This window comes from Demequina sp. NBRC 110054 (genome assembly GCF_002090115.1).
In the GTDB taxonomy this organism is placed as follows: domain Bacteria; phylum Actinomycetota; class Actinomycetes; order Actinomycetales; family Demequinaceae; genus Demequina.
On the sequence record NZ_BBRK01000004.1, the window covers coordinates 1708700 to 1766370 of the forward strand.

At 69.9% G+C, this 57671-nt stretch carries 46 protein-coding genes and 1 other RNA gene (1 of these 47 cut by a window edge); 39 read left to right on the top strand and 8 right to left on the bottom strand.

What is annotated here, in order from left to right:
- The 6 genes from B7K23_RS07890 to B7K23_RS07915 form a co-directional block, all read left to right on the top strand.
- Window positions 1-502, top strand: the 3' portion of a protein-coding gene (locus tag B7K23_RS07890) for a type II secretion system F family protein (protein ID WP_084125792.1). It extends 359 nt beyond the left edge of the window; the window shows 502 of its 861 coding nt (coding positions 360-861); its start codon lies beyond the left edge, outside the window; the stop codon is at window positions 500-502.
- Entirely contained in the window at window positions 499-1413 is a 915-nt protein-coding gene (locus B7K23_RS07895; protein WP_084125793.1) for a type II secretion system F family protein, read from the top strand. Before B7K23_RS07890 ends, B7K23_RS07895 begins: the two co-directional genes overlap by 4 nt.
- Before the next feature lie 24 nt (window positions 1414-1437).
- Complete coding sequence (locus B7K23_RS07900; RefSeq protein ID WP_084125794.1) at window positions 1438-1620, top strand: hypothetical protein; 183 nt, start codon at window positions 1438-1440, stop codon at window positions 1618-1620.
- The gene (locus B7K23_RS07905; protein ID WP_234996443.1) at window positions 1613-1996 is read left to right on the top strand and encodes a TadE/TadG family type IV pilus assembly protein; all 384 of its coding nucleotides are present in this window, start codon (window positions 1613-1615) and stop codon (window positions 1994-1996) included. Before B7K23_RS07900 ends, B7K23_RS07905 begins: the two co-directional genes overlap by 8 nt.
- A 64-nt stretch (window positions 1997-2060) precedes the next feature.
- A complete protein-coding gene (locus B7K23_RS07910; protein WP_084125795.1) occupies window positions 2061-2480 on the top strand; it encodes a hypothetical protein in 420 nt (139 codons plus the stop codon).
- A complete protein-coding gene (locus tag B7K23_RS07915; protein ID WP_084125796.1) occupies window positions 2477-3016 on the top strand; it encodes a hypothetical protein in 540 nt (179 codons plus the stop codon). The genes B7K23_RS07910 and B7K23_RS07915 overlap by 4 nt, the downstream gene beginning before the upstream one ends.
- Window positions 3017-3077: 61 nt before the next feature.
- Here the strand turns inward: B7K23_RS07915 and B7K23_RS07920 are convergent, their stop codons facing one another.
- Window positions 3078-4373, bottom strand: coding sequence for an ABC transporter substrate-binding protein (locus B7K23_RS07920; protein ID WP_084125797.1), 1296 nt, complete (start codon window positions 4371-4373; stop codon window positions 3078-3080).
- Between the two features lie 364 nt (window positions 4374-4737).
- Here B7K23_RS07920 and pflB point away from each other — a divergent pair, with 364 nt between their 5' ends.
- Both pflB and pflA read left to right on the top strand, forming a co-directional pair.
- The gene (pflB, locus tag B7K23_RS07925) at window positions 4738-7008 is read left to right on the top strand and encodes a formate C-acetyltransferase (protein WP_084125798.1); all 2271 of its coding nucleotides are present in this window, start codon (window positions 4738-4740) and stop codon (window positions 7006-7008) included.
- A gap of 96 nt (window positions 7009-7104) precedes the next feature.
- Window positions 7105-7926, top strand: coding sequence for a pyruvate formate-lyase-activating protein (pflA, locus tag B7K23_RS07930; RefSeq protein WP_084125799.1), 822 nt, complete (start codon window positions 7105-7107; stop codon window positions 7924-7926).
- Window positions 7927-7959: 33 nt separating this feature from the next.
- Here pflA and B7K23_RS07935 read toward each other — a convergent pair whose 3' ends face one another.
- Window positions 7960-8739, bottom strand: a complete 780-nt coding sequence (locus B7K23_RS07935; protein WP_159451357.1) for a DUF1684 domain-containing protein — start codon at window positions 8737-8739, stop codon at window positions 7960-7962.
- Window positions 8740-8860: 121 nt separating this feature from the next.
- Here B7K23_RS07935 and B7K23_RS07940 point away from each other — a divergent pair, with 121 nt between their 5' ends.
- From B7K23_RS07940 to B7K23_RS15480, 9 genes are all read left to right on the top strand, one after another.
- Entirely contained in the window at window positions 8861-11554 is a 2694-nt protein-coding gene (locus tag B7K23_RS07940; protein WP_084125801.1) for an ABC transporter substrate-binding protein, read from the top strand.
- A 6-nt stretch (window positions 11555-11560) separates the two neighbouring features.
- A complete protein-coding gene (locus tag B7K23_RS07945) occupies window positions 11561-12556 on the top strand; it encodes an ABC transporter permease (protein WP_234996444.1) in 996 nt (331 codons plus the stop codon).
- Window positions 12553-13401 carry an ABC transporter permease gene (locus tag B7K23_RS07950; RefSeq protein WP_084125803.1) on the top strand — a complete coding sequence of 283 codons (849 nt, stop codon included), beginning with the start codon at window positions 12553-12555 and terminating at the stop codon, window positions 13399-13401. Before B7K23_RS07945 ends, B7K23_RS07950 begins: the two co-directional genes overlap by 4 nt.
- A complete protein-coding gene (locus B7K23_RS07955) occupies window positions 13398-14966 on the top strand; it encodes an ABC transporter ATP-binding protein (protein WP_084125804.1) in 1569 nt (522 codons plus the stop codon). The genes B7K23_RS07950 and B7K23_RS07955 overlap by 4 nt, the downstream gene beginning before the upstream one ends.
- A gap of 1 nt (window position 14967) precedes the next feature.
- Window positions 14968-16032, top strand: a complete 1065-nt coding sequence (locus B7K23_RS07960) for a peptidase C39 family protein (protein ID WP_084125805.1) — start codon at window positions 14968-14970, stop codon at window positions 16030-16032.
- A gap of 278 nt (window positions 16033-16310) precedes the next feature.
- Window positions 16311-17693 carry an aspartate aminotransferase family protein gene (locus B7K23_RS07965; protein WP_084125806.1) on the top strand — a complete coding sequence of 461 codons (1383 nt, stop codon included), beginning with the start codon at window positions 16311-16313 and terminating at the stop codon, window positions 17691-17693.
- Window positions 17693-19090 carry an FAD-binding oxidoreductase gene (locus B7K23_RS07970; RefSeq protein ID WP_084125807.1) on the top strand — a complete coding sequence of 466 codons (1398 nt, stop codon included), beginning with the start codon at window positions 17693-17695 and terminating at the stop codon, window positions 19088-19090. The genes B7K23_RS07965 and B7K23_RS07970 overlap by 1 nt, the downstream gene beginning before the upstream one ends.
- Before the next feature lie 56 nt (window positions 19091-19146).
- Entirely contained in the window at window positions 19147-19488 is a 342-nt protein-coding gene (locus tag B7K23_RS07975; protein WP_084125808.1) for a cupin domain-containing protein, read from the top strand.
- Between the two features lie 149 nt (window positions 19489-19637).
- A complete protein-coding gene (locus B7K23_RS15480) occupies window positions 19638-20009 on the top strand; it encodes a hypothetical protein (RefSeq protein ID WP_143338157.1) in 372 nt (123 codons plus the stop codon).
- Between the two features lie 49 nt (window positions 20010-20058).
- Here B7K23_RS15480 and B7K23_RS07980 read toward each other — a convergent pair whose 3' ends face one another.
- Complete coding sequence (locus B7K23_RS07980) at window positions 20059-21558, bottom strand: PucR family transcriptional regulator (RefSeq protein ID WP_084125809.1); 1500 nt, start codon at window positions 21556-21558, stop codon at window positions 20059-20061.
- A 91-nt stretch (window positions 21559-21649) separates the two neighbouring features.
- On the opposite strand from B7K23_RS07980, the gene gabT reads away from it, so the two are divergent.
- The 4 genes from gabT to B7K23_RS08000 all read left to right on the top strand — a co-directional run bounded on the left by gabT (window position 21650) and on the right by B7K23_RS08000 (window position 26461).
- Window positions 21650-23011 carry a 4-aminobutyrate--2-oxoglutarate transaminase gene (gene gabT, locus B7K23_RS07985; RefSeq protein WP_084125810.1) on the top strand — a complete coding sequence of 454 codons (1362 nt, stop codon included), beginning with the start codon at window positions 21650-21652 and terminating at the stop codon, window positions 23009-23011.
- Window positions 23008-24480, top strand: coding sequence for an NAD-dependent succinate-semialdehyde dehydrogenase (locus tag B7K23_RS07990; protein ID WP_084125811.1), 1473 nt, complete (start codon window positions 23008-23010; stop codon window positions 24478-24480). The genes gabT and B7K23_RS07990 overlap by 4 nt, the downstream gene beginning before the upstream one ends.
- Before the next feature lie 28 nt (window positions 24481-24508).
- Window positions 24509-25879 carry an NAD-dependent succinate-semialdehyde dehydrogenase gene (locus B7K23_RS07995; protein WP_084125812.1) on the top strand — a complete coding sequence of 457 codons (1371 nt, stop codon included), beginning with the start codon at window positions 24509-24511 and terminating at the stop codon, window positions 25877-25879.
- Between the two features lie 153 nt (window positions 25880-26032).
- Window positions 26033-26461, top strand: a complete 429-nt coding sequence (locus B7K23_RS08000; RefSeq protein WP_084125813.1) for a rhodanese-like domain-containing protein — start codon at window positions 26033-26035, stop codon at window positions 26459-26461.
- 153 nt (window positions 26462-26614) lie between these two features.
- Here the strand turns inward: B7K23_RS08000 and B7K23_RS08005 are convergent, their stop codons facing one another.
- Window positions 26615-27640 (bottom strand): SLAC1 anion channel family protein, encoded by a 1026-nt coding sequence (locus tag B7K23_RS08005; protein ID WP_084125814.1) that lies wholly within the window; start codon window positions 27638-27640, stop codon window positions 26615-26617.
- Window positions 27641-27989: 349 nt separating this feature from the next.
- On the opposite strand from B7K23_RS08005, the gene B7K23_RS08010 reads away from it, so the two are divergent.
- The 12 genes from B7K23_RS08010 to B7K23_RS08055 all read left to right on the top strand — a co-directional run bounded on the left by B7K23_RS08010 (window position 27990) and on the right by B7K23_RS08055 (window position 42998).
- A complete protein-coding gene (locus B7K23_RS08010; RefSeq protein WP_084125815.1) occupies window positions 27990-29378 on the top strand; it encodes an OFA family MFS transporter in 1389 nt (462 codons plus the stop codon).
- A gap of 3 nt (window positions 29379-29381) precedes the next feature.
- Window positions 29382-29531 (top strand): hypothetical protein, encoded by a 150-nt coding sequence (locus tag B7K23_RS15715; RefSeq protein ID WP_159451358.1) that lies wholly within the window; start codon window positions 29382-29384, stop codon window positions 29529-29531.
- Between the two features lie 250 nt (window positions 29532-29781).
- Window positions 29782-32526, top strand: a complete 2745-nt coding sequence (adhE, locus tag B7K23_RS08015; RefSeq protein ID WP_084125816.1) for a bifunctional acetaldehyde-CoA/alcohol dehydrogenase — start codon at window positions 29782-29784, stop codon at window positions 32524-32526.
- A gap of 129 nt (window positions 32527-32655) precedes the next feature.
- Window positions 32656-33768 (top strand): peptide chain release factor 2, encoded by a 1113-nt coding sequence (gene prfB / locus B7K23_RS08020; RefSeq protein WP_084125817.1) that lies wholly within the window; start codon window positions 32656-32658, stop codon window positions 33766-33768.
- Window positions 33769-34277: 509 nt separating this feature from the next.
- Window positions 34278-34970, top strand: coding sequence for a cell division ATP-binding protein FtsE (ftsE, locus tag B7K23_RS08025; protein WP_084125818.1), 693 nt, complete (start codon window positions 34278-34280; stop codon window positions 34968-34970).
- The gene (gene ftsX / locus B7K23_RS08030) at window positions 34967-35878 is read left to right on the top strand and encodes a permease-like cell division protein FtsX (protein ID WP_084125819.1); all 912 of its coding nucleotides are present in this window, start codon (window positions 34967-34969) and stop codon (window positions 35876-35878) included. Before ftsE ends, ftsX begins: the two co-directional genes overlap by 4 nt.
- Window positions 35875-37278, top strand: coding sequence for a M23 family metallopeptidase (locus tag B7K23_RS08035; protein WP_143338158.1), 1404 nt, complete (start codon window positions 35875-35877; stop codon window positions 37276-37278). Before ftsX ends, B7K23_RS08035 begins: the two co-directional genes overlap by 4 nt.
- Window positions 37279-37417: 139 nt before the next feature.
- A complete protein-coding gene (smpB, locus tag B7K23_RS08040; protein WP_084125821.1) occupies window positions 37418-37885 on the top strand; it encodes an SsrA-binding protein SmpB in 468 nt (155 codons plus the stop codon).
- Window positions 37886-37949: 64 nt separating this feature from the next.
- Window positions 37950-39827, top strand: a complete 1878-nt coding sequence (locus B7K23_RS15720) for a DUF2207 domain-containing protein (protein WP_084125822.1) — start codon at window positions 37950-37952, stop codon at window positions 39825-39827.
- A gap of 103 nt (window positions 39828-39930) precedes the next feature.
- The gene (locus B7K23_RS16040; protein WP_255376300.1) at window positions 39931-40059 is read left to right on the top strand and encodes a hypothetical protein; all 129 of its coding nucleotides are present in this window, start codon (window positions 39931-39933) and stop codon (window positions 40057-40059) included.
- Window positions 40049-41635, top strand: coding sequence for a sulfatase (locus tag B7K23_RS08050; RefSeq protein ID WP_084125823.1), 1587 nt, complete (start codon window positions 40049-40051; stop codon window positions 41633-41635). Before B7K23_RS16040 ends, B7K23_RS08050 begins: the two co-directional genes overlap by 11 nt.
- Window positions 41636-41717: 82 nt before the next feature.
- Window positions 41718-42998: an anaerobic sulfatase maturase gene (locus tag B7K23_RS08055; RefSeq protein ID WP_084125824.1), complete on the top strand. Its 1281-nt coding sequence runs from the start codon at window positions 41718-41720 to the stop codon at window positions 42996-42998.
- A gap of 25 nt (window positions 42999-43023) precedes the next feature.
- Here the strand turns inward: B7K23_RS08055 and B7K23_RS08060 are convergent, their stop codons facing one another.
- Window positions 43024-43707, bottom strand: a complete 684-nt coding sequence (locus B7K23_RS08060) for a TetR/AcrR family transcriptional regulator (protein WP_159451359.1) — start codon at window positions 43705-43707, stop codon at window positions 43024-43026.
- A gap of 61 nt (window positions 43708-43768) precedes the next feature.
- Between B7K23_RS08060 and B7K23_RS08065 the strand changes: the two genes are divergently transcribed.
- Window positions 43769-46216, top strand: coding sequence for a beta-glucosidase (locus B7K23_RS08065; RefSeq protein ID WP_084125826.1), 2448 nt, complete (start codon window positions 43769-43771; stop codon window positions 46214-46216).
- A gap of 118 nt (window positions 46217-46334) precedes the next feature.
- On the top strand, window positions 46335-49070 hold the full coding sequence (locus B7K23_RS08070) for a glycoside hydrolase family 3 protein (protein WP_159451360.1): 2736 nt from the start codon (window positions 46335-46337) through the stop codon (window positions 49068-49070).
- A 344-nt stretch (window positions 49071-49414) separates the two neighbouring features.
- On the opposite strand, the gene B7K23_RS08075 is transcribed toward B7K23_RS08070, so the two are convergent.
- Window positions 49415-52129, bottom strand: coding sequence for an MMPL family transporter (locus tag B7K23_RS08075; protein ID WP_084125828.1), 2715 nt, complete (start codon window positions 52127-52129; stop codon window positions 49415-49417).
- Between the two features lie 135 nt (window positions 52130-52264).
- Here B7K23_RS08075 and B7K23_RS08080 point away from each other — a divergent pair, with 135 nt between their 5' ends.
- From B7K23_RS08080 to ssrA, 3 genes are all read left to right on the top strand, one after another.
- Complete coding sequence (locus B7K23_RS08080; protein ID WP_084125829.1) at window positions 52265-52861, top strand: TetR/AcrR family transcriptional regulator; 597 nt, start codon at window positions 52265-52267, stop codon at window positions 52859-52861.
- A gap of 75 nt (window positions 52862-52936) precedes the next feature.
- Complete coding sequence (locus tag B7K23_RS08085) at window positions 52937-53704, top strand: nucleoside phosphorylase (RefSeq protein ID WP_084125830.1); 768 nt, start codon at window positions 52937-52939, stop codon at window positions 53702-53704.
- 114 nt (window positions 53705-53818) lie between these two features.
- Window positions 53819-54184: a transfer-messenger RNA gene (gene ssrA / locus B7K23_RS08090) on the top strand.
- A gap of 100 nt (window positions 54185-54284) precedes the next feature.
- Here ssrA and B7K23_RS08095 read toward each other — a convergent pair.
- Window positions 54285-55358 (bottom strand): magnesium and cobalt transport protein CorA, encoded by a 1074-nt coding sequence (locus B7K23_RS08095; protein ID WP_234996445.1) that lies wholly within the window; start codon window positions 55356-55358, stop codon window positions 54285-54287.
- A gap of 134 nt (window positions 55359-55492) precedes the next feature.
- Between B7K23_RS08095 and B7K23_RS08100 the strand changes: the two genes are divergently transcribed.
- A complete protein-coding gene (locus tag B7K23_RS08100) occupies window positions 55493-56344 on the top strand; it encodes a formate/nitrite transporter family protein (protein ID WP_084125832.1) in 852 nt (283 codons plus the stop codon).
- 57 nt (window positions 56345-56401) lie between these two features.
- Here B7K23_RS08100 and B7K23_RS08105 read toward each other — a convergent pair whose 3' ends face one another.
- On the bottom strand, window positions 56402-57658 hold the full coding sequence (locus B7K23_RS08105) for an aminotransferase class III-fold pyridoxal phosphate-dependent enzyme (protein ID WP_084125833.1): 1257 nt from the start codon (window positions 57656-57658) through the stop codon (window positions 56402-56404).
- Between the last annotated feature and the right edge of the window lie 13 nt (window positions 57659-57671).

A 57671-nucleotide genomic window follows, 5' to 3' on the forward strand; every position in this document is an offset into this window, starting at 1 on the left:
GATCCGCGCGGGGCTCTCGCTTCCCGAGGCGCTGAGCCAACTCGGCGAGCGCGGACCGGAGGCGCTGCGCGAGCCGTTCACCGCGTTCGCACATGACTACCGCTCCACGGGTCGGTTCTCCGACAGCCTCGATGCGCTCAAGGGCCGGCTGGCTGACCCCGTCGCGGACCGCATCGTCGAGGCCCTCCGCCTCACGCGCGACGTCGGCGGCACGGATATCGGCCAGCTCCTGCGGACGCTCAGCCACTTCCTGCGCGAGGACGCGCGCACGCGAGGTGAGCTCGAGGCGCGCCAGAGTTGGACGGTCAACGCCGCGAAGCTCGCCGTCGCGGCGCCCTGGGTCGTGCTGCTGATGCTCGCGAGCCAGCCGCAGAACGCGCGGGCGTACGACACGGCCATGGGGACAGTCATCCTGGTCGTCGGGGGAGCGGTGACGGTTCTCGCGTACCGGCTGATGTCGGCCTTCGGGCGCCTCCCGCAGGAAGCGCGGGTGATGCGATGATCGCCGCGGTCCTGACCGGTGTCGCCCTCGGCACGGGGATGCTCCTCGTGGTCGCGTGGTGGGAGGCACGGCGCCTCACGCTCGCGCGTCGGCTCGCGCCCGCGCTCGCGGCCCCAGGGGAGGCACGCGCAGGGACCCGCACGATGACCCCGCTGTCGTCGGTCGAGAGGCTGCTCGCGCCGGCGCTGCGCGACGGGGTGCGCGCGCTCGAGCGTTGGGGCTCGTCGACGGTGGAGATCGAGAGCAGGCTTCGGCGCGCCGGCCGTGCGGGCACCGCGGAGCAGTTCCGCGCGTCCCAGGTGGTCTCGGGCGCGGTCGGTCTTGCCGCGGGTCTCGTCGCCTCGGTGCTCCTCGGTGCCGCGCGCGGATCCTCGCCCCTCGTCCTGCTGATCCTCACGCTCGCGTGCTGCGCGGCCGGAATCCTCGTGCGCGACCATTCGCTGAGCAGGGCGGTGCGCGCACGGGAGGCCCGGCTGCTGGCCGAGCTCCCCGCCGCCGCGGAGCTGCTCGCACTGTCTGTCTCCGCAGGCGAGGGGGCGCTCGGCGCCCTGGACCGTGTCTCGCGCGTGTCCGAGGGCCCTCTGTCCGAGGAGGTCCGCCGGGCGCTCGGGCGGACGCGCGCGGGCATGCCGCTCGCCGAGTCGGTGCGCACTCTCGGCGACAGCACCGAGGTCGAGGCCCTGCGACGGTTCGCCGACGCGGTCGCCACCTCGGTCGACCGCGGCACCCCGCTCGCGGACGTGCTGCGCGCCCAGGCGGACGACGTGCGCGCCGCGGGGCGCACCGCCCTGATGGAGGAGGGAGGGCGCCGCGAGATCCTCATGATGATCCCGGTGATCTTCCTCATCCTGCCCGTCACGGTCCTCTTCGCGGCGTTCCCCGGCATCGTCGCGCTCAACCTCGATCTCTGACCCGGACACCATCTAGGAGGAACTATGGCCACCCTGAACCGTCGCTTCCGCGCCCGGCTCGCGCAGCTCGACGACAGAGGAGACGTGCCCGGCTGGGTGCTGATCACGCTCATGACGGCCGGCTTGGTCGCCGCGATCTGGGCCGTCGCGAGCCCCACGCTCACGGACCTCTTCTCCGAGGCGATCGCCTCGGTCACCGGTGCGTAGGACTCGCCACGACCGAGGCAGCGTGCTCGCCGAGCAGCTGATGACCATGGTGCTCGTGGTCCTCGTCGGGCTCGGGGTCATGCAGGCGGCCCTTGCGCTCCACGTGCGGAACACGCTCGTCGAGGCCGCGGCTGAGGGAGCGCGCCTCGCGGCGCGTACCGATCGGACGATGTCCGACGGCGCCCAGCGTGCCGAGGCGATCGCCGCCGCGGCGCTGAGCGGGATCGAGGCGACGGCACACGCGTCGAGCGGTTCGTGGAACGGCGCCGACACCGTGGTCGTCACCGTGACCGCACCGATTCCCCTGGTCGGCCTCTGGGGCCCCGCGACCACCTCGGTGCGCGGCACGGCGCTTGACGAGGCGAGCCTTGGCTGACGACGCGCGGGCACGAGCTTCGCGAATCGACGATGCGGGAGGCGCGATAGTCGAGTTCCTTGCGATGACGGTGCTGCTGCTCGTGCCTCTGCTGTACCTGGTCACGACGCTCGGGCGCGTGCAGGCCGCGGCCTTCGCCGCCGAGGGTGCCGCCCAGGCCGCGGCCAGGGCGGCAGCGGTCGCGGGCGTGGACCTTCTCGAGGGAGGGGCGTCCGACGCCGAGGCGATCGCCGCCGCGCAGGGAACCGCGCAGGCGGTCGTGGCACTGTCGGTCGAGGACTTCGGCCTCGATGCCGACGATGCGTCCCTCACGATGTCCTGCACCGCGGACCCGTGCCTCGCGCCGGGATCGGACGTGCGGGCGCACGTGACGATCGCCATCGGGCTTCCCGGCATCCCGGGGTTCCTCACGGACGCGGGGCTCGTCGTGGCGCTCGACGCGACGGCCTCGTCGCCCGTGGACGATCTCGCGGGGGCGGGATGAGCGGCGGGACGAGGAGCGGGGCGAGTGGCGGCACGATCAGGTCGCACGCGCAGGTCGTGCGCGACGGCGGGCGCAAGGCGACGTCCCGCCGCGAGCCTCCACCCGACGCCGGCAACGTCACCGTCCTGAGCCTCGGTCTCGCGGTGCTCGTGATCTCACTCGTGCTCGTCGTCGCCTCGGCCACCGCGGTTCAGCTCGACCGCGTGCGGCTCCTGCACCTGGCGGACGAGCTCGCGCTCGACGCCGCCGACGCCGTCGACCTCGGCGCCTACTACGCGGGGGAGGTGCCCGGAGGCGACGCCGCGCTGCTGCTCGCCGAGGACCGCATGGTCGCGGCAGCCGCGGACCGCCTCGCGGAGGCGAGCGCGCGCCACGGCGTCGAGGGCGCGCAGCTCGTGAGCGTCACGTCTCCGGACGGATCCACGGCGGTCGTGCGGGTCCAGCTGCGTGTCAGCCCACTCTTCGGGATCGAGGCGCTCACGCGCTTCTCGCACGGCATCACACTGAGTGCCGAGTCGTCGGCGCGGGCGTCCTAGCCGCGAGGCGTCGAGGTGGGCGCGAGTTCCGCGCGTGCGTGCGACCTCGCGCAGGGACTGCTCAGGACCCGTTCGCCGCCTTCGCCGCGTCCTTGGCCTCGGACCACGCGTCCTCCTGGTCGATGCTGCCGAGCTCGACCTTGGTGAGCACGTTCTCCACCGCGGTGCGGACCGTCGCGTTGTTGAGCGAGTAGTACGGCGCCCCGGTGAGGTCCTCGGCCGTCTTCGTGAAGATCTGGCCGACGGGCGCATTGTTGAAGAAGGCGTTCGTGTAGGCCTGGATGCCCTCGTCGGTGTAGAGCGACGGCGTGGCGGGCAGCGCGGCCACGGACTGGAAGCGCGCGAGCTGCTGCTCGTCCTCCATGAGCCACTCGATGAACTCGTACGCGGCCTGCGCCGTCTCGTCGTCCACCTGGGCGGGGATCGTGTAGAAGTTCGCGGACCAGTTGCCGCCCTCGCCCGGGATGTCGGCGACGTCCCACTGGCCGGAGAAGTCCTCCGGGGCGTTGCTCTCGATGTACGCGAGCATCCACGACGGGCACAGGACAGTCGCGAACCTGTCGTCGTACAGGCCGTTCGTCCAGTCCTCGCTCCACTGGGTGGTGCCCGAGGAGATGCCAGCGGTCGCAGCCGCGACGGCCGTCGCATACGGGGCCTTGACGTCGGGCAGCGCGAGCGTGTTGTCCGTATCGAAGTAGCTGACGCCCGCCTGCTGGAGCAGCGGGTTGAGCAGTGAGGTCGCGGTGTCGACGAAGTACCCGCCGGTCGCGGCGGTGTACTGCTCGCCGACGCTGATGAAGCCCTCCCACGAGTCGCCCATGAGCGTCGACAGCTCGTCGCGGTCGCCGGTGAGGCCCGCGTCCTCGAGCAGGTCGCGGCGGTAGCACAGCGCGAGCCCGGACACGGAGGCCGGGATGCCGATGGTCGCCGAGCCGTTAGCGTTGGTCGCCTCGGCCCAGGCCCACGGCAGCACGCTGTCCTCGAACTCGTCCGCGCCGAGGTCGAGGAGGTTGACGAAGCCATCAGACTGACCGACGAAGCTCGGCATGTAGGCCTCGTCGAGCACTGCGATCGTGGGGGCGCCCTCGCCGGCCACGAGCTCCGACTGGAGGTCGTCGTGCAGCGCGGCGTAGGCCTGCTCCTCGACGGTGATCGTCACGTTCGGGTTCTCGGCCATGTACTCCTCGGCGAGCGGCTCGAGGCCGATGTCGCCGACGGTCGCGACGGTGATGGTGGCGTCCGCCGCGCTCGCGGAGGGGGAGGCGGAGGCGGACGTGTCGCCCCCTGTGCAGGCGCTCAACGTGAGCGCTCCGGCCAGGGCAACGGCCACCGTGCCGACGGCGGTCCTCCGTGTCATCGACTCTCTCCCTCTGTAGGTCGGTGCCCTCGGGGGCACCCCAACACTCTAGCCGCGAGCAGGCAGGACCTGGCTCCGGTGCGGCCGCCTGGGGACAGGAGGTCCCCGGACGATGCGGCACGTTTCCAACGCACGGACGGACCGGTTCGTTGCATGCCGTGCCACCCTCGCCGCGCGGTCTCCTGAGGGCCTGGGTACCGTGGTGGAACGGACCGGGGCCAAAGGTCCCGACAATTCCTGAACACAGCGTCCTATTTTGGTTTCAGACGCGCGACCGACCGGGTTGCACGCCATCGCCACGACGGGGTCCAGAACCGTCGCGGAAGCAGGCCCCACAGGGCCTCGAGCGTGAGGAGTTTCGCCAATGACCATCACTTCCCCCACCGGCGCCGACCTCGACGCCGTCCGTGAGCACGCGTGGCGTGGCTTCACATCCGGCCCGTGGCGCGACGCGGTCAACGTGCGCGACTTCATCCAGCTGAACTACACCCCGTACGACGGTGACGACTCGTTCCTCGCCGGCCCGACGGAGCGCACCACCGCCGTGTGGGAGAAGCTCTCGGCGATGTTCCCCGAGGAGCGCGAGAAGGGCGTCTACGACGTCGACTTCGAGACGCCCGCCACCATCACCGCCCACAAGCCCGGCTACATCGACCAGGACAACGAGGTCATCGTCGGTCTGCAGACGGACGCGCCGCTCAAGCGCGCGATCATGCCGTTCGGCGGCTGGCGCATGGTCGTCAAGGAGCTCGAGACCTACGGCTACCCGGTCAAGCCCGAGCTCGAGGAGATCTTCTCCAAGTACCGCAAGACGCACAACGACGGCGTCTTCGACGCGTACCCCCCGAACGTCCGTGCGGCCCGCTCGTCGCACATCGTCACCGGCCTGCCCGACGCCTACGGCCGCGGCCGCATCATCGGTGACTACCGCCGCGTCGCCCTCTACGGCGTCGACGCCCTGATCGAGGGCAAGAAGGTCGAGCGCATGTCGCTCGACATGGAGCGCTCGACCGAGGACATCATCCGCGACCGCGAGGAGAACTCGGAGCAGATCAAGGCTCTGAAGGAGCTCAAGCAGATGGCGGCCTCCTACGGCTACGACATCTCGGGCCCCGCCTCGACGGCCAAGGAGGCCGTGCAGTGGCTGTACTTCGGCTACCTCGCCGCGGTCAAGGAGCAGAACGGCGCCGCCATGTCGCTGGGCCGCACCTCGACCTTCCTCGACATCTTCATCGAGCGCGACATCGCCGACGGCACCCTCACCGAGGAGGCCGCTCAGGAGATCATCGACGACTTCGTCATCAAGCTGCGCATCGTCCGCTTCCTCCGCACCCCGGAGTATGACGCCCTGTTCTCGGGCGACCCGACGTGGGTCACCGAGTCCATCGGCGGCGTGGGCAACGACGGCCGCTCGCTCGTGACGCGCACCTCGTTCCGCTTCCTCCAGACGCTGTACAACATCGGCCCGGCTCCTGAGCCGAACCTCACGGTGCTGTGGAGCGACAAGCTGCCCCAGGGCTTCAAGGAGTACTGCGCCAAGGTCTCGATCGACACCTCGTCGATCCAGTACGAGGCCGACGACCTGCTCCGCGAGCAGTGCGGTGACGACTCGGCCATCGCGTGCTGCGTCTCCGGCATGGCGGTCGGCAAGCAGATGCAGTTCTTCGGTGCTCGCGTGAACCTGGCCAAGGGCATGCTCTACGCGATCAACGGTGGTCGCGACGAGGTCTCCGGCAAGCAGGTCTCGCCGGTGGCGCCTCCGTGTGAGGGCGACGTGCTCGACTTCGACGACGTCATGGCCAAGTTCGACACCTTCATGGACTGGCTCGCCGAGACCTACGTGGACGCACTCAACTGCATCCACTTCATGCACGACAAGTACGCCTACGAGCGCATCGAGATGGCGCTGCACGACCGCGAGATCCTGCGCACGATGGCTTGCGGCATCGCCGGCCTGTCGGTCGCGGCCGACTCGCTGTCCGCCATCAAGTACGCCAAGGTCACCCCCGTGCGTGACGAGACCGGCCTCATCGTCGACTACACGACCGAGGGCGAGTTCCCCTGCTACGGCAACGATGACGACCGCGCCGACGACATCGCCGTCGACCTGGTCCGCCGCTTCATGGAGAAGGTGCGCAAGCAGCCCACCTACCGCAACGCGAAGCACACCCAGTCGGTGCTCACGATCACCTCGAACGTGGTCTACGGCAAGGCGACGGGCCACACGCCCGACGGTCGTCGCGCCGGCGAGCCCTTCGCCCCCGGTGCCAACCCCATGAACGGCCGCGACAACCACGGCATCATGGCCTCGGCCCTCTCGGTCGCGAAGCTGCCCTACGACGACGCTCAGGACGGCATCTCGCTGACCACGTCGGTCGTCCCGTCCGGCCTCGGCCGCGACAAGGCGGAGCAGGTCAAGAACCTGGTCGGCGTCCTCGACGCCTACACGGTCTCCTCCGGCTTCCACATGAACGTCAACGTGCTCAACCGCGAGACGCTCGAGGACGCGATGGAGAACCCGGAGAAGTACCCGCAGCTCACGATCCGCGTGAGCGGCTACGCGGTGAACTTCGTCCGCCTGACCCGCGAGCAGCAGATGGACGTGCTGTCGCGCACGTTCCACGCGGGCCTGTAAGACCAACTGAAGCAAGGCGCCCCGCCCTGACGCAGGGTGGGGCGCCTTCTTCGTACCCTGGAACCACCATCGACCCCCGGCGAGGAGATCCCCACCATGCCTGACGAGCCCGTACCCGTGCAGCTCCTGATGTCTCCGCCCATGGAGATCGCCGACCAGGAGCTCGAGGAGAGCGAGAAGCTCGCCTCGCCGGTGACCGGCTCGGTGCACTCGTGGGACCTCGTGACCGGGGCTGACGGCCCGGGCACTCGCATGACGCTGTTCCTCGCGGGCTGCGGGATGCGCTGCCAGTACTGCCAGAACCCCGACACGTGGCGCATGAAGGACGGCGTGCGCCACTCGGTGGACGAGGTCATGGAGCGCGTCACGCGCTACGCGACCGTCATGAAGGTCACCGGCGGGGGTCTCACGATCTCCGGCGGCGAGCCGCTGCTGCAGTCGAAGTTCGTGATGAACATCTTCCGCCGCTGCAAGGACCTCGACATCAACACCGCGCTCGACACCGCGGGCCTGCTCGGCGCACGCTTGAGCGACGACGACCTCAACTATGTGGACCTCGTGCTGCTCGACATCAAGTCCGGCATCCCCGAGACCTACCAGCGCGTCACGGGCCGCCCGCTGCAGCCGACCCTCGACTTCGCGCATCGCCTCGACGCGCTCCACAAGAACGTGTGGGTGCGCTTCGTGCTCGTGCCCGGCCTCACCGACGCGGTCGAGAACGTCGACGCGGTCGCGGACTTCGTCGCGACGCTCGGCAACGTCGAGCGCCTCGAGGTGCTCCCGTTCCACCAACTCGGCCGCGAGAAGTGGGAGCTGTCGGGCGAGCCGTACCTCCTCGAGGACACGCAGCCGCCCAGCAAGGAGCTGATCGAGCGCGTGAAGCGGCAGTTCGCCAAGCGCGGCATCAACGTGATGTGACCGAGGGCGTCCCGGAAGGGGCGCCCTTCGTCGTCACTCCGTGACGACCGCCCGCTCTCCCGCGGGAACCGGGGCATCCCAACGATTCGCCGCGGGCGGCCGCACGCACACGTAGTGCGGAGAGAACGTGCTCGGCGGCAGGTAGGCGCGGTTGAGGTCGACGACCGTCGGCGACGTCGCCGGGATGCGGAGCATCCTGAACTTCCCGGGGTGCGCGGCGTCGGAGAACGCGGCGAAGAACGTCTCTCCCTGATCGTGGGCGAGCAGCGTCAGTGCAGTGCCTCCCACCTCGAACCGCAGCGTGACGTCGTAGCGCGTCACGGAGCGGTGCCCGTCGACCGACTCGGTCGGAGTCGGCTCGGAAGGTGTGCGCTCCACGCGCGCCTCCACGGCAAGTGACGGGTCGTAGGGGTGCCGGTCGATCCCCGTGAGGCCCAGCCGGGCGGCTCGGCCCGGCTCGAAGGCGCGTACCGCGACCTCCCCGTCCCGCGCGAACGCGGCGACGCGGATGCCGTCGACGGTCGCCGTGTCGCCGGGGGAAAGGGTGACGGTCCGTGGCGCCTGGGCGTCGCTCGAGGCGGGTACCCCCGAGTCAGGGACGATGCTCGGGTCGGGGTTCCCGGCGCCCGGCCACCGGCCGTGGACGGAGCCGTCCTCGGCCCACCAGCGGCCCGGCAGCCCCGGGATCTCGCGCGCCTCGGACCCGAGCCACGTGGTAGAGGCGAGCTCCGCGAGGCCCTCCTCGCCGAGCACCGTGAGGTCGCGGGCGCGGATCCAGGCGAGGTGGTCGGCGGGTGCGATCGAGGTGCTCACGCCCTCATTCTGGGCGGCGTTGGCCCCGGGGAGGGCCACAGATGGCACTGTGCGCCCAATTCTTACGCCCCCGAAACATCGGCTTAACCTATGGATAGATCTATCGCTATAGCGTCCACCTATGGCTGAGAACCCCAGGACCGAGATCGACGCGCTCACCCGCGCTATCGACCTGCGTTCTCTGCGCATCCTCGTCGCGATCGACCAGGCAGGTTCCATCAGCGCTGCGGCCCGCTCGCTCGGGTACAGCCAGCCGACCATCACGCAGCATGTCCAGCGGCTCGAGGAGCGGCTCGGCACCACGCTCGTGTCCCGCAGCGCCCGCGCCGCGCGCCTCACCCCCGTCGGCGCCCTGCTCGCCAAGCACGCCCCCCGCATCGACGCGAGCCTCACGGCCGCCGCCACCGAGCTGTCCCGCGTCCTCGGCCGCCGGGCGGGCCTGGTCCGCCTGGTCTCGCTGCCCGAGGCCGTCGGCTCGGTGCTCGCGCCAGCGATGGGTCGCCTCGCGACCCTGCTTCCGCACCTTGACATCGAGGTGCTCGAGGCCGCGACGGCCGACGAGGCGCTCGACATGCTCCAGGAGGGCCGCGCCGACATCGCCGTGACCCCCACGCCCCTCATCCCGCGCGAGCGCGCCTCCGTGGCGCGCCGAGACGGAATGCGCACCACCTTCCTGTTCTCCGAGGAGGTCGTCGCGCTCACCGCCGCCGACGTGCCCACTTCGGGGGGCCGCGTCGACGCGACGGCGCTCGCTGATCTCCCGTGGATCGTGGGTTCCGGCACGTGCGCCGAGGCGGTGGCCGAGCGCATCGGCCGCGCCCCCGGTGGTGCCGACCCGTCCGTGTCCCGCGCCGACGCTGCCGTCGCGCTCGCCGCGCACGGCCGTGGCACCGCGCTCGTCACGGAGTCCGCGATCGCGGGCACCCGCCTTCCCGCCGGCCTGCGCGCGCTGGGGCTGACCCCGGCGCTGCGCCGCCGCATGGTCGCCACGACGCTCGTCGAGGCCGCCACCATCCCCGCGGTCGCCGCCGCGCTTCGCGTGCTCGCGTCGCGCCGGCCTGCCGTGGCCGAGGTCGAGGCTGTCCTCGACGCCAGACGTCGCAGCGCGGGGCATCGTGCCCGTTTCGCGTCCCTTGCTGCGGTCGACCCCGCACCCACGCACCCAGAGGAGAACGACGACATGTCCTTGACCAGCACCGGCGCGATGGCTCGCGTCGCCGCAGTCTCGGCAGCGGGAGCCATCGCGCTCGCCGCGTGCTCGGGACCAACAGACGCGGACACCGAGGCGAGCTCGAGCGCCTCAGCCGCGGTCGGCACCGACACCGGTGAGGAGATCGACAGCATCACCGTCACCCTTCCGGGCTCGCTGTCGAGCCTCTATGTCGGCGCGGAGTCCGGCATCCTCAACTACTACATCGCCTCCGTCGTCCAGGAGGGCCTCCTCACGGTCGACGCCGACGGTGCCCTCCAGCCGGGCCTCGCCGAGTCGTGGGAGCAGACGGACGACGTCACCTACGTGTTCGAGCTGCGCGACGACGCCTACTTCCAGGACGGCAACCCCGTGACCGCCGAGGACGTGGTGTTCAGCCTCGACATGGCGCGCGACGAGACCGCCTCCCCGGGCCTCGCGTACTACATGACGAACATCGACACAGTCGAGCAGACGGGCGACAGCGAGGTCACGATCACGCTGACCGCGCCCGACGCTGCCTTCGCGGGCAACATGACGACCGCCGGCGCCGCGTTCATCACCGAGAAGTCCTTCTGGGAGGAGTACGACGGCGATGTCGGCACCTCCGACTCGCTGCTCATGGGGTCCGGCCCGTACGAGGTCGTCGAGTTCGTGCCCGACGACCACGTTACGTTCGAGCGCGTCGACACCTGGTGGGGCGAGCTCCCCGCCGTCAAGGAGATCCGCGTCGACTTCGTCTCCGACGAGTCGACCCGCCTGCTCGCCGCGCAGTCCGGCGACGTCGACATCGCGTTCAACGTCCCGTTCTCGCAGACCGAGCAGTGGGAGTCGATCGAGGACATGCGCGTCCTGTACGAGAACGACCTGTCCTACGTCGGGCTGTACTTCAACCTCGACGTGGCGCCGTTCGACGACGCGAAGGTCCGCGAGGCCATCGCTCACGCGGTGAACCGCGAGGCCTACGTGGACACGCTGCTCGACGGTCACGGCGAGGAGGCGACGGCGATCATGACGCCCGAGTCGCTCACGTCGGTCTACTCGGCGGACGAGGCGCGCGAGATCCTCGCGGGCATCCCGCAGTACGAGTACGACCTCGACGCCGCTGCTGCGGCGCTCGCCGAGTCGGACTACCCCGACGGCTTCGACGCAGAGATCCTCACGCCGAACACCGGCCCCCAGCTCGGCACCGCCGCGCAGGCGCTGTCGCAGGACCTCGCGACCATCGGGATCAACCTCACGGTCACCGAGGTGCCCATCGAGGAGTGGCTCGCGAGCCTCGACCCGTCGTCCGGCTACGGCCTCAACTACATGTGGTACTTCTCGACGCTCGGCGACCCGGCGGAGATCCCGTCGTACCTCATCGGCGCCGGCAACCCCGCGTCGTACGACAACGAGGAGATCCTCGACCTGCTCACCCAGGTGGGCGCCGAGACCGACCCGGCCACCCGCATCGACCTGCTGGTCGAGGCCGAGACGCTCCAGGCCGAGGACGCCGTCAACATCCCGCTGTGGTGGGGTCAGTCGGCGACCGCCTTCTCGAACGAGCTGGGGCTGACCGACTACAGCGCCTTCACGTTCGTGTCGACCTGGCCCAGCCAGCTGTACGCGGCCGGCACCGAGTAGTCACACGTGGCCGTATCCACCGATCGAGCGCGCGCGTCGCGGCTGCGTCCCCTGGGACGCATGCTCGCGGCGCGCGTGCTCGGCACGCTCGCGGTGCTCTTCGTGCTGTCGATCATCATCTTCGCGATGATGTACCTGGCGCCCGGAGACATCGTCAAGAACCTCCTGGGCAACCGCGCCTCGAACGCGGAGACCATCGCCGCCGTGCGCGCCCAGTACCACCTCGACGAGCCCGTCGTCACGCAGTACTGGCTGTGGCTCAAGGGCTTCCTCACCGGCGATCTCGGCGAGTCGATCCGCCTCCAGGTCCCCGTGGCGAGCGCGATCGGCGCGCGCGTGGGCATCACCGCGGCCCTGTGCGGCCTCGCGTTCCTCATGTCGGTGATCGTCGCCGTGCCGCTCGGCGTCGCGAGCGCGGTGCGCGCGGGCGGCTGGGTGGATCGCATCGGCAACGCGCTGTCCGTGTTCGGCCTCAGCGCCCCGACCTTCGCGATCGGCCTGCTGCTCCTCTACGTGTTCGCGTACTACCTGCCGATCCTGCCCGTCTACGGCGGCGGCGACGGCGGGTGGGACACCTTCCTTCACCTGATCCTGCCAGGGATCACTCTCGCGCTCGGCCTCGGCGCGATCCTCGTGAAGCTCACGCGCACCGCGATGCTGCGCGAGCTCGAGGCCGACTACGTCACCTTCGCCCGTGCGCGCGGCCTGTCGGAGCACAAGGTCAGGAACCTCGCGCTGCGCGGCGCGGCCATCCCCGTTGTCACGGGTGCGAGCCTGGTCCTCACGTTCCTCGTGGGCGGCACGGTGCTCGCCGAGACGACGTTCTCGCTCCCCGGCCTCGGCACCCTCCTCGAGGACTCGGTGCTGTTCAAGGACATCGCGGTCGTGCAGGCGCTCACGCTGCTGGTCGCGATCGTCATCGCGGTGATCGCGCTGCTCGCCGACCTCGCCTACCTGCTCCTGGACCCGCGGCTGCGGGACCGGATCGGAGTCGACTCATGACCGCCGTGGCGACGCCCCGCACGCGTGCGCGCAGGCTTCCTCCCGTGAGCGTGCTCGTCTCGCTCGCCATCCTGGCGCTCGCAGTGCTCGCCGTGCTGCTGGGACGCTTCCTGTTCCCCGACGCGATGCACCAGGACATCCTGTCCTCGACCCTCGCGCCGGGAGAGAACGGCCACCTGCTCGGCACCGACGAGCTGGGGCGCGACGTGCTCGCGATGTCCGTCGCGGGCGCCGCGTCCGCGCTCGTCGGTCCCGTGATCATCGCGGTCGGCTCGATGGTGCTCGGCGTGGTGCTCGGCACGCTCGCCGGCTATGAGCGCGGCTGGCTCGACACCCTCATCGGCCGCTGGACCGACCTGCTGCTCGCGCTGCCCGTGCTGCTCGCGGCCATCGTCGTCGGCGGCGTCCTCGGCGGCGGCTACTGGGTGACCGTCGGCCTGCTGATGCTGCTGTTCTCGCCCTCCGACATCCGCATCGTCCGCGCGGGCGTGATGGAGCAGTCGGCGCGGCCCTACATCGAGGCCGCGCAGATGCTGTCGCTGTCGCGCTGGAGGGTGATGTTCCGTCACATCCTGCCCAATGTCGCGAGCCTGGTGGTCACCAACATGATGCTCAACGTCGCCTTCGCGCTCGTCGCGTTCTCGTCGCTGTCGTTCCTGGGGGTCGGCGTCGCCGCCGGCACCGCCGACTGGGGGCGCCAGCTCACTGACAACCGCGCAATCATGTTCGACAACCCGGCGGCCGTGTTCGTGCCCGCCGCGCTGATCATCATCGTCGCGGTCTCCGTGAACCTCGTCGGCGACTGGATCGGCCAGCGCCTGTCCCAGGTGGGGGAGGAGGCATGAGCGTCGAGATCCGAGGGCTGTCCGTCACGGGCCCCGCGGGCACGATGGTCGAGCCGTTCGACGCCGACATCCCGCTCGGCTCCACGCTCGCCCTCATCGGCGAGTCCGGCTCGGGCAAGACTCTCAGCGCCAAGAGCCTCATCGGCCTGCTTCCGCGCGGCTTCAGGGCGGCCGGCACCGCGACCGTCGGGTCGGCGCCGCTTCCCGTCGGTCAGGACGATGCGGCCTGGCGGGGGGTGCGCGGACGTCGCGTCGTGCTCCTGCTCCAGGACCCGTTCACGAGCCTGTCGCCCGTGCACCGGTGCGGCGATCAGATCGCGTGGACCATGGAGGCTGCGCGAGGACACCGGATGCTCCGCAGGGAGCGGCGCGAGGCCGTCGCCGCGCGGCTCGCCGAGGTCAAGCTGCCCGAGCTCGTCGCCGAGGCGTATCCGCATCAGCTGTCCGGCGGCATGCGTCAGCGCGTCGCGATCGCGGCGGCCCTCGCGGCCGATCCTCAGCTGCTCATCGCCGACGAGCCGACGACCGCGCTCGACGCCTCCAATCAGGCGGAGATCCTCGACCTGCTGCGATCGGTGCAGGCGCAGCGCAATCTGTCGGTCATCCTCATCTCGCACGACCTCGGCCTGGTCCGCGGTCGCACCGACACGGTGCTCGTGATGCAGTCCGGCATCATCGTCGAGCGCGGAGCCACGTCCCGCGTGCTGGCGGAGCCGCAGCATCCCTACACGCGCGCCCTCATCGACGCGGATCCCGTCGTCGCTGCCAGGCGCGGCTCGGGAGAGGCGGCCGAGGTCGACCTCGACGGCCATGCGGTCCTCACCGAGGCCGCCGGGATCGTCAAGCGCTTCGGCCACAGGACCGTCCTGCACGGCGTGGATCTCACCGTGCGCGAGGGCGAGATCGTCGGCGTGGTCGGCGAGTCGGGCTCGGGCAAGTCGACGCTCGCCCGATGCGTCGCGGGCCTCGAGAGGGAGGACGGCGGCACCGTCGCGTTCTCAGGCGAGGCGCTCGCGCCCGGGCGTGCGTCCCGCACGCCCGACCAGATGCAGATCGTCTTCCAGGACCCGTACTCGTCGCTCAACCCGATGATGTCGATCCGCGCGATCCTCGCCGAGGCGCTCTCGGTCGCGGGGCGGGGTGCAGACGAGGTGCCCGCGATGCTCGAGCTCGTCGGGCTGCCCGCGGAGATCGCCTCGCGCCGGCCCGCCGAGCTGTCGGGAGGGCAGCGCCAGCGCATCGCGATCGCACGCGCGCTCGCCCCGCGTCCGCGCCTTCTCATCTGCGACGAGTCGGTGTCCGCACTCGACGTCTCGGTGCAGGCGCAGATCCTCGAGCTGCTGTCGCGCCTGCGCGAGCAGCTCGGCATCGCGCTGCTGTTCATCTCCCACGACCTCGCGGTCGTGCGCATGATCGCCGATACGGTCGTCGTCATGCGCGACGGTCGCGTCGTCGAGCAGGGCGGGTGCGCCCAGGTGCTCACCGACCCCGCGCACGAGTACACGCGACTGCTGGTGGCCGCGTCCACCCGCGAGAACGCCCCCGTCGGGGCAGGAAAGGACTGACGTGTCCCCCTCGACCACGCTGGTCACCGGCCTTCCGGCCGTCATGGAGGCGCTCGACGCCGACCTCGCGACCGCACTCGGCGCCGACCGCGCCGATCGCTGGCGCATCGACCGCTCGGCGTACGAGCCGACGATCCGGGTCCGTGGCGAGGCGCCGCGCGCCGCGGTGCTCACGAGCGCCAGGCCCGCGACTGCGGCCACCAAGATCGTCGACCTGTGGTGGGACGACGAGGCGGAGGCTGTCGCACTCCTCGAGGAGGTCATCGCCGCCGCGATGGAGCGCGGCGATGCGGTCGTGAAGTGGGAGACCGCTCCCGGAACGGAGCTCCCCGGCTTCGCGGCGGCGCGGGGCTTCTCCGCCCTGCGTCGTCCCTGGTCCGCCAAGGGCACCGAGGTGTACGGCGGGCACGCGCTGTGGCTGCGTCACCTGCCTCACCACGAGCCCGGCTACTACGCGCAGACCACGATGTTCACGTGCGGCGCCGTCGCAGCGCTCATCGCGTCGGAGGAGCTCGGCTCCGCGGGGTTCCATGGAGACGACGGCGACCGCGATCACGAGGTCGACTTCTGGCGGCGCGCGAGCAACTACCCCGCGTGCGAGCCGGTCGGGCTGGCCGTCGCGATCAGGGAGGACCTGCGCACCGTTCCCGTCGCGGTCAGCCTCGACGTCGACGGGCCGGTCCTGCTCGAGGGATTCGAGGGCTTCGACCGCGACTTCCGTGCGGAGCTCCAGGAGCAGTCGTGGGGCAAGGCCGAGGCGCTCGGCGTGCCGGTCTCGCGCTCGCGGGTCACCGTCGAGCAGATCGCGGCCAGGGTCGCGGACGGGGAGATCGCGCTGCTGCTGATCGACGAGCACCCCATGCACGGCACCCACGGGCCTCACTGGATCGTCGCGCATGCGTCGGACGGAGACGTGGTCGTGGTCGAGGACCCGTGGACCGAGTCCGAGCACGGCGAGACGTGGGTCGACACGCATGATCTCCCGGTCGCGCTCGCGGACCTCGACCGTCTGGTCACGTGGGGAGACGATGGCTATCGCGGGGTGATCTTCCTCGGACGGGGGTGAACGCTGCTCACGTTCCTGCGCGCTGCGGCTGTGGCGTGCTCACCGTCAGGCGGGCGAGGCCCGTTTGCAGCGGATTCCATATCGAAATCTCGTATCGAGCGTGTTAAATCCTTGTGAAGTGGGTCATTCACCATGGAATCGCTTGCTAATGTCGGGTCCAAGCAAAGCGTGCCCCGACGCGAGCCCTTCTGGGCTCAGGCCCGACGGATCGTGCCAGGCCGACGACCGTCCTCACGTCACGCATAAGCCCGTCGCCAGGCCGGTCGGGTGGAGCAATCATGGCCATCACGCTTGACCGCACTCGCATCGCGACACTTATCGAGGAGCAGGCCGCGCTGCTGAACGAGCGCACCTCGAAGTCCCGGGAGATGTTCACCCGCGCGTCCGCCCACCTCTCGGGCGGCGTCGCCTCGAGCTACCAGGGCCGCGACCCGTGGCCCATCTACATCGACTCCGGTGCGGGCGACCGCATCACGGACGTCGACGGCAACGAGTACTACGACTTCCACAACGGCTTCGGATCGATGGTCCAGGGCCACGCACACCCCGCCATCGGTGACGCGCTAGGCAAGCGCTACCCGCTCGGCACGCACTTCGCCGCCGCGACCGAGGACTCGATCGTCGTCGCCGACGAGCTGGCCCGTCGCTGGGGCCTGCCGAAGTGGCGCTTCACGAACTCGGGCTCCGAGTCCACGATGGACGCGATCCGCATCGCGCGCGCCTTCACCGGTCGCGACACCGTGATGAAGATCTTCGGCTCGTACCACGGCCACCACGACACGGTCATGGTGTCGATCGGCGTCGAGTACGACGCGATCGGCGACCGCGAGAATCTCGAGTCGCTCGCGTACGGCGGAGGCATCCCGCAGGCCACCGTCGATATGACGATCGCCGTGCCGTTCAACGACGCCCCCGCGATGGAGCGCCGCATCGAGCGGCTCGCCGCCGAGGGCCGCCTGCCTGCGTGCGTGATCATGGAGGCCGCCATGATGAACCTCGGCGTCGTCCTGCCCGAGCCCGGCTACCTCGAGGCCGTGCGCGAGATCACCGCCAAGCACGGCATCGTCCTGATCTTCGACGAGGTCAAGACAGGCCTCACCATCGCCCCCGGCGGCGCGACCGAGAAGTTCGGCGTCACGCCCGACCTGGTGACGCTCGCCAAGGCGCTCGGCGGCGGCCTGCCGTCCGGCGCGATCGGCGGCACCGAGGAGGTCATGGCCGTCGTCGAGGACGGCACCGTCTACCAGGTCGGCACCTACAACGGGAACCCGCTGTCGATGGCCGCGGCGCGTGCGTCGCTGCTCGAGGTGCTCACGCCCGGGGCCTACGACCGCCTCGCCGAGCTCAACGACCGCATCGTGAACGGCTGCCAGGCCGTCATCGACAAGTACGACCTGCCCGGCTACGCCGTGGGCATCGGGTCCAAGGGCTGCGTCACGTTCGCGACCGAGAAGATCGTCGACTACGAGACCTTCAAGGGCGCCCAGGACGTGGAGCTCTGCGAGCTCGCATGGCTGTGGAACATGAACCACGGCATCTTCATGACGCCGGGTCGCGAGGAGGAGTGGACCATGTCCGTCGTCCACTCGGACGAGTCCGTCGACGCGTACATCGCGGCGTTCGACTCGCTCGCCGCCGCCCTCACGGAGGCCGACGCCTGATGACCGTCGAGGCCTCCCGCACCACTGTCTTCGAACGCGAACCCGCCGACCCCGCGGTGGTGCGGGAGGCCCTCGCGGGCTCCCGCCTGACTCCCTTCTGGCTCGACGGCCTCGAGCGCCCCGAGCACCCGCCGCTGTCCGGCACCGAGACTGCCGACCTCGTCATCGTCGGCGGCGGCTACCTCGGCCTGTGGACCGCGGTCCTGGCCAAGGAGCGCAACCCCGACACCAGCATCGTCCTGCTGGAATCCGAGGTCATCGGGTGGGCCGCGTCGGGCCGCAACGGCGGCTTCTGCGAGGCGAGCCTCACTCACGGCCGCGAGAACGGCGAGAGCCGCTGGCCCGACGAGATCGAGCGGCTCGAGGAGCTCGGGATCGAGAACCTCGACCAGATCGAGGAGACCGTCGCGCGGTACTCGATGGACGTCGACTTCGAGCGCACCGGGCAGCTGTCCGTGGCGGTCGAGGAGCACCAGGTCGAGTGGCTCGGCGACGATGCGCTCGATGCGTCCGGCGTGCGCGCGCTCGTCGACTCTCCCACCTACCTGGGGGGCGAGCTCGACACCGAGGGCTGCGCGATGGTGCACCCCGGCAAGCTCGCGCTCGAGCTCGCGCGCGTCGCTGTCGAGCTCGGCGTCGTGATCCACGAGCGGTCGGCCGTGACCGAGCTGACCGAGGCTGGCGTGCGCACTGGGCGAGGCGAGGTGCGCGCGGCCAAGACCGTGCTCGCCACCAACGTCTTCCCCTCGCTGCTCAAGCGCAACGCGTGGATGACCGTGCCCGTGTACGACTACTCGCTCATGACCGAGCCGCTCACCCCCGAGCAGCTCGCCGCGATCGGCTGGGACGGCCGCTACGGCGTCGCGGACATGGCCAACCAGTTCCACTACTACCGGCTCACGGCGGACAATCGCATCCTGTTCGGCGGCTACGACGCGATCTACCACCCCGGCCGCAAGGTCAAGGGCGCGTACGAGGACCGCCCCGAGTCCTACGAGAAGCTCATGAGCCACCTGCTCACGACGTTCCCGCAGCTCGAGGGCGTGCACATCTCGCACCGCTGGGCCGGCGCGATCGACACGTGCACGCGTTACTGCGCGTACTTCGGCACGGCCCGCAAGGGGACCGTGGCCTATGCCGCCGGCTTCACCGGGCTGGGCGTCGGCGCGACCCGCTTCGCCGCGAACGTCCTGCTCGACCTGCTGTCGGGCGAGGAGACCGAGCGCACGCAGCTCGAGATGGTGAAGGAGCGGCCGCTGCCGTTCCCGCCCGAGCCCGTCGCGGCGATCGGCATCGGCATGACCCAGTGGTCGCTCAACCAGGCCGATCACCGCGAGGGGCGGCGCAATGTGCTGCTGCGGACGCTCGACAAGCTCGGACTGGGCTTCGACTCGTGACGGCTGGTTCGGACGGGGCCTGCTCGGTTCCGGAGACGACGCCGGAGTCACAGACGATGCTGGAGCCCGGCCGTTCGGTGGTGGCGGCCGGGCTGTCCGTCCCGCTGGAGGCGCTGCCCGACTCGCAGGTCGAGTCGGGCGCACCACTGGCGGGGGCGGTCGTGTTGTCCGAGGTCGGCGGCGTCGAGGTGGGCGTGTGGGAGCACACGCCCGGCGTCTCGACGGACGTCGAAGCCGACGAGGTGTTCGTCGTGATCTCGGGCCGCGCGACGATCGAGTTCACGGATGGTTCGGCTCCGGCGCTTTCGGTCGGGCCTGGCGATGTGGTGCGGCTGGCCGAGGGGCAGGCCACCCGGTGGACCGTGACGGAGACGCTTCGCAAGGTCTACATCGCCTGAGTCGCGACTTGCGTGGGCAAGCCTGCTACGCGCCAATCCACCCCGTCAGGCAGGCACGAGAACGCCAGCGGCGAGAAGCGTCACTAGCAGCGAGGAGACGGGGTCGATGTCGGCAGAGCGACTAGATCACGGCTTGCTAGATTGCGGCCATGCGTCACCTTCTGCGACGGGACCGCGCCAATGACGACCGCGCTGAGCACTCGGATCTCAATGCGCTGTATTCGGTGTCGCTGGAGTTCGGAGCCAACTGGCGTCGCGCCCTAGACGAACTTGCGGCCGAGCGTCTGCCTCACCGACCTGAGCCGGAGTTGGCGGAATTGGTTGCTGCCATTTCGTCATGCCGAGGCGCGATTGAAGACCACATCCTGCGCGAGTATCTCGGCAGCCAAGGAGAATGGCACCGCGCGCAAGCCTCGGCTGCGTATGAGTGGATTAGCGCGACGTACCCGTGGATGAGTCGACGGAACCGCAAGCGTGCAATCAGCCAGGGCGTGTACTACGCCTGGCACGATCATGGGTAGTGGCAGGCAACTGCACCGGTTGACTCGCGAAGCCCGCCTATGTCGTGACCTACGCCTGCAGGACGCCAGCCGCAGTCAGCGCCGCCCACGCCTGCGAGCGGCCCGCGACAGATCCAAGATCCAGGCCGAGAAGCCGCTGCGCCAGCTCGATGCGTGCCCGCACCGTGTGACGGTGCACCTCAAGCGTCCGTGCAGCGGCATCGTGCGCGCACTCCGCCCCCATCCAGGCGACCAGGGTCGGCATGAGCGCGGTGCCATGCTCGCGGTCGTGTGAGCGCAACGGCTCAAGCGTGGCCTCCGCGAGCTGCCTCGCGTCGTCCTGCCCAAGCGCGGCGAGCATCCCGAGCTGCGCCGAGTCCTCGAAGCGGACGAGCCCTGTGTGGCCGCGGGTGAGTGCGATCCGCGCCCGCGCGAGCGCGTCGCCGTACTCCTCCCAGGAGTGGGCGACTGACATCCCGACCGGCTCGGACACGGCGGCCAGCGCGATCTCCGCGCCGCTCGCCGGGCCGAGCACGATCAGCTCGGACGTCCACAGCACCACGAACAGCGTCGGCTGCTGCGAGAGCGCGGTCAGGAGACGGGGCGTGGGATGCGGGGCGACCGCGACGGCGAACGGCGGGGACGGCAGGTAGATCCCGGCCGCCTCGGCGACGTCGCGGGCAAGCTCTCCGTCGTCGCGCTCGATCGCCGCGAGGAGTCCTGCCCGGAGAACCTCGCGCCCGTGCTCCAGATCGGCCCTGCGCTCGCCCGCCGCTCCCGCGATCGCCGCGGCAGTGGTGACGACGGACCGTTCGTGCTCGTCGAGCAGCGTCGCGACGGCGAGCACGCCCTGGCCGCCGCCGTGCCCCAGGGTCTGCAGCGTCACGGGGGTGTCGCCGACGGTGAAGGAGCCTCCCGCCGCGACCCTGCGCGCGGTGAGGCCCACGGCCTCGACCCGCACCCGCTCCGCGGCGTCGGCGTCCAGGCGTCCGGCGGGGTGCTCGTGGAGGAACCTGCCCCCGGCGTCGACCACGCCCACCCAGGCGCCCAAGCGGCGCGACAGCTCGGCGATCACCGCGTCCGTGCCGCGGCGGCTCAGCGCGGCGAGCGCGATGGCGCGCTGCGCATCGAGCGCCCATGTGCGGCGGGCGTAGGCTGCCGCAGCGACCGCCTCCGCGTTCGCGCGCGCCACCGCGATGAACGGCGTCTTGTACGGCACCTCCCACAACGGAATGCCGTGGGTCCGGCAGGCCCGCGACAGGGGAGCGGGGATGCCGTCGCGCACCACCTCGGTGCCGAACCCCAGCCCCAGCACGCCGCGGCGTCGCAGTCGGTCCACGTAGGCGTCGTACTCGTCGTCGGAGGCGGCGTCCGCGAACTGCGTTCCGGTGGTGAGCAGCACAAGGCCCTCGGAGAGGAACGGCGTCGGGTCCAGCAGGTCGGTGCTGTGGACCCAGCGGATCTCCCTGTCCAGCGCCTCGGGGGGCAGATCGGCGGGGTCGCTCTCGAGCCGCAGGTCGAGCCCGCGGCGCGAGAGGAGCGTCCTGATCGTGGGTCCGGAGGCTTCCATGCGGGCAGTCTGCCACTCCGTATAGTGAATCGCCACATCTTGTACATCGCGGCGAATGAGACAAGCGCGCCGCGTGCCTAGGCTCGCCGCTATGAGCACCCTTGAGGCATCCGCCGCCCCCGTTGGTGGGCCGGCCCTGGCGCAGGAGCGCCGACTCGTCACCGCGATCCCCGGACCGCGCTCGCAGGAGATCCTCGCCCGCAAGGCGTCGGCCGTGGCGAAGGGCGTCGCGCACACCGTCCCCGTGGCCGCGGTCGCGGCCGGCGGCGGCGTCGTGGTCGACGCCGACGGCAACTCGCTGATCGACCTGGGCTCCGGCATCGCCGTCACTTCCGTCGGCAACGCCCACCCTGCCGTGGTCAAGGCCGTGCAGGATCAGGCGGCCCAGTTCACGCACACGTGCTTCATGGTGTCGCCCTACGAGGGCTACATCGCGGTCGCCGAGCGCCTCAACGCGCTCACCCCGGGCGACTTCGAGAAGCGCTCGGCCCTGTTCAACACGGGCGCCGAGGCGGTCGAGAACGCGATCAAGATCGCGCGTCACTTCACGGGCCGCGCCGCGGTCGCCGCGTTCGACCACGCGTACCACGGCCGCACCACGCTCACGATGTCGCTCACCGCGAAGGCGATGCCCTACAAGACCGGCTTCGGGCCGTTCGCGCCGGAGATCTACCGCGCCCCGATGTCCTACCCCTTCCGCGACGGCCTCACCGGTCCCGAGGCCGCCAAGAAGGCGATCTCGGTGCTCGAGAAGCAGGTGGGCGGCGACCAGCTCGCCGCGGTCATCATCGAGCCCGTCCAGGGCGAGGGCGGCTTCATCGTCCCCGCCGACGGCTTCCTGCCCGCGATCCAGGAGTGGTGCAACGCGAAGGGCATCGTCCTCATCGCGGACGAGGTCCAGTCGGGCTTCGCTCGCACCGGGACGATGTTCGCCTCCGAGCAGTTCGGCTTCACCCCCGACCTGGTCACCACGGCCAAGGGCATCGCGGGCGGCATGCCGCTCGCGGCTGTCACGGGCCGCGCCGACATCATGGACTCCGCGCACGCGGGCGGCCTCGGCGGCACCTACGGCGGCAACCCCGTCGCGTGCGCCGCCGCGCTCGCGGCCATGGACGTGTACGAGTCCGAGGGCCTCGCCTCCCGCGCGGCCGAGCTCGGCACCCTCATGCGCCTGTCGCTCAACGCGATGAAGGCCGCCGACCCCCGCATCGGCGAGGTGCGCGGCCTCGGCGCGATGATGGCGATCGAGCTCGTCGACCCCGCCACCAAGGAGCCCGACGCAGCACTCGCGAAGGCGGTAGCCGGGACGGCGATCGCCGAGGGCGTCGTCGTCCTCACGTGCGGCACGTACGGCAACGTCCTGCGCTTCCTGCCGCCGCTGTCGATCGGTGACGAGCTCCTCGCCGAGGGCCTCGACGTCGTCGCCGCCGCGCTCGCGAGGGTGAAGGCATGAGCGGGCTCGCCGGCGCCGAGAAGGCCGTCATCGACGCCGTCCCGTTCGGTCTGTACATCGGCGGCGAGTGGCAGCCCTCGTCCACTCAGACGACCTTCGACGTGGTCGACCCCGCGACCGGCGAGGTGCTCACCGCAGTGGCCGACGCGACCCCCGAGGACGCCGTGCGTGCGCTCGACGCCGCCGCGGCGGTCCAGGACGAGTGGGCCGCGACCGCGCCCCGCGTCCGCGGCGAGATCCTCCGCAAGGCCTTCGAGATCGTGCAGGAGCGCAAGGAGGAGCTCGCGCTGCTCATGACGCTCGAGATGGGCAAGCCGCTCGCCGAAGCCAGGGGAGAGGTCGCCTACGGCGGCGAGTTCCTGCGCTGGTTCTCCGAGGAGGCCGTCCGCATCACCGGTCGCTACGGGCTCAACCCGGAAGGCACCGGCCGGATGGTGGTGAGCCAGCGCCCCGTGGGCCCGAGCTACCTCATCACCCCGTGGAACTTCCCGCTCGCGATGGCGACGCGCAAGATCGCACCCGCGCTCGCGGCCGGATGCACCGTGGTCGTGAAGCCCGCGGCCCTCACCCCGCTCACCACCCTCGCGATGGTCGGCATCCTCGAGGAGGCCGGCGTGCCCGCGGGAGTCGTCAACGTCATCACGACGTCCAGCTCGCGCGGCGTGACCGCCCCGCTGCTCGCCGACCCGCGCCTCAAGAAGCTGTCCTTCACCGGCTCGACCGAGGTCGGCCAGGCGCTCATGAAGCAGGCCGCGGATCGGATGCTGCGCGTCTCGATGGAGCTCGGCGGCAATGCGCCGTTCGTCGTCTTCGAGGATGCCGACCTGGACCAGGCGGTCGAGGGCGCGCTCGCCGCGAAGTTCCGCAATATCGGCCAGGCGTGCACCGCGGCCAACCGCTTCATCGTCCACTCGGCCGTCGCCGACGAGTTCGCGCGTCGCGTCACCGAGCGCGTCACCGCGATGCGCGTGGGCCGGGGCACCGAGGACGGCGTGACGATCGGGCCGCTCATCGACGACGCGGCCGTCGCATCGTCCCTGTCCCTCGTGGACGATGCGGTCGCCAAGGGCGCGACGCTCGCCACGGGCGGCGTCGCCGTCGACGGGCCCGGCACGTTCCTGGCCCCGACCGTGCTCACGGACGTCCAGGCGGGCAGCGAGATCCTCGCCAAGGAGATCTTCGGACCCGTGCTCGCGATCGCGACGTTCGACACTGAGGATGAGGCGGTGGCGCTTGCGAACGCCACCGACTACGGCCTCGTGTCGTATGTCTACACCGAGTCGCTCACCCGCGGGCACCGCATGATCGACCGGCTCGAGACCGGGATGATGGGCCTCAACGCCGGGGTCGTCTCCAACGCCGCCGCTCCCTTCGGGGGCGTGAAGATGTCCGGGCTCGGCCGTGAGGGTGGCCTCGAGGGCATCCATGAGTACCTGTCCACGAAGTACACGATGATCCCGGTCGGCTGAGCCCGACCTCCACCACCGAAGGAGAAGCATGTCCGCCTACGCCGTCGTCAACCCCGCCACCGGGGAGACGCTCGCCACGTACCCGACCATGACCGACGCCGAGGTGGAGGTCGCGCTGGCCAAGGCCGACGGCGCCCACAGCGACTGGGCGCGGAAGACCACGCCCGCCGAGCGTGCCGCGCTGATCCGCAAGGTCGCCGAGCTTCACCGTGAGCGTCGCGACGAGCTCGCCGCGATCATCGTGCGCGAGATGGGCAAGCCGCTGTCCCACGCGCTCGGAGAGGTCGACTTCGCGGCCGACATCACCGAGTTCTACGCGGACAACGCGGAGAAGGTCACGGCCGACCAGCCGATCGAGATCCTGGGCGAGGGCACCGCGGTGATCCGTCGCTCGTCGCTCGGCGCGCTGCTCGGCATCATGCCGTGGAACTTCCCCTATTACCAGGTGGCTCGCTTCGCCGCCCCGAACCTCGCGGTCGGCAACACGATCATCCTCAAGCACGCCCCGCAGTGCCCGGAGTCGGCCGCCGCGATCGAGCAGATGTACCTCGACGCTGGCTTCCCCGAGGGGGCGTACGTCAACGTGTACGCCACCAACGAGCAGGCGGCGACGTTCATCGCCGACCCGCGCGTCCAGGGCGTGTCCGTGACCGGCTCGGAGCGTGCCGGCTCGGCCGTCGCCGCGCTCGCGGGCCAGCACCTCAAGAAGGTCGCGCTCGAGCTCGGCGGCTCTGACCCGTTCATCGTGATGTCGACGGATGACATGGACACCGTGGTCGCCGGCGCGATCGAGGCCCGCATGGACAACTCGGGCCAGTCCTGCAACGCGCCCAAGCGCTTCATCATCCTCGACTCGCTCTACGACGAGTTCGCGGAGAAGTTCATCGCCGCGACCAAGGCGACCGTGATGGGCGACCCGTTCGCCGAGGGCTCCGAGATCGGCCCGCTCTCCTCGCTGCTCGCAGCGGAGCGCCTCGAGGCCCAGATCGACAAGGCCGTCGAGCAGGGCGCGACGCTCGTCACCGGCGGCAAGCGCACCGGCGCGTTCTTCGAGCCGACCGTGCTCACCGACGTGGTCAAGGGCATGGACGTGTACAAGGAGGAGCTGTTCGGCCCCGCCTCGACGCTCTACAAGGTGTCCTCCGAAGAGGAGGCGCTCGGGCTCGCCAACGACACCGGCTACGGCCTCGGCTCGTACGTCTTCACCACCGACGCCGAGCAGGCCGAGCGCATGGCCAACGGCATCGACGCGGGCATGGTCTACGTCAACTGCGTGCTCGCCGACAGCCCCGAGCTTCCCTTCGGAGGCGTGAAGCGCTCCGGCACCTCACGCGAGATGGGCCTGCTTGCGGCCGACGAGTTCGTCAACAAGAAGCTGGTCCGCGTCGCTGCGGAGTAGAAGGCTCTGACGGGGCGGCGTCGCGTGGGCTCGGGCCCGGGCGGCGCCGCTTCGTCGCATCGACGGGACCGTCTCCAGGGGACGCATCCGCGGCGCCGGCCGGGAGGCCCGCCGCTTGACGCATCACATACCCCCTGGGGTATTGTGGGCGGCATGAAGAAGCATATCGTCCGCGCCGCACTCGCCGGTGCCCTGCTCACCCTGACCGTCCCCACGCTCGCCGCCTGCTCGGCCGAGACCGCCGCGGTCGAGCCCGCCGACGTCGTCTTCGACGGCTCGCACGTCGGCTACGCGACCTTCGCCGCCGCGACCGAGGTGTCCGGCGTGACCGTGATCGACGTCCGCACCCCGGCGGAGTTCGCCGAGGGTCACCTGCCCGGCGCAGTCAACATCGACGTCAGCGCGGCGACCTTCACCGAGGAGATCGCGGCGCTCGACGCGTCCGCCGACTACGCCGTGTACTGCCGCTCGGGCAACCGCTCGCGCGCGGCGATCGAGACGATGGAGGCCGACGGCTTCACCTCGACGATCGGCCTCGAGGGCGGCATCGGCGCCTGGGAGGGCGAGGTCGTCACCGGCTGATCCCCCCGAGCTGTGACGAAGGCCGGGTCCCCGGGAGGGGCCCGGCCTTCGTCGTCCCCGGCGACTGACGCATCGTCCGTGTCCCGGATCCGTCGCAACTGCCGCATCGTCCGTGTCCCCGGGTGGCACAGGGACGATGCGGCAGGCGCCAGGTCAGGCAGCCGGGCCGGGGCTAGGGGGAGCGGGCTCCGGGGCCGTGAGCTCCCCGCGGGCTCCCGCGACGACGGTGCGGACCGCCATTGCCGCGACGAGCACCGTGGTGATGGCGAGTGTTGCACCGCCGATCCATGTCCACCAGGAGGTTTCGGCGCCCGCCTGGAGGAAGGCGCGCGTGGCCGCCGCGAGCGGGAACGTGTAGGCCCACGCGGACACCGCCCACGGCGCCTTGCTGAGCGACGCGCTCTGGACCGCGAGCAGGCAGACCTGGAACAGCGTGACGCCGAGGAGGACGCGGGCCATCGGGTCGTCCCATGCGCCACCGAGGCGAACCCATGCCAGGCTCGCGACCGCGGGCGGCGCGACCAGGATCGCGAGGGTCGGCGCGAGCCGAGGCGGGATGACGCCGGCGACGAAGAGGCGGGCGAGCACGACGGGCAGGAGGCCCAGCCAGTAGACGATGCCGACACCGAAGAACAGCCAGTTGAGGTCCGCGCCGGCGTGCTCCACTCCCGCGAGCGGCACGACGAGGTTGCCGACGATCGGGATGAACCACGCCGGGTGGATGTGGAACTGCTTGATGCTCGCGTCGGAGATCCAGCGGTGCATGACGAAGAGCGTCGCGGAGGCCTGGCCGACCGCGCCGGCCCACCACAGCACCGTCGAGGCCGTCCCGTTCACGTGCAGCAGTGCGGTCGCGGTGATGAGCGCGCCGATCGGGATCGTCGCGATGAACGCCGCCTTGACCGGGTGCGTGGCCTCGGCGCGCACGGCGGCGGGGTGGCGCAGCGCCTTGGCTCCGTAGGCGAGCGAGGCGACCGCGAGCACGCCGAGCGCGGTCCACGCGAGGACATCCCCGATCGCCTCCGGCACTGGCCAGTGTGCGGCCGCCCCCTGCCAGGCGAGCGCGAGCCCGCCGATCCCCATCACCGAGGCGAAGATCCCGACGGGGAGGTGGTGCAGTCCGGATCCTTCGTGCGATGCCGCGGGGCTCGGCGGGTGGGTGTCCTGCGTGGTGGTCATGGGTCCTCCTCAGGGCGTCGATCTCGGCACCTTCAATACCCCCCAGGGTATGCACGGAGGGGCTGGGGGTCCACTGGGCACAAGGTCCTAGATCTCCGCCGATCGCACGCGGGCCGACGCTCGTCGCGAATACTCCACGAAACGGCGACAGTTCACACGTGAAGGAGTGTTGTCAAGCCAGAACGGGCCCTGGTACCCGATGTCTCGATGGATTTCTCCCTCCGACAGCCAAAAGCCGGACCTAGGTCCCTTCGTTCTCAGTTCCCCGACCGCGAGCATGGGCAACACGGAGCAACGGGGCCCCGGACAGCGTGGTTCGCGGCCAGTTGCTCCTCGAAGGGAGACAACGATGTCCGTCCTCGACCGAGAGCGCACGGTTGCGCCACCCGGGTACAACCGGTGGCTCGTCCCGCCGGCGGCGCTCGCCGTCCACCTGAGCATCGGCCAGGTGTACGCCTACTCCGTCCTGAAGCCCGCGCTGCTTGAGCACTTCGACGCATCCCACACGCAGATCGGTGTCATCTTCTCGATCTCCATCGTGATGCTCGGCCTGTCCGCGGCGTTCGGCGGCCGGTGGATGGAGCGCAACGGGCCGCGCAAGACCATGGTGATCTCCGCGCTGGCGTGGTGCAGCGGCTTCGCCGTGGCGGCGCTCGGCGTAGCGATCGGTCAGCTCTGGGTGGTCTATCTCGGCTACGGCTTCATCGGCGGCATCGGCCTGGGGCTCGGCTACATCTCGCCGGTCTCGACGCTCATCAAGTGGTTCCCCGACCGGCCAGGCCTCGCGACCGGGCTCGCGATCATGGGCTTCGGCGGCGGCGCGATGCTCGCGGCTCCTCTGAGCCAGTTCATGCTGAGCAACTACGCCGCGACCGAGTCCGAGGCGCTCGTCCCGACATACCTCACGTTGGGTGCCATCTACAGCGTGTTGATGCTGCTCGGCGCGGCCGTCGTCCGCGTTCCGCCGAAGGGCTACGTCCCGGAGGGGTGGGAGCCGTCGGAGCACGTCTCCAAGGTCTCGAGCGGCGGGCAGGTTAGCGCCAAGAACGCGATCAAGACCTTCTCCTTCTGGATGCTGTGGCTCGTGCTGTTCACCAACGTGACCGCGGGCATCGGCATCCTCGAGAACGCCAAGCCGATGATCGAGGACTACTTCCCGGCGGTCACCGCCGCTGCGGCCGCGGGCTTCGTCGGGCTGCTGTCCCTCGCGAACATGGGCGGCCGCATCGGCTGGTCGAGCCTGTCCGACGTGATCGGCCGCAAGTCCACCTACGTGATGTACCTCGGGGTCGGAGCGCTCGCGTATACCGCGGTCGCGCTGTTCGGGCCGGCGAACCTCACGCTGTTCGTGCTGCTCGTGGTGCTGATCATCTCCTTCTACGGCGGAGGCTTCGCGACCATCCCCGCCTACCTGAAGGACGTGTTCGGGGAGTTCGAGGTGGGCGCGATCCACGGGCGCCTGCTCACCGCGTGGTCAGCGGCCGGCGTCGCGGGCCCGCTCATCATCAACGGCGTCCTGGACCTGCTCGAGGCTCAGGGCCTGAGCGGCGCCGACCTCTACCGGCCGTCGCTGCTGGTGATGGTCGGCATCCTGCTCGTCGGGTTCGTGGCGAACCTGCTGGTGCGGCCGGTGTCCGCGAAGTGGCACGAGCACGCCGACGCGGTTCCTGACCATGAGCGGCACCAGTCGCTGGCGAAGGGGACCCCCGCCTACGCGGGGGCCAGGAAGGAGAGCTGAGCCATGGCTGACAAGACGGACACGACAGGCAAGGGCAAGCCGACGACGGGCTCCAACCCGCTCGCGTATGTGCTGTGGGCGCTGGTGGCGACGGGTCTGGTCTACGGCGTGACCATGACCGCGGTGAAGGCTGTGGTGCTCTTCACCGGATGACCTGCAGGAGGGGCGGACGGGGCGGGTTCGATGAGATCGGGCCCGCCTCGTCGCTTTCGTTTACGGGTGTTCAGAAGCACTCATTTCCGATCGAAATGGCTGGAAAATACACCCCCGGGGGCATATAAACCCCCTGGTATTTGGGCCCATGGTCCCCGGGACCTTGGCACCGAGCATGTGGCGTTGATCCGTCTTACATTTCTATGTGTCGGGACCCGATGGGGGAACCCGGTAGAGGAGAGAGTGAGAGATGACCACCACAGCCCCGGACCAGAAGGCCGATGCTCCCGCCCAGGCGGTCGATGTCGCGGCTTCCATCGACAAGCTTGTCGAGCAGGCGCAGGTCGCGCTGCAGCAGTACAGCACCTTCACGCAGGACGACGTCGACCTTCTCGTGAAGAAGGCCTCCGTCGCCGCGCTGAACCAGCACGGCGAGCTCGCCGTCCTCGCGGTCGAGGAGACCGGCCGAGGCGTGTTCGAGGACAAGGCCGTCAAGAACATCTTCGCGTGTGAGCACGTGACCCACTCGATGGCCCCCATGAAGACCGTGGGCATCATCAACGAGGACCCGATCAAGGGCATCATCGAGATCGCGGAGCCCGTCGGCGTCGTCGCCGGTGTCACCCCCGTGACCAACCCGACCTCGACCGCGATCTTCAAGTCGCTCATCGCGCTCAAGACCCGCAACCCGATCATCTTCGCGTTCCACCCGAACGCTCAGAAGTCGTCGGTCGCCGCCGCCAAGATCGTGCGCGACGCCGCGATCGCCGCGGGCGCCCCCGAGTTCTGCATCCAGTGGGTCGAGACCCCCTCCATCGAGGCCACAGGCGAGCTCATGAACCACGACGGTGTCGCGCTGATCCTCGCCACCGGTGGAAACGCCATGGTGAAGGCGGCCTACAGCTGCGGCAAGCCCGCGCTCGGCGTCGGTGCCGGAAACGTCCCGGCCTACGTCCACAAGTCGGCCAACCTCGACCGTTCGATCAACGACCTCGTCATCTCCAAGGCGTTCGACAACGGCATGGTGTGCGCCTCCGAGCAGGCCGTGATCCTGGACGCGGAGATCTACGACGAGGCGCTGAGCCTCTTCGGCCGTCTCCACGCCTACAAGGCCACCGCGGCCGAGAAGACGATGCTCGAGGAGTTCATCTTCGGCGTCGCCGCGAACGGCGAGAACTGCGCCGGTGCGAAGCTCAACCCGAACGTGGTCGGCAAGACCCCGCAGTGGATCGCCGAGCAGGCGGGCTTCGAGGTTCCCGAGGAGACGTCGATCATCCTCGCCGAGGTCTCGACCGTCGGCGACAGCGAGCCGCTGACCCGCGAGAAGCTGGCCCCGGTGCTCGCCGTCCTCAAGTCGGAGACCACCGAGCAGGGTCTCGACTACGCCAAGCGCATGGTCGAGTTCAACGGCCTCGGTCACTCGGCCGCGATCCACGCGCAGGACGACGAGCTCATCAAGGACTTCGGCAAGATCTGCAAGGCGAGCCGCATCCTCGTCAACTCGCCTTCCTCGCACGGCGGCATCGGCGACATCTACAACGCCCTGATGCCCTCGCTGACGCTCGGCTGCGGCTCGTACGGCCGCAACTCGGTCTCCGCGAACGTCACCGCGGTCAACCTGATCAACGTGAAGCGCATCGCCCGGAGGAACAACAACATGCAGTGGTTCAAGGTGCCGGCGAAGACCTACTTCGAGCCCAACGCGATCCAGTACCTCATGGACATGAACGGCGTGAACCGCGTGACGATCGTCACCGACGCGACCATGACGCAGATCGGCATCGTGGACAAGGTCCTCGACATGCTGCAGCGTCGTGAGAACCCGGTCTCGGTCCAGATCATCGACAACGTCGAGCCCGAGCCGAGCGTCTCGACCGTGCGCAAGGGCACCGAGACGATGCGTGCCTTCAAGCCGGACACGATCATCGCCGTCGGCGGTGGCTCGCCCATGGATGCCGCGAAGGTCATGTGGCTGCTGTACGAGCACCCGGACATCGACTTCGCCGACCTCAAGGAGAAGTTCTTCGACGTCCGCAAGCGCGCCTTCCAGTTCCCGAAGCTGGGCGAGCTCGCCAAGCTGGTGTGCATCCCGACCACGTCGGGCACCGGCTCCGAGGTGACGCCGTTCGCGGTGATCTCCGACCCGGAGAACGGCCGCAAGTACCCGCTCGCGGACTACGCGCTCACGCCGACCGTCGCGATCGTGGACCCGGTCCTCACCGCGAACCTCCCGTCGCGCGTCGCCGCGGACTCCGGTCTGGACGCCCTGACGCACGCCACCGAGGCGTTCGTCTCGGTCTACGCCAACGACTACACCGACGGCCTGTGCCTGCAGGCCATCAAGATGGTCTTCGACAACCTTGAGACCTCGGTGCAGGAGGGCGGCGCCGCGATCAAGGCCCGCGAGAAGATGCACAACGCCGCGACGATCGCCGGTATGGCGTTCGCCAACGCGTTCCTGGGTCTGGTGCACGCGATGTCGCACGTGACCGGCTCGACGTTCCACGTCGCGCACGGCCGCACCAACTCCATCTACCTGCCCCACGTCATCCGCTACAACGGCAAGGTCCCGACCAAGCCGACCTCGTGGCCCAAGGCCGAGTCCTACGTGGCGCCCGAGCGCTACCAGATGATCGCGAAGCACCTCGGTCTGCCGGCCTCGACCCCCGAGGAGGGCATCGAGTCCTACGCCAACGCGTGCGCCGAGCTGCGCGCCAAGTGCGGCGTCGAGGGCTCCTTCCAGGAGGTCGGCGTCGACGAGGCCGAGTTCATGGCCTCGCTCGACACGCTCGCGATGAACGCCTACGCCGACCAGTGCGCGCCGGCCAACCCGCGTCTGCCGATCCTCGAGGACATGAAGATCATGATGGAGGCCGCGTACTACGGCACCTCCTTCGACGAGGTGGTCGCGAACCGCAAGGCCAAGAAGGAGGCCGACAAGGCCCCCGCCAAGGCTTCTGCGAAGAAGGCCGCCGCCAAGAAGGCCGCCAAGTAGCGCCAGATCTGCGCGCCGGCTCGGGATACGGCTGACGCGCACCGGAAGGCCCCGGCTCCTCACAAGGGGGTCGGGGCCTTCCGCTGTCCCGGGGAGGTCCCGTGCGGGCGGCCACTAGACTGTCTGTTCGTGGCTACTGAATTCCCTGTCGAGATCGCGGCGCTGCGCAACACCTTCGAGCAGATCGAGGCGGTGCTCGACCCGACGAAGCTCAGGGAGCGGATCGCGGACCTCGAGGAGAAGGCCGCCGCTCCCGACCTCTGGGATGACCAGGAGAACGCCCAGGCCGTCACGAGCGCGCTGAGCGCCGCGAACTCCGAGCTCAACCGCGTCACGGGCTTCGGCCGCCGGATCGACGACCTCGAGGTGCTGATCGAGATGGGCGAGGAGGCCGACGACGAGGAGACCCTCGCCGAGGCCGAGGCCGAGCTCGAGAAGCTCAAGAAGGACCTGTCCGCGATGGAGGTCCGCACCCTCATGAACGGCGAGTGGGACGAGCGCAACGCCGTCGTCACGATCCGCTCCGGTGCGGGCGGCGACGACGCCACCGACTTCGCCGAGATGCTGCTGCGCATGTACCTGCGCTGGGCCGAGCGTCACGGCTACCAGACCAAGGTGCTCGACACCTCCTACGCGGAGGGCGCCGGCATCAAGTCCGCGACCTTCGAGCTCAACGCGCCGTACGCGTTCGGCACGCTGTCGGTCGAGGCGGGCACGCACCGCCTCGCCCGCATCAGCCCGTTCGGCTCGGCCGACAAGCGCCAGACCAGCTTCGCGGCGGTCGAGGTGATCCCGCAGATCGAGTCGACCGACCACATCGACGTGCCCGAGGCAGACATCAAGGTCGACGTCTTCCGCTCGTCCGGCCCCGGCGGCCAGTCGGTCAACACGACCGACTCCGCGGTCCGCATCACGCACCTTCCCAGCGGCATCGTCGTGTCGATGCAGGACGAGAAGTCGCAGATCCAGAACCGTGCCGCCGCGATGCGCGTCCTCCAGTCGCGCCTGCTGCTCCTCAAGAAGGAGGAGGAGGCCGCGCAGAAGAAGGAGCTCGCGGGCGACATCAAGGCAAGCTGGGGCGACCAGATGCGCTCGTACTTCCTCTACGGCCAGCAGCTCGTCAAGGACCTGCGCACCGGCCACGAGGTCGGCAACCCGCAGACCGTCTTCGACGGCGATCTCGACGGCTTCATCGACGCGGGCATCCGCTGGCGCCGCGCGCAGCAGTCCGAGCAGGACTGACCCCGCACCGGAGCGCCGCGGTGCAGTTCTGCACGCGGCTGTGAATCGTGGTGCGGGTGAGGCGCTGGAGAAACCTCGTGCGTCTCTGCATCCTCACCAGTTACGGGTGCGTGCAGAACTGCACGCCATGAGGCGCCGATGCGCCTGCATCGCCCGCCGGTGACCGCCGCCTGACACTGTGAACCACTCTCGCCTCCGGCGCGCGATCGTGTCGCGGGACGATGCGGGGTGTCGCCGGGGTGTCGTCGCTCGGATTGGTTCGAACTGTCCGGGCCGGGCGGGGCGGAGTGCTGGGGGAGGGCGCGCAGTGTCCGTGCGCTCCGAGCCCAGGGACGATGCGACGGTCGGGCGGGAGGGCGCGGCCGCGCTGTGCGGGGAACGAATGGGACGTATCACCGCAGTGTGATTCTTCGGACACGAAGGGGGCGGCGTGGCCTCCCAGGACGTACCGTGTGGTTGCTTACGATGCATGAAGGAGGCGTGGGTCCGTCCCCCCGCGCCACGTCACTGTGATTCGTCTAGAGAACGTCAGCAAGGTGTACTCGCGAGGTGCGAGACCCGCGCTCGAAGGCATCGATGTCGAGATCGAGCGCGGGGACTTCGTGTTCCTCGTGGGCTCGTCCGGCTCCGGTAAGTCGACCTTCCTCAAGCTCATCCTGCGCGAGGAGCGCCCGACCGGCGGCGACGTCTACGTCGCCGGCCGTCACCTCAACCGCCTCACGTCGTGGCGGGTGCCCCACCTGCGCCGCGAGATCGGCGCGGTGTTCCAGGACTTCCGCCTGCTCCCGAACAAGACCGTCTACCAGAACGTCGCCTTCGCGCTTCAGGTGATCGGCAAGGGACGGCGCGACATCGAGTCGACCGTGCCCGAGATGCTCGAGCTCGTCGGCCTGGCCGGCAAGGAGCGGCGCATGCCGCACGAGCTGTCTGGTGGTGAGCAGCAGCGCGTCGCGATCGCGCGCGCGTTCGTGAACCGGCCCCCGATCCTGCTGTGCGATGAGCCGACCGGAAACCTGGACCCGGGCACCTCGGTCGGCATCATGCGCCTCCTGGACCGCATCAACCGCACCGGCACGACAGTGATGATGGCGACCCACGACGACGAGATCGTCGACCAGATGCGCAAGCGCGTCATCGAGCTCAAGGGCGGACACCTGGTCCGCGACCAGGACCGCGGCGTCTACGGGCTGGAGCGCGCATGAGGCTTCAGTTCATCCTCGGCGAGGTCATCAACGGCCTGCGCCGCAACTCGACCATGGCCCTGTCGGTCGTGCTCGTCACCTTCGTGTCGCTCACCTTCGTGGGCTCGGCCGCGCTCATCCAGACGCAGATCGGCCAGCTGCAGGACGACTGGTACGGCAAGGTCGAGGTGTCGATCTTCCTGTGCCCCACGGACTCGGTGAACGAGCAGTGCGCACAGGGGGAGGCGACCCCCGCACAGGAGGACGCGATCCTCGAGGTGCTTGAGACCGGCGCGGTCGCGGACCTCGTCGACACCGTCACGTACGAGTCGAAGGAGGAGGCCTACGAGAACTTCGCCGCGCGGGCCGACAACTCGCTCGTCCAGTACCTGACCGCGGACGACATGCAGGCGAGCTTCCGCGTGAAGCTCCTCGACCCCTCGCAGTTCCAGGTCGTCGCCGACGCGACGCAGGGTCTGTCCGGTGTCGAGTCGGTGCAGGACCAGCGCGAGATCTTCGACAACCTCTTCGCGTTCCTCAACGCCGCGACGCTCGTGGCGGCCGGTCTCGCGGCCGTGATGCTGCTCACCGCGGTCCTGCTGATCACCACGACCGTGCGGCTCTCCGCACTCAGTCGCAAACGTGAGACTACGATCATGAAGATGGTCGGATCGTCGAGGACGCTGATTCAGCTCCCGTTCATGCTTGAGGGCGCGGTCGCCGCGACGACGGGCGCCATCCTCGCGACCGTCGGCCTGTGGTTCGGGGTCCAGTACCTGGTCCAGGACTGGTTGAGCTCCTCCGTGGGCTGGGTCGACTACGTCACCGGCGACGACGTGCTCGCGATCGCGCCATGGCTCGTCCTCATCGCCTTCGGACTCGCGGCGGCCGCCTCGCTGCTCACGCTCGGGAGGTACACGCGCGCATGAGGACCCCACCGCGTCGTCTCGTCTCCCTCCTGGCCGCGATCCTCGCGGCCGCGATCGGCGGCGGCCTGCTCGTCGGCAGCGCCGCGGCCACCGCGCCGACCACCGTCGGCTCGTCCTCGTACGACGACGAGATCGCCGACGCCAAGAAGGAGCAGGCCTCGAACGCCGAGGCGCTCGAGGAGCTCCAGTCCAGCCTCGAGGACACCAATCAGGAGATCGCCGAGGCGACCGAGAAGCTCGCTGCCCTCGAGAGCGAGCTGCCCGGCCTGCGCAAGGCGCTCCGCGCCGCGAAGAAGAAGTACGCCGCCGCGCAGGAGGCCTACGACGCCGCGCTCGTCGAGCAGCAGATCGTCGCCGACAGGCTCGCCGCCGCGCAGGCGCAGGAGGAGGCCCTGGGCGACGAGATCGCGGAGGACGAGGACCGCGTCGCGGCGATCCGCGAGGCGCTCGCGGTGATCGCCCGCGACAGCTACACGGGTGCGGACATCTCAAGCCTGGCGGTCGTGCTCGGCGCCGAGTCCTCGGACGACTTCGTCGATGACTACGCGGCGCGCGATGCCGCCGCGCGGGTGCAGGCCAACGCCCTCGCCGAGATGGAGGAGATCGCCGCGGTCAACCGCAACCGCGAGTCCCGCCAGGAGGCCGTGCGCGAGGAGATCGAGCGGCTCAAGGTGAAGGCCGACCAGCTCGTCATCGAGACCGAGGCGGCCAAGCTCGCGGCCAAGGAGGCCAAGGAGAACGCCGCCGCGAAGAAGGCGAAGGTCGAGTCGGCCGTGGCCGAGCAGGAGGAGCTCACGGCCTACCTCGAGTCGCAGCGCGACTCCTACCTCGCTCAGCAGAACAAGCTTCAGTCGCAGCAGGAGTCGGTGCGCGACGAGCTGCGCAGGCTCCTCACCAAGGCCGCGGCCGAGGAGGCCGCGGCCGCGGCGGCCGCCAAGAAGAAGCAGCAGGGCTCGAGCTCCGGGTCGAGCGCCTCGGTCGGCAGCAACGGAAGTGTCCTCGCGTTCCCCACCAAGGTGCCCTACATCACCTCGAGCTACGGCATGCGCTACCACCCCGTCTACCACTACTGGCGCCTGCACGCGGGAACGGACTTCCGCGCCTACTGCGGCACGCCGATCTATGCGGCCGCCGATGGCACGGTCATGTGGTCCCAGTGGCGCGCCGGGTTCGGCAACCAGGTGATGCTCAACAACGGCACCTATCAGGGCAAGACGTTCGCGACGAGCTACAACCACCTCACCAGCTTCGCGGTGAGCTCGGGCGACGTGGTGCTCCAGGGCGACCTCATCGGCTACTCGGGCAACACCGGCACCGGAACGGCCTGCCACCTCCACTTCGAGGTGTACCTCAACGGGTCGACGGTGAACCCGATGTCGATCCTGCCGTCGATCAGCTGAGCCGTTCTCCCGGACGCTGCGGGGGTGACCTCGCCGTCCCGGGTCGCCGTCGCATCGTCCCTTGACACCGTGGCCTATGCTGGGAGGTCCGTGTCAGCGCGCCGGGGCAGCCAGCCCCGCAGGATCCAGGAGGTGAGCGATGGCCGACGACATCAAGGTGATCGCCACCAACCGAGCGGCGCGCCACGACTACTTCATCGACGACACCTTCGAGGCGGGAGTCGCCCTCATGGGCACCGAGGTGAAGTCGCTGCGCATGGGCCGCGCGACGATCGCCGACGGCTACATCCACGTGGACCGCGGTGAGGTGTGGGCCGAGAACCTGCACATCCCCGAGTACGTCCAGGGCACCTGGACCAACCACTCGGTGCGCCGCAAGCGCAAGCTCCTGCTGCACGCGCACGAGATCGAGACGCTCATGCACAAGACGCGTGAGAAGGGCTACACGATCATCCCGCTGCGCCTGTACTTCAAGGGCAGCCGCGTGAAGCTCGAGATCGGCCTGGCCCGAGGCAAGAAGCTGCACGACAAGCGCCAGACGCTGCGCGAGAAGCAGGACAAGCGCGAGGCCGAGCGCGCGATGAGCCTGCGCCGCGCGCGCGACTGAGGTTCTTTCCGACGAAGGCCCCGTGACCTGGGGAGATGTCCCCGCGCGGGGGCATGATGGGGGTATGACCAGGACCCTCCGCGCCCTCCTCACGGCACTTGCGGCGTCGCTGCTCGCGATCGTCCCCTCGGTGGCGGTCGCCGAGTCCACGGACGATGCGACGGCGAGTGGCACGACGGGCCGCCAGATCACGAAGTACGAGGCCACCTGGGTGCTCCAGGCGGACGGCTCGGCCGACGTGAGCGTCGCGTTCACCTTCGACTTCGGCGACGACCCGGGCCATGGCCCCTACCTCACCTTCCCCACGGAGGTCGACTACGGCGACGGCGCGCACGTGCGCCTGTACGACGTCCACGACGTCGAGGCCTCGAGCCCGACCGGTGCGCCGGCGCAGACCTACGTCACTGAGTCCGCCGGAGTGGTGACCATCCGCATCGGCGACGAGGACATCGACGACGTGTCGGGCGCGCAGGACTACGTCCTCGACTACACGGTCGACGGCATCATGAACGGCACGACGGCGGCGGACCTCGGCGGCGAGGGCGACGAGGTCGTGCAGGACGAGTTCTACGTCAACGTCATCGGCACGAGCTGGGAGATCCCGCTGTCGGACATCACCGTGGAGGTGGAGTCGTCGGTCGAGGCCTCCGACGAGCTGTGCTGGGCGGGGTGGGGGAGCGACCCGTGCACCTCCGCCGAGAACCAGGGCCAGACGGTCGTGTTCACCCAGGACCGCCTCGGGGCCTTCGAGGGTCTCACCGTCGCGATCGCCTACCCCGCGGGCTCGTTCGACACGGCGCCCGTCCTGGTCGAGAAGCGGACCTTCTGGGGCTCGTTCGGATTCGGCTGGATCTCGATCGGCGCGGCGCTCGCGATGCTCGCCCTCGGGCTGTGGCTCGTCGTCCGGCACCTGAGGCGCAACGCCCTCGACGTCGCCTACGACCAGGTCACGCCAGGCCTCGCGCCCACGCTCGGCGCGACGGCCCCGGTGCGGCGCCGCGACAAGCGCGCTCCCGTCGCGGTGCAGTTCCAGCCGCCCGCGGGTCTGCGCCCGGGGCAGCTCGGCACGCTCATCGATGAGAAGGCGGACACCCGCGACGTCACCGCGACCATGATCGACCTCGCGGTGCGCGGCTACCTCAGCATCGAGCCGGTCGGGGACCTGGACTCCAAGGACGGGGACTTCAGGCTCACGAGGGAGAGGGACGCGGACGATGCGCTCCTCGCCTATGAGCGACAGCTTCTGGACGCTCTGTTCGAGTCGCGCACGACGGTGACGCTCGACGAGCTCAAGACGACCTTCCTCAAGTACATGACCGCCGTGCAGGGCGCGCTCTACGAGGACGTCACCGCGCTCGGCTGGTTCCGCGGCAACCCGCAGAAGGCCCGCGCCTCGTGGGCCGGGCTCGGCGCGATCGTCGCGCTCGGCGGCGTGGGGCTCGGCTTCCTGCTCGGGTTCACGGTGTCACTCGCGGTGCTCGCGATCCCGGTCGTCGTGGTGGGCATCGTGATCCTGTCGACGGTCGCGGTCGCCCCTGCGAGGACCGCCGAGGGCAGCCGCGTGCTGGCCGAGACGCGGGGCTTCGAGCTGTACCTGCGCACCGCGGAGGCCGATCAGATCCGCTTCGAGGAGGGGCAGGACGTGTTCTCGCGCTACCTGCCCTTCGCGATCGCGTTCGGCCACGCCGAGCGGTGGGCGAGGGTGTTCGAGCAGCTCGCCGCGAGGGGCCAGCGGCTCGAGGATCCCACCTGGTACCACGGCTATGCGTACGGCACCTTCTGGATGTACTCGGCGGGGCTGAGCCACCGCATGGAGCGCTTCGAGTCGCTCGCGGGCTCCGCGCTGACCGCCCCCACGCCAGGATCCTCGGGCGGGTCCGGCTTCTCTGGCGGAGGCTCGGTCGGCGGGGGCGGCTTCGGAGGTGGCGGAGGCGGCTGGTGAGCCCGCTCGCGTAGCGCCCCGCACGCACCCGCCTATGTCCACCATGTGGTGGAGATTGCGTTATCATTCTCGGTATGGCCAATGGTGACCGCACCATGCCCGCGTGAGTGAGCCGAGCTCTCCGACGATGGTCCCGATGACGTTGTCGCGCGCGAGCGAGGCCGCACGCACGAGCACCGACGGCCACGGCCGCCGGGCCATGACTGAGGAGAAGGACGACGATGTCATCTGAGCTGCCCCCGGAGAGCCCGCTGGGCGACGCCCCCGAGGCGGACGCGTCGAAGCAGGCCGCGCCCGACGCGCAGCCCGCCGTCGAGCACGCCCCCGTGGCCACCAAGACCAGGAAGAAGAGCGGTCGCGGCAGGCGGATCCTCAAGGGCACCGGCCTCGTGATGGCGATCCCCGGGGTCGCCGCGCTCACGGGCGTCGGCTACGTCCTCACTCAGATGGTCACGAGCAAGCCCGACAACTCGCCCGAGCACGAGGACTCGAAGGACGACTACCTGGACAGCATCGCCGGCGCCGCCGCCGAGGGCTCGCCCAACGTGCTGCTCGTGTACTACGACGACCTCGGCTACGAGGACCTGGGCTTCATGGGCGACACCCCGATCCAGACGCCGAACCTCGACGCGCTCGCCGAGGACGGCGTCGTGATGACGAACTACCACTCGCCGTCGGCCGTCTGCACGCCCTCGCGCGCCGCGATGCTGACGGGCCGCCTCGCGCCGCGCGCCGGCGTCCCCGAGGTGCTGTTCCCCAGCTCCGGGGCCATGAACCTCATGAACCTCATGTCGGACGCGCATGGTCTCACGCAGGCCGAGATCACGATCCCCGACGTGCTCCAGGCGTCGGGCTACGACACGGGCATGATCGGCAAGTGGCACATCGGCGACAAGGAGGGCTCGCTGCCGAACGACTTCGGCTTCGACTCCTTCCTGGGCTCGCGCTACTCGAACGACATGACGCCGTTCCAGATCTATCAGGACGACGAGGTGCTCCTCGAGACCGTCGACCAGACCGAGCTCGACGCCCTCTACACCGACGCCGCGGTCGACTTCATCGCCGAGGCGGGGGAGTCCGAGGACCCGTTCTTCCTGTACTTCGCCCACAACTTCCCGCACGAGCCGCTGTATGCGGCCGCGGAGAATGAGGGGCGCTCCGACGCGGGCCTGTACGGCGACGTGGTCGAGGGGCTGGACGACGGCATCGGCCGCATCGTCGACGAGCTCGAGGCTACCGACCAGCTCGACAACACGATCATCATCGTCACGAGCGACAACGGCCCGTGGTTCCAGGGCGACGCGGGCGACCATCGCGGCCGCAAGGGCATGGTCTACGAGGGCGGCCAGCTCGTGCCGTTCGTCGTCCACTGGCCCGACGGCGTCGAGGGTGGTCAGACGATCGACACGATGACCATGGGCACGGACCTCATGCCGACGCTCCTGGATTGGATCGACCTCCCGCTGCCGACCGACCGAGCGCTGGACGGCTCGAGCATGGCCCCGCTCATCGCGGGCGAGAGCGACGTCGCGAGCGAGTATTACTACTACTACGCCGGCAGCGAGCTGATGGCGGTGAGCGACGGCCAGTACAAGTACCACAAGCGCACGCCGTACCTCTACACGATGAGCGGCGACGTGTTCACCATCGGTGCGCACGTGCAGGGTCCCTGGCTGTTCGACCTCGAGGCCGACCCGAGCGAGTCCTACGACATCCACGACGCGCAGCCCGAGATCGCCGCGGAGCTCAAGGCCGAGCTCGAGCGCCGTGAGGCCGAGGACCAGGAGAACCTGCGCGGCTGGAACTGAGCCGACGCGCACTGGGACGGTCGCCGCAGGACTGGGGCGACCGTCCCGGTGTTGCTCGGCCCGGTCAATCTAAGATATGAGAATGACTTCCTCGTCGCCCGAGCCTGTGCGGCGGCCCGCCGTCGTCGCCGTGCCGGGCATCGACCCTGCCGGCCCCGGCGGTCGACGCAACCTGCCCTTCACCGTGCTCGCCAAGCCCACGGGCGCCGCGTGCAACCTCGACTGCACGTACTGCTTCTTCCTCTCCAAGGAGCTGCTGTACGACCACGATGGCCAGCGCATGTCCGAGCAGGGGCTCGAGTCGTACCTGTCCAACCTGCTGCGTTCGCAGCCCGACGGCGAGGTCGAGATCGCGTGGCAGGGCGGCGAGCCGACGATGCGCGGGCTGCCGTTCTTCCGCCGCGCGGTCGCGCTCGCGGAGCAGCTGCGCCGCCCCAAGCAGACGGTGCGGCACACGCTTCAGACCAACGGCACGCTCCTGGACGATGCGTGGGGCGAGTTCCTCGCCGAGCGCGGCTTCCTCATCGGGCTGAGCGTCGACGGTCCGGCTCACCTGCACGACACCTTCAGGGTCAACAAGGCGGGGCGCGCGACGCATGCGCAGGTGATGCGCGGGCACGAGGTGCTGAAGCGCCATGGCGTCGAGTTCAACATCCTGTGCACGGTGCACGCCGCCAATCAGGATCACGGGCTCGAGGTCTACCGGTACTTCCGCGACGAGCTCGGCGCGCGCCACATGCAGTTCATCCCGATCGTCGAGCGCGTCACGCGCGAGCAGCTGCCGATCGCGGAGCAGGGCTGGAAGGACGGCAGCGGGACGCGGATCCTGTACCGCCAGCAGGGGGACGCGGTGACGAGCCGCAGCGTCGACCCCGCCGCGTGGGGTGAATTCCTGATGAGCATCTTCGACGAGTGGGCCGCGCGCGACGTCGGCAGCGTCTTCGTCCAGCACTTCGATGTCATGCTCGGCAACGCGCTCGGGCAGTACTCGATGTGCGTCCACTCGCCCGAGTGCGGCGCTGCGCTCGCGGTGGAGCACACCGGCGACGTCTACTCGTGCGACCACTACGTCGAGCCCGGCTACCTGCTGGGAAACGTCGCGGACAAGCCGCTCCAGACGATGCTGCGCTCGCCCGAGCAGAAGCGCTTCGGAGCATCGAAGCGGACGAGCCTGCCTCGTCAATGCGTCGAGTGCCCCGTGCGCTGGGCGTGCCATGGCGGCTGCCCCAAGGATCGCTTCGACCGCACCGCGGACGGGGAGCCCGGACTCAACCACCTGTGCGCGGGCTACTACCGGGCCTTCTCGCACGCCGAGCCGACGATCCGCCGGATGGCGGAGATCGTCGCGCCCGCGCTGCGCTGAGGCAGCGGGAAGCGCTGTCGAGCTCTCAGCCCTCGGGCGACTCCTCGGCGGTGCGCGGGGCGAGCTCGAATGCCTCCGCGAGGATCTGGCCGAAGATCGTGGGCAGGTCGATCTCTCCCGGGTGAAGGGCGTTGTACGTCTCGAGGCCCTCCTGCGCTGCGATCACCGCGACCGCTCGCTGCTCCGGGGTGAGGGGGTCGGAGGTGCCGCCGTGGTCCTCTCGCCCGCGCGCGATCGTGTCGGCGAGGATGCCTCGCAAGAGCCCGTGCCTGTGCTGCAGGACCTCTCGCGCGGGGTGCGAGGGCGAACCGGCCTCGGCGGTGAGGATCGACAGGAGCTGGACGAGTCCTGGTGTCGCGAGGCTGTGCCGCGCATTCGCGACGAGCGCGTCCGCGATGGTCTGGACGGGAAGCGTCGACATCTCCTCGATCGCCGCCTCGACGGCCTCGGCGCCGCCGGGCAGACCCCGCGTGTCTCGCCACTCGATGACCGCGAGGAGCAGGGCGGTCTTGTTGCCGAAATGGTGCAGCAGCGTCGAGTGGTCGATGCCCGCCTCGCGCGCGATCGAGCGCAGCGACGCTCCGTAGAAGCCCTTCTCCGCGAACGCGGCGGCGGCGCGCTCGACGATCGCCTGCTTCGTCACCCTGCCGGTCGCGTAGCCGTCCTGCCGTTGGTGACGCTGCTGCTGCGTCGAGTCCCGTGTGCTCACGAGAGCATCGTGCCACACCCAATGTCCACCGACTGGTGGAAGTTGCTGTATCGTTATCGGTATGGACAACGTCGCCCGCCGCGCTTCTGTGCGCGCCGATCTCTCCCTCGCGGAGAAGGCCTCGCTCATGTCGGGAGCGAACTTCTGGAACACGAAGTCAGTCGACCGTGTCGACGTGCCGGCGATCATGCTGACCGACGGTCCCCACGGCTTGCGCAAGCAGGGCGGCGCCGCCGACCACCTCGGACTCAACGCGAGCATCCCGGCCACGTGCTTCCCGCCGGCGGCCACTCTCGCCAACAGCTGGGACGTCCCGCTGCTCGAGCGCGTCGGCGACGCGCTCGGCGCCGAGGCCGCCGCGGAGGACGTGAGCGTCCTGCTCGGGCCCGGCCTCAACATCAAGCGCAACCCGCTCGGCGGGCGCAGCTTCGAGTACTTCTCCGAGGACCCGCTGCTGTCGGGCATGCTCGCCGGTGCTCTCGCACGCGGGATCCAGTCCCGCGGGGTCGCGGCCTGCCTCAAGCACTTCGCGGTCAACAGCCAGGAGACCCACCGCATGAGCGTCGACGAGATCGTCGACGAGCGCGCTCTCCACGAGCTGTACCTCGAGGGCTTCCGCATCGCGCTCGACCAGAGCTGCGCCTGGACCGTGATGACCTCGTACAACAAGGTCAACGGCATCTACGCGAACGAGAACGCGACGCTGGTGGAGGACACGCTGCGCGGACGCTTCGGCTTCGACGGGCTCGTCGTCACCGACTGGGGAGGCAGCAACGACCGTGTCGCGGGCCTCGTCGCGGGCAACGCCCTTGAGATGCCCTCGACCGAGGGCGTGACCGACGCGGAGATCGTCGCCGCGGTCGAGGCCGGCGAGCTCGACGAGTCCGTGCTCGACGCGCGTGTCGACGAGGTGCTGACCCTGATCGAGCGCACGGCGTCGGCGCGTGAGGGCTCGGCGCCCGCAGACCTCGACGCGCACCACGCGCTCGCGGTCGAGGCGGCGCGCAAGTCGATCGTGATGCTGCGCAACGCCCCTGACGTCGAGGGTGTGCGGCTCCTGCCCCTCGACGATCCGGCGAAGGCCGGCCGTGTCGCGGTCGTCGGCGACTTCGCCGCGACCCCGCGCTACCAGGGCGCCGGCAGCTCGCTCGTGAACCCCACCAGGGTCGACAGCGCGCTCGACGCGCTGCGCGCCACCGACCTCGACATCATCGGCTACGAGCCCGGCTTCAGCCGCATGGATGGCCAGTCGAAGCGGCGCCGGCGCCGCGCGGTCGCCCTCGCGCAGCGTGCCGACGTGACGCTGCTGTTCCTCGGCCTCGACGAGTCCGCCGAGGCCGAGGCCGTCGACCGTGCGCACATGCGCCTCGCCGAGAACCAGATCGCGCTCGTGCGCGAGCTCACGCGTCACGGCGCACGCCTCGTGGTCGTGCTCGCCGGGGGCGCTCCGGTCGAGCTCCCGTTCGCGAGCTCTGTCGACGCGATCGTCCACGGCTACCTCGGCGGCCAGGGCGGCGGCACCGCGATCGCCGACGTGCTCACCGGCGCGGTGAACCCGTCCGGACGCCTCGCCGAGACCTACCCGATGACCTATGCCGACGTCGCGTCGTCGGCGACCTTCGGGCGCACCCAGGCCACCTCCGAGCATCGCGAGAGCATCTATCTCGGCTACCGGCACGCCGACAAGCTCGGCGCCGAGGTCCGCTACCCGTTCGGCCACGGCCTGTCGTACACGACGTTCGCCTACTCGGAGCTCATCGCCGGCCCCCGCTCGGCCCGTGTCACCGTCACCAATGCCGGACACCGCGCGGGCACCGAGACTGTCCAGGTCTACACCGAGGCGCCCGACGCGGCGGCCGGTCAGTTCCGCGCGCCGCGCGAGCTTGCGGGCTTCGCGAAGGTGACGCTCGAGCCGGGTGAGTCTCGGACCGTCGAGGTCGCCTACCGCGAGCACGCGTTCGACGTGTTCGACGCCGAGGCGGGGGACTGGGCGACCGTGGGCGGCGCCTACCGCGTGCTCGCGGGTGCGTCGTCCCGCGACCTCCGGGTGTCCGCCGACCTCACTGTCGACGGCGGTCCGATGCCCGACGCGGACACCGCATCGTCCCTCCCGCACTACGTGAGCGGCCAGGTGCACGCCGTCCCCGACGAGGAGTACGTGGCCCTGCTGGGCCGCACCCTGCCTCCGAGCGGCTGGGACGCGACCAAGGAGCTCACCAGGGACGACATCATCGCCCAGTGCCAGGGACGCGGCGGGTTCGCCGGCTTCCTGTACTGGCTGATCGACACCACCGGCGACGTGCTGATGCTGCTGCGCAAGCCTCTCGCTGCGAACAACACGCACTTCGCGCTCGACCTGCCGTTCAGGTCCGTCGCGCGACTGAGCGGAGGGGCAGCAGACGATCACATGGTCGACGGCCTCCTGCTCATGGTCAACGGGCAGTTCTGGAAGGGACTCCACCGCACCGGGACCGCCTGGCGCGCGCTGCGACGCAGCAAGCGCGCCTGACCCACCCACCTACAGCCGCGCGCCGAGCCGATCTCCGCGCGCCCGACCTCACCACCGACCACCGCGCGCTGCACCGATGCACGCGCGCCCGACCCCCCCCACGAAAGCCGAGAGGAACATGGCTACCCGTAGAGAGATCAAGCAGGACGCGGTCGCACGCGTCCGCGCGGACCGCGCCGCGAGGCGCGAGCGCGCCGCCGAGCTGAAGGCGATGACGCCCGAGGACCGCAAGGCCGCCAAGGCCGCCGACAAGCAGGCGGCCGCCGCGGCGAAGGCCGAGCGCAAGTCCGCGCGCGCCGAGATGCCCAAGGACGAGCGTCGCGAGGACAAGCGCCGCGCGAAGGTCTACCGCAAGGTGTCCCGCCGCCCGTTCCGCTTCGCGGGCTGGGGCGTCGGCGCCGTCGCCGCGTTCGGGATCGTCCTGCTCGCCGCGCCCTACGCGGGCGCGTTCGGCCGCATCGCCGGCCTCGAGTTCAACGACGACAGCCCCGAGGCCGTCGCGGCCCGTGAGGCCGCGCTCGAGCTCACCGAGGACATCGCTGACGAGGGCATGGTCCTCATGGAGAACCAGGACGACGTCCTTCCGCTCGCCGACGACGCGAAGGTGAACGTGTTCTCGTTCGCGTCCTTCAACCTGCTGCTCGGCGGCGGCGGCTCCGGCGGCACAGCCGTCGAGGGCGCCCCGACGCTCTACGAGGCGCTCGCCGACCAGGGCATCGCGTACAACGAGGACCTCTACGCCACGATGGAGGATGCGGGCGCCGAGCACACCGAGGGCTCGAGCAACTTCCTCGTGCAGATCGTCGAGATGGCCATGGGCGCCGCCGGCACCGCAGAGCCCGCGCCCGACTACCTCACCGATGAGGTCATGGCGCAGGCCGCCGACTACTCCGACACCGCGATCGTCGTGATCGGCGCCGCGGGCGGCGAGGGCTCCGACCTGTCCCAGGAGGACCTCCAGCTCAGCGATGAGCAGATCGCGCTGCTGGACGTCGTCACCGCCAGCCAGGACGACGTCATCCTCGTGGTCAACGCCGGCAACCAGATGGAGCTCGGCTTCGTCGAGGACTACCCGCAGATCAAGTCCGTCGTCTGGATGGGCACGCCCGGCCAGCAGGGCGCGGTGTCGCTTGCGAAGATCATGTCCGGCGAGGTCAACCCGTCGGGTCGCCTCACCGACACGTACGCCTACGACGTCACCTCGGCGCCCGGCGCCGAGAACTTCGGCAGCCACACGTACACCAACGCGGACCGCGCGTTCCTCGAGTACGAGGAGGGCATCTACGTCGGCTACCGCTACTACGAGACCCGGTACCTGGACGACGAGGCCGGCTACGAGGCCGCGGTGCAGTTCCCGTTCGGTCACGGCCTCAGCTACACCGACTTCGTGTGGGACGTGGCCGAGCCCGTCGTCACCGAGGAGGCGGTGACGGTCGACGTCACCGTGACGAATGAGGGCGACGTCGCCGGCAAGGACGTCGTCCAGGCCTACTTCTCCGCCCCGTACACCGCGGGCGGCATCGAGAAGTCCGCGATCGAGCTCGCCGGCTACGCCAAGACGGCCGAGCTCGAGCCCGGCGCCTCCGAGACCGTCACGATCTCGTGGGACGTGCGCGACATGGCGTCGTGGGACACCGAGGCGGGCAACTACGTGCTCGACGCAGGCCTGTACGAGCTGACCGTCGCCACCGACGTCCACACCCCGGTCGCGTCGTTCGACCACGAGATCGCCGACGCGGTCGTCTACACGACCGACGCCGACACCGGCTATGAGTACGCGAGCCGCTTCGACTTCGCCGAGGGCGACGTCACCTACCTGTCGCGCGCCGACTGGGAGGGCACCTACCCGACCGCGCCCGACGGCACGGAGACCGCGTCCGACGAGGTCCTCGCGCTCATGAACCCGGAGATCGTGGCCGCCGAGGGCGAGGCCCCGACGTACGGTGCGGACAACGGCCTCACGCTGGCCGACATGGTCGGCCTCGACATGGACGACCCGCAGTGGGACGCGTTCCTCGACCAGCTCACGCTCGAGGAGACGATCGAGCTGTTCTCCTACGGCGCCTACAAGACCGCCGAGGTCGAGCGTCTCGGGATCCCGTCGATCACGATGCTCGACAGCCCCGCGGGTCTGAACTCGCTGTTCGCCGACCTCGAGGCGGCCGCGTATCCGTCCGAGATCATGATCGCGTCCACGTGGAACGACGAGCTGGCCTACGCGGTCGGCGAGTCGGTCGGCATCGAGGCCAACATCTACGGCGTCGAGGTCTGGTACGCCCCCGGCATGAACCTGCACCGCACCGCGATGGGCGGGCGTGACTTCGAGTACTTCTCGGAGGACCCGCTGATCTCGGGCACGATGGCCGCGGCCATGGTGAACGGCGCGCAGGACCAGGGCATCGTCACGACGATCAAGCACTTCGTCCTGAACGACCAGGAGGTCAACGCGCGCTCCGGCATCAACGTGTTCACCTCCGAGCAGGCGCTGCGCGAGCTGTACCTCGCGCCGTTCGAGATCGCTGTGAAGGACTCGGCGCCCACCGGTGCGATGAGCTCGTTCATCAACATCGGTGGCAAGTGGGCCGGCGGCTCGTCCGAGCTGCTGCAGGACGTGCTGCGCGGCGAGTGGGGCTTCGAGGGCTTCGTCACGACCGACGCGGTGCTCGGCTCCTGGATGGACCCCGCCCAGGCGGCGCTGCACGGCAACGACGTGATGCTCGCGGTGCTCGCGCCCGGGACCGTCTCCGCCACGGAGAAGGCCGTCGAGGCCGACCCGGTCGGCATCGGCAACGGTCTGCGTGACCGCGTCCACCAGCTGCTTCACACGGTGACCCTGACGGGCGCCGTCGAGTAGCCCCCCGCATTCCAGATCCGGCCTGTGGGCCTTACCGTGAGGGGAGGTCCGCAGGCCGTTTCTGCATCTCACCGCCTGCACTGCGCACGGAATCGGATCCGCCACGCCAGCGTGTCGCGGGGCGGGGTCGGCATGTCGCCGGGGTGTCGCGGAGGGATCCGTGCGGGGTGCATGGGGCTGGTGGAGCAAGGGCCGGACGATGCGGGTGCCGACGGGGCACGGGGACGATGCGCTCGTCGACGGTGAGCAGCGGGAGTTCCAGGAGCGACGATGCTGCAGTCGCCAGACACGACGAAGGCCGCGACCCCAGGAGGGGTCGCGGCCTTCGCGCTGTGCGGACCGGGTCAGGCCTTGGTGTCGGCCTCGCCCTCGGTGACCGCAGCATCGTCCGTCGACTCGGACTCGGCGACCGCCGCATTGTCCGCATTGTCCGCGTCCTCCGCGTGGGGGACCGGGTGGCTGCGCTCGAGCGCGGCGCCCTCGACATCGACGTTCGGCAGGATCCGGTCGAGCCACTTGGGCATCCACCAGGCCTTCTCGCCCGCCAGGTGCATGAGCGCGGGGATGATGAGCATGCGGACCACGAAGGCGTCCGCGAGCACGCCGACCGCGAGGCCGAAGCCCATCGGGCGGATCAGGTTGATGTGGCTGAAGATGAAGCCTCCGAACACCGACATCATGATGATCGCGGCCGCGGTGACCACCGCGCGTCCGTGACGTCGACCGGCGACGACCGCGCGGCGTGCGTCCATGCCGTGCACGTAGGACTCGCGCATGCCCGAGCCGAGGAACAGCTGGTAGTCCATCGCGAGGCCGAACAGCACACCCGTGAGGATGATCGGCAGGAAGTTCAGCACCGGGCCCGGATCGTGGACGCCGAAGATGCCTCCGAGCCAGCCCCACTGGTACACCGCGACCACGGCGCCGAAGGACGCGAACAGCGACAGCACGAAGCCGAACGTCGCCATAAGCGGCACCAGCAGCGAGCGGAACACCACGATCAGGATGATGAGCGACAGCCCGACCACGACCACCAGGTAGATCGGCAGCGCGTTCGCAAGCAGCTCGGAGATGTCGATGTTGCCGCTGGCCTCGCCCGCGACGCCGAGCACGGTGCCGTCCTCGAGCGGGGTCAGGTCGCGCAGCTCGTGGACCAGGTCCTCGGTGGACTGGCTCGACGGTCCCTCGGCCGGGATGACCTGGAAGGCGATGAACGAGTTGTCGTCGTTGACGCCCACGGGCGTGGCCGCGGTGACGTCCTCGACCGCCATGAGGGTCTCCGCGATCGAGACCTCGGCCGCCAGCAGGTCGTCGTCGGAGACGGCCTCGGGCAGCTCCGCCGTCACGAGCAGGGTGCCGTTGAGGCCCTCGCCGAACTTCGCGTCGGTGATCGTGTAGGCCTGGTACTGCGTCGAGTCGGTCGGCTCCTGGGTGCCGTCGGGCAGGCCGAGCCGCATCGACAGCGCGGGGATGGCGATGACGAGCAGGAGGGCGGACGCGACGACCGCCGACAGCACGGCCTTCCACGTCGTCATCGGCTCGACGGGAGCCTCGTGGTGCTCGGGGGCGCCCACCGTCGCGCGGGCCTTCTTGTTGAGCGCGCGCATCCCGATGAGGCCGAGCAGAGCGGGCGTGAGGGTGACCGCGACGGCCACGGCGACGAGCACCGAGAAGGCGCCGACCGAACCCATGATGCCCAGGAACGGGATGCCGGTGACGTTGAGCGCGAGGAGCGCGATCAGCACGGTCGTGCCCGCGAACACCACCGCGTTGCCGGAGGTGCCGTTGGCGAGGCCGACGGACTCGTGGACCTCCATGCCGCGGCGGAGCTGGCTGCGGTGGCGGTTGACGATGAACAGCGAGTAGTCGATGCCGACCGCAAGGCCCAGCATGACGCCGAGGATCGGCGTGACGGAGGACATCTCGACGACGTCCGAGAACGCCATCGCCGTCGCGACGCCCACGCCGACTCCGATCACCGAGGTGACGATCGGGAGGAGCGCGGGGATGAGGGTCCTCATCATGACGATGAGGACGACCAGCGCGAGCAGCACGCCGACGATCTCGCCGACGCCGATGATGCCCTCGACGCTCGTGGCGATGTCGGCGGAGAAGTACGAGTTCAGGCCCTCGGGGGTCGCCTCGGTGATCGCGTCCATGACCGAGTCCTTGTCGGCCTGCTCGAGCGTGAACGCGGTCTCGCTGAACTGGACGATGCCGAGCGCGGTCGTGCCGTCGTCGGAGACCGTGCGGATCTCCGCGGCCGCGGCGGCGAGGCGCTTGCCGAGCTCGAGCTGCTCCGCTGCCGCGTCGAGCTGGGCCTGGCCCTCGTCGAGCTGGGCCTGGCCGTCGTCGAGCTGCGCCTGACCCGCGTCGAGCTGGGCCTGGCCCTCCTCGAGCTGGGTGCGCGCCGCGTCGATCTGCTGCTGGCCGGCGTCGATCTGCGCCTGCTGCTCCGCGAAGGTCGCCTCGGCGTACGCGTACGTGCCGTCCTCCTTCGCGGCCTCGATGGCGGCGTCGAGCTGCTCCTGTCCTGCGTCGAGCTCCGACTGCTGCGACTCGAGCTCGGCGAGGCCGGCGTCGATCTGCGCCTGCTGCGCGTCGATCTCGTCCTGGCTCGCGTCGATCTCCGCCTGGTTCGCGTCGATCTCCGCCTGGTTGGCCTCGATCTCGGCGGCGCCGTCCTCGAGCTGCTGGAGCTGAGCCTCGAGCTCGGCCTGGGTCGCGAACGGGTCGACGACCGCCTCGACGGACGCGGTGTCGAGCGCGGTCTCGAGGGCTGCGGCGATCTGTGCCTGCTGCTCCTCGGTGATCTCCGAGCCGTCCGCGGTCTGGAAGACGACGCGGGCGCTGAGCCCATCGAGCCCGTCGATCTCCTCGGACATGCGGTCCGTGACCTTCTCGGTCTCGGTGCCCGGGATGCTGAACGACTGGGTGAGCGTGCCGCCGAACGCGAGGAACGCGCCTCCGGCGACGAGCAGCGTGAGGATCCACGCGGTGATCACCACGAATGGGTGCCTCGAGGACGAGTGTCCGAGGCGATAGAGCAGATTGGCCACGTCAGAGCCTTTCCAAGGTATGGGGGTGGGGAGATGGCGACGATGCCTGCACTCACTGTAACCCGATTCTGAGAGATACCCAACAAATGTTGGATATCTCTCGCTTCCGGCTGAGAAACCTGGCACCATGCGTCTATGGATGCCCGTGTGCTGAGGACCCGCGCGCGCCTTCAGGAGGCGTTGCTCGCACTCGCGCGCGAGAAGCCCGCGTCCGAGGTCAGCGTCAGCGACGTGGCCGAGCGGGCAGGCGTCAACCGCAGCACCTTCTATCAGCACTACACGGATACCGACACGCTGCTCGCGGATGCCCTGGACGCTGCGGCGACCAAGGCCGGAGCCCAGCTCGCGCACGTCGAGCTCGATCCCGCGGTGCCACCCGCGCTGCTCATTGACTTCCTCTCGCACATCGCCGACAACCCCGACATCTATCGCCAGGCCCTCACCGGCACGGCGAGCGGGGCCGTGATCGTGAGACTGCGAGCCAGGGTCGCCGACATGATCCGCCAGGACGCGCCCGAGCGCGTGATGGTCCCGGATCCTGAGCATGACGGGGTTCCCCTCGAGGTGCTGTCCGCGGGTGTCGCCGGCACGGTGCTCGGCGTGATCACCGCATGGCTCGACCGCGATCCGCTCGAGTCGCCCGAGGTCGCCGCCGGTTGGGCCTGGGCCGCGCTGTTCGGACCCGGGCGGGCGCTTCCCGACCGCAACGCGGGCGAAACACCCGCGGGCTAGCATCGTGCTCACGCAGGCCCTCCGCTAGAGGCGGGCCCCGCCCCTCGGGTCCTGCGCCGGAAGGTCCCTACGACCATGACCGACATCGTCGACAAGTCCGCAGTCGGACTCGATGCCCGCCAGTACCACATCGATATCGCGCCGGGGGAGGTGGGGACGGTCGCGCTGCTGCCGGGCGATCCCTTCCGCGTCCCCTTCGTCGCGGAGTTCCTCACCGACGTGAAGGACGTCGCGCACAAGCGCGAGCACCGCACCATGACCGGCTACTACAAGGGCCGCCTCATCACGGCGACCTCCACGGGCATGGGCTGTCCCTCGACCGCGATCGCGGTCGAGGAGCTCGCGCGCGTGGGCGTCACCTCGTTCATCCGCGTCGGCTCGTCCGCCGCGCTGCAGGAGGGCGTCGAGCCCGGCGACCTGCTCGTGTCCGAGGGCTCGCTGCGCAACGACGGCACGACCGCCGCCTACGTGCATCCGGGCTATCCCGCGATCCCCGATCTCGCGATCGCGCAGTCGCTCAAGGAGACCGCCGCGGCCGTGATGGCCGACAGCGAGCGGTCCGTCTTCTCAGGGATCAACGCCACCGACGACGCCTTCTACGCCGAGGGCCCCGAGTGGATCGCCGAGCTGAACCGCATGGGGATCCTCAACGTCGAGATGGAGAGCTCCGCGATGTACGTCGTCGCGCGCCTGCGCGGGCTCAGGGCGGGCATGGTCTGCGCCTGCTCGTCCAACCTCGTGACGGGCGACAGCCTCTACGGCGACAAGAACTCCCGTCTCAAGGAGGGATGGATGGCCTCGATCGAGGCGGCCCTCGAGACGGCAGTGGCGCTCGAGCTGTAGGTGCGGGTCGGGCAGGGGCGATCCGCATCGTCCCTGCCTGCCTCCCGTCCACCGTCGGCGAAAGGCCTACCGGCGCATCGTCCCGAGCCCGTACAATGAAGGCACAACTCCACAGGGGATGATCGGTTTCGACGTGTGTCTACTTCCTAGGGGAAGCGGGTCGAGAATGCAGAGTTATCTCGTTAACGCCCTCTGCAAACCATAGGTGCCGATTCCAAGCGCACCGACTTCGCCCTCGCTGCCTAAGCGAGCCTCGAAGTCCGTCAGACCAGGCTAGATCCCGACCTGGACCCTGGCGTCATCTAGGGAACTGGCTCCACCTCCTCGTCGTCGGGGGGTGGGGGACTCTTAGACGACTGGGCCTATCTCACTTGCTCGCCTGATGCGGGTGAGGGGCCGAGAAACAGTTCTCAGGCTGCACCCGGAGAAGACCTGGGTTTGGACATGCGGACGCGGGTTCGATTCCCGCCATCTCCACTCATCCCTGTAGTTGCAGGCAGAAGGCCGCCGCCCCGTTCCGGGGTGGCGGCCTTCGCCATGTCCGGACGATGCGGGGGCGGGGCGTACGCGAGGGCGCGACCTACATCCAGCGGTTGCGCTTGAAGACCAGCCACAGCACGACTGCGAACGCGCCCATGCCGCCGAGCGCCATGGGGTAGCCCCATGCCCAGCCCAGCTCCGGCATCGTCCTGAAGTTCATGCCGTAGATCGCGGCGATCAGCGTGGGCGCGAACAGGATCGCCGCCCAGCCCGAGATCTTCTTCATGTCCTCGTTCTGGCGCTGCGCCACGAGCGTCGCGTTGACGTCGAGGATCTGCGCGAACGTCTCGCGCAGCTCGAGCACCCGCGTCGCCGCGTGCGAGTGGTGGTCCGAGACGTCCTGCAGGTACGTCTGCAGGTTCGGGGCGAGTCCGTGCTTGTCCACGCCGCGGCGCAGCGCCTCGAGCACGGCACCCATGCCGGTGACGGCATGCTGCAGGTCGATCACCTCCTGGCCCAGGCGGTACACACGCTCGGTGGCCGCGGCATCGCCCGCGAAGACCTGGCGTTCCACCTGCTCCTTGTCGACCTCGAGGCCCGCGAGGACCGGCGCGTACGCGTCGACGATGATGTCGAGCAGCCAGTACGCCACGGCCTCGGGTCCCAGCCGCAGCAGGTGCTCGGACTCGAAGAGCGCCGCGCCATAGCGATGTTTGCTGATCGCCGCGGCGGCCACGCCCTCGGCGTCGGTGCCGTCCACCCATTCGTTGTCCTGGCACAGGATCGCGACCGCGTTCGGCCTCACCAGGATGTGGAACTCCGCGAGCTCGACGCGCTCGGCGTCGTCCAGGTAGCGGGCTGAGCGCACCACCAGGAACAGCACGTCGCCGTAGCGCTCCGCCTTCGGGCGCTGCTGGCCCAGCAGGAGGTCCTCCTTGAGGACCGGGTGCAGCTCCCAAGCGTCGGCGAGGGCCTCGACCTGGGCCTCGGTGGGCGCGGGGTAGAGCGACATCGCGAGGCGCGTGGGCGAGGAGCCCGCGTACTCGAGGGCCTCGGAGGGTGAGCCGTCGTCGAGCGTCTGGACCACCCGTCCGTCCTCGACGTAGCGGACCAGATGGCCGACTCGAGGCGTCACGTCGGCGACGGCCGGTCGCGGCTGACGGCTCCGTCTCACCACGCCCCTTCGGCGCTCCTGCATGGCTCCTCCTCGCGACGCTGGACCTCCTCCAGGACACGGTAGCGCCACGATCTCACCCGCTGGGACCTCAGTACCTCATGATCCGTGAAGCAGTCGCCTAGTGTCATCCCGTGCTTTCGCTTGAAGAGACCGTTGAAGTCCACGCCCACGCAGCCGACCACAAGGCCGAGCTGTCGAAGACGCCCCCGCGCCTGATCGTGTCCGGCATGCTCGCCGGCATGTGGATCGGCGTGGGCGACGTGCTCATGTGGTCCGCCGCAGGACCCTTCATGGCCGCCGATGACCCGGCCGGCAAGCTCGTGGCGGGCTCCGTGTTCGCCGCCGCCCTGACGATCGTCGTCTTCGCGGGATCCGAGCTCGCGACATCGGCGATGATGATCCTGCCGATCGGCGCGATCCGTCGGTCGATCTCGTGGGCGCGCGCCGCCGGCGTCCTCGCCGGCGTGTTCTTCTCGAACATGCTCGGCGCGTTCCTCTTCGCGTGGGTCATCATCCAGACGGGCGTGCTCAACCATGGGGCCGCGGGTGACTTCTACGCGGACTACCTGCTGGGCAAGATCGACCATTCGGCGAGCGAGCTGTTCTTCCGCGGCGTGCTGTGCAACGTGCTGGTGTGCGTCGCGATCTGGGCCGCGGCCCGCCTGCGCAACGAGGTCGCCAAGGCCGTCATCATCTTCTGGGGCGTCCTTGCGTTCATCGCCTCGGGCTTCGAGCACGTCGTCGCGAACATGACGACCTTCGCGCTCGGCCTCATGGGCCAGGGAGGCCTCGACGTCTCGCTGTTCGACTTCGCCAAGAACATGACGTTCGTGGGTCTCGGCAATCTCGTGGGCGGCGGCCTCGTGATCGGCGTCGCCTACGCGTTCGTCGCGGGCAAGATCGGACGCGACGCGGAGCCGACCGTCGTCGACCCCGACCTCGAGTGGCGCACGAACGCCCGCGAGGTCGGCGTCGAGGAGTAGGCGCGCCGGCGCCTCGTCCCACCAGGACGATGCGTCAGCAGGCGGGGCGCGCGAGCGTCAGGCCGCAGGGCCGACCTTGGTCAGCGCCTCCGCGTAGGCGTCGGCGACGCGACTCAGGTCCGCGTCGGTCAGCGCGGTCGACAGGTTGATCATGCCGCGCGGCGTCGTGTAGATCCCGAGGTCCATGAGCGCGAGGTGCAGCGCGCTGCGCCACTGCCCGTGAGCGTTCGTATCGGTGACGGTCTCGCCGTCGACGACGGGGTGCAGGTTCAGGATCGAGCCCGCGCGGGTCATCACGGCGCTCGTGCCGGCCGTCGCGGCCTCGCGTGCGACCGCGGCCGCGAGGACCTCCGCCCGGGCGTTGAGCGTCGCGATCGCCTCAGCATCCAGCAGTCGCAGCGATTCGAAGCCCGCCGCCGCGGCCGCGACGTGACCGTTGAACGTGCCCGCGTGGCTCAGGTGGCCGGGACGGGTCGCGGCCGTGAGCTCGAGCAGCCCCGACCGGCCACCGACCGCGCCGATCGCGAGGCCGCCGCCGATGATCTTCGCCATCAGGGTCAGGTCGGGGGAGAGTCCGAGCGCGCCCTGCGTGCCGCGCGGGTGGTTGCGCAGCGCCTGCACCTCGTCGAGCACGAACAGCGCGCCCACGCGGTGGGCCGCCAGCTGCGCGGCCGCCAGGTAACCCTCGGGAGCGGGGACGACGCCTCCCGCACCCAGGAACGGCTCGAGGAACACCGCGGCGACGTCGGGCGTGAGCGCGGCCTCGAGCGCCGCATCGTCCCCGTACGGGACCTGGACCACGTCGGGCTCGTCCGCGTCGGAGAACGGCGGCACCCCGCCGTGGTAGCCGCCCGTCGCCACGATGAGCGTGCGCCGCCCGGTCGCGTGGCGGGCGATGCGCGCGGCGAGCGCGGACGCCTCGGAGCCCGAGTTGGTGAGCCGCACGAGCTCGATCGACTCGACGCGCTCCGCGATCTCCTCCGCGAGGTCGAGCTGGGTCGGGTGCACGGCCGCGAAAGCGCTGCCCTCGCCGACGGTCGACCGGATCGCCTCGACCAGGCGCGGATGCGCGTTGCCGTGGACGAGCGAGGTGTAGTTGTTGACGAGATCCACGTACTCGAGGCCGTCGGCATCCGTGAGCGTCGCGCCGTGACCGCGGAGGATCGCGGCGGGGAACGGGCCGTAGTGCGTGACCGAGCGCGTCTCTCCGCCGGGCAGCCACCTGCGGGCGCGCGCGTATGCGGCGCGGGACTCGGGCCGGCGGGCGGCGTAGGCGTCGCGGATCTCCGCGTAGGTCTGCTCGGTCTCGGTCATGCGTGGCGCCTCC

What these genes read in the sequence shown, in the direction of transcription:
- B7K23_RS15715 (WP_159451358.1), top strand. Translation starts at nt 29,382, where the DNA reads ATGGCTGACAAGACGGACACGACAGGCAAGGGCAAGCCGACGACGGGC.
- B7K23_RS07955 (WP_084125804.1), top strand. Translation starts at nt 13,398, where the DNA reads ATGAGCGTCGAGATCCGAGGGCTGTCCGTCACGGGCCCCGCGGGCACG.
- B7K23_RS15480 (WP_143338157.1), top strand. Translation starts at nt 19,638, where the DNA reads ATGCGTCACCTTCTGCGACGGGACCGCGCCAATGACGACCGCGCTGAG.
- B7K23_RS07950 (WP_084125803.1), top strand. Translation starts at nt 12,553, where the DNA reads ATGACCGCCGTGGCGACGCCCCGCACGCGTGCGCGCAGGCTTCCTCCC.
- B7K23_RS08065 (WP_084125826.1), top strand. Translation starts at nt 43,769, where the DNA reads ATGGACAACGTCGCCCGCCGCGCTTCTGTGCGCGCCGATCTCTCCCTC.
- B7K23_RS07900 (WP_084125794.1), top strand. Translation starts at nt 1,438, where the DNA reads ATGGCCACCCTGAACCGTCGCTTCCGCGCCCGGCTCGCGCAGCTCGAC.
- B7K23_RS07965 (WP_084125806.1), top strand. Translation starts at nt 16,311, where the DNA reads ATGGCCATCACGCTTGACCGCACTCGCATCGCGACACTTATCGAGGAG.
- B7K23_RS08105 (WP_084125833.1), bottom strand. Translation starts at nt 57,658, where the DNA reads ATGACCGAGACCGAGCAGACCTACGCGGAGATCCGCGACGCCTACGCC.
- B7K23_RS08080 (WP_084125829.1), top strand. Translation starts at nt 52,265, where the DNA reads ATGGATGCCCGTGTGCTGAGGACCCGCGCGCGCCTTCAGGAGGCGTTG.
- B7K23_RS08010 (WP_084125815.1), top strand. Translation starts at nt 27,990, where the DNA reads ATGTCCGTCCTCGACCGAGAGCGCACGGTTGCGCCACCCGGGTACAAC.
- pflA (WP_084125799.1), top strand. Translation starts at nt 7,105, where the DNA reads ATGCCTGACGAGCCCGTACCCGTGCAGCTCCTGATGTCTCCGCCCATG.
- ftsX (WP_084125819.1), top strand. Translation starts at nt 34,967, where the DNA reads ATGAGGCTTCAGTTCATCCTCGGCGAGGTCATCAACGGCCTGCGCCGC.
- gabT (WP_084125810.1), top strand. Translation starts at nt 21,650, where the DNA reads ATGAGCACCCTTGAGGCATCCGCCGCCCCCGTTGGTGGGCCGGCCCTG.
- B7K23_RS07895 (WP_084125793.1), top strand. Translation starts at nt 499, where the DNA reads ATGATCGCCGCGGTCCTGACCGGTGTCGCCCTCGGCACGGGGATGCTC.
- B7K23_RS08050 (WP_084125823.1), top strand. Translation starts at nt 40,049, where the DNA reads ATGTCATCTGAGCTGCCCCCGGAGAGCCCGCTGGGCGACGCCCCCGAG.
- B7K23_RS07975 (WP_084125808.1), top strand. Translation starts at nt 19,147, where the DNA reads ATGCTGGAGCCCGGCCGTTCGGTGGTGGCGGCCGGGCTGTCCGTCCCG.
- B7K23_RS07915 (WP_084125796.1), top strand. Translation starts at nt 2,477, where the DNA reads ATGAGCGGCGGGACGAGGAGCGGGGCGAGTGGCGGCACGATCAGGTCG.
- B7K23_RS08035 (WP_143338158.1), top strand. Translation starts at nt 35,875, where the DNA reads ATGAGGACCCCACCGCGTCGTCTCGTCTCCCTCCTGGCCGCGATCCTC.
- B7K23_RS07940 (WP_084125801.1), top strand. Translation starts at nt 8,861, where the DNA reads ATGGCTGAGAACCCCAGGACCGAGATCGACGCGCTCACCCGCGCTATC.
- B7K23_RS07920 (WP_084125797.1), bottom strand. Translation starts at nt 4,373, where the DNA reads ATGACACGGAGGACCGCCGTCGGCACGGTGGCCGTTGCCCTGGCCGGA.
- B7K23_RS08085 (WP_084125830.1), top strand. Translation starts at nt 52,937, where the DNA reads ATGACCGACATCGTCGACAAGTCCGCAGTCGGACTCGATGCCCGCCAG.
- B7K23_RS07995 (WP_084125812.1), top strand. Translation starts at nt 24,509, where the DNA reads ATGTCCGCCTACGCCGTCGTCAACCCCGCCACCGGGGAGACGCTCGCC.
- pflB (WP_084125798.1), top strand. Translation starts at nt 4,738, where the DNA reads ATGACCATCACTTCCCCCACCGGCGCCGACCTCGACGCCGTCCGTGAG.
- B7K23_RS08005 (WP_084125814.1), bottom strand. Translation starts at nt 27,640, where the DNA reads ATGACCACCACGCAGGACACCCACCCGCCGAGCCCCGCGGCATCGCAC.
- B7K23_RS08055 (WP_084125824.1), top strand. Translation starts at nt 41,718, where the DNA reads ATGACTTCCTCGTCGCCCGAGCCTGTGCGGCGGCCCGCCGTCGTCGCC.
- adhE (WP_084125816.1), top strand. Translation starts at nt 29,782, where the DNA reads ATGACCACCACAGCCCCGGACCAGAAGGCCGATGCTCCCGCCCAGGCG.
- smpB (WP_084125821.1), top strand. Translation starts at nt 37,418, where the DNA reads ATGGCCGACGACATCAAGGTGATCGCCACCAACCGAGCGGCGCGCCAC.
- B7K23_RS07910 (WP_084125795.1), top strand. Translation starts at nt 2,061, where the DNA reads ATGACGGTGCTGCTGCTCGTGCCTCTGCTGTACCTGGTCACGACGCTC.
- B7K23_RS15720 (WP_084125822.1), top strand. Translation starts at nt 37,950, where the DNA reads ATGACCAGGACCCTCCGCGCCCTCCTCACGGCACTTGCGGCGTCGCTG.
- B7K23_RS07990 (WP_084125811.1), top strand. Translation starts at nt 23,008, where the DNA reads ATGAGCGGGCTCGCCGGCGCCGAGAAGGCCGTCATCGACGCCGTCCCG.
- B7K23_RS07970 (WP_084125807.1), top strand. Translation starts at nt 17,693, where the DNA reads ATGACCGTCGAGGCCTCCCGCACCACTGTCTTCGAACGCGAACCCGCC.
- B7K23_RS08000 (WP_084125813.1), top strand. Translation starts at nt 26,033, where the DNA reads ATGAAGAAGCATATCGTCCGCGCCGCACTCGCCGGTGCCCTGCTCACC.
- B7K23_RS07980 (WP_084125809.1), bottom strand. Translation starts at nt 21,558, where the DNA reads ATGGAAGCCTCCGGACCCACGATCAGGACGCTCCTCTCGCGCCGCGGG.
- B7K23_RS08070 (WP_159451360.1), top strand. Translation starts at nt 46,335, where the DNA reads ATGGCTACCCGTAGAGAGATCAAGCAGGACGCGGTCGCACGCGTCCGC.